This window comes from Sphingomonas sp. CCH5-D11, assembly GCF_001557395.1.
Lineage (GTDB): Bacteria > Pseudomonadota > Alphaproteobacteria > Sphingomonadales > Sphingomonadaceae > Sphingomonas.
The window spans coordinates 56,654-103,477 of sequence record NZ_LSKH01000308.1; the positions used below are offsets into that span (position 1 = coordinate 56,654).

Consider the following 46,824-nt stretch of genomic DNA (forward strand, 5'->3'; position numbering starts at 1 on the left):
GCGCGATCGCGGCCGAAACTGGCTGATCGCTGTCGCCACGCCGCGGATGCTCTACCGCGCCGGCTTCACCACTCGAGTCATCCCCTCTTTCATCCTGCTGCCGAAGTACCTGCCCCCCTCTCCGACCGACCTCGCCGCCACGATGGCGCAGGTAATCGGCCGAACGGCTCAGGCTGGGCTTCGCGAGCTCGATGCAATCGAGCGAGCGGCGGCGCGCATCCAGTTCGGTCTTCAGGTCACCAAGCGAAGCAAGGCTCCCCTGCTCGCTCGGCTGCAGCTATCCTACCCTGGCCTCCGACCGGGTGCCGTCGCGCGCCTGCTGAAGGTCACGCCGCAGGGCGCCCGCAAGCTTCTAGCCTCTGTCCATAGCCACGACTGAGCGATCTTCGCCCATGCAGTCCAAACCTCAGAACCCGCCCTCCTCTCATCATTTCATTCCGCAGTTTCTCCTCGATCAATGGACGACGGGCGGGATGCTGCTCCGCTACCACCGCAACTGGCGCGGTGAGATCGAGAGCGCACCCGCCTCGCCGAAAAGCGTGTGCTTCGAACGAGACCTCTACAAGACGGTTGGCTTCCCGCCCGAGCACACGCAGCAGATGGAAACCCTGTTCATGCAGGTGGTGGATGATGCCGCCGCGAAGGTTCATGCACAGCTTCTCGACGGCGGCGTTCGCTCGCTCAGTGACGCGCAATGCTCGGACTGGCGCGGGTTCGTATTCTCGCTCTGGTTCCGTACGCCGTTGGACATGCGCGGCTTGAAGGACGCTGTCGGTTCGCTCGCTAGCCCGGGGAGCAGCCGTGCAATCGTCGATGGGGAGCACGTCCCTCTCCCGCCTGCGGCAGTGAGCGCGCTCCAGATGGAGATCTTGCGGACCATCATCGATGATGCGGAACGCGGACGGGCTTTCATCAACATGGAATGGCGGGTGATCAGGACCACCAATTGAGGTGGCCCCCTAAATGACCTGACAGGGCCCCGCTCTTAGATAAGAGTGAGGCATATGACTGACGGTACGACCAGGCGTTACAACGAGGGCGAGGTGCTCACCGGGGTGCAGCGCCGGCGACGGTGGACGCCTGAGGAGAAGGTCCGGATCGTCGAGGAGACATACCTGCCGGGCATGAGCGTGTCGCTCGTCGGCCGCCGCCACGGCATTAGCGGCAGCCAGATCTTCACCTGGCGCCGGTTGATGGCGCAGGGGGCGCTCACCGCTGCCACCGCCGGCGAGGAGGTGGTGCCCGCGTCCGAGTACCGCGCGCTGGAAGCGCAGGTACGCGAGTTGCAGCGGCTGTTGGGCAAGAAGGCGCTGGAGATCGAGCTGCTCCGCGAGGCTGTCACCCGGGCCGCAGGCCCAAAAAAACTCCTGCTGCGCTCGACCTCGTTGCCCAGGGATGGCCTGTGACCGCCGTCGCCGAGGCCCTTGGCGTCAGCCGGCAGCATCTGTCGACGATGAGCAACAAGCCCCCTCCGCGCCGCCGAGGACGACCTCCGCTGCCCGACGCCGAACTGGTCGCCGACATCCGTGCGCTGGTCGGCGAGCTGCCGACCTACGGCTATCGGCGCGTCCATGCCTTGCTCCGTCGGCAAGCACAGGAGACCGGGCGCGCAGCGCCCAATCCAAAGCGCGTCTATCGCGTCATGAAGGTCCACGGGCTGTTGCTCCAGCGCGACGGCGAACAAAGGGAGGTGCGGTGCCACGATGGTCGCGTTGCGGTCGACCAGCGCAACACCCGCTGGTGCTCGGACGGACTGGAGATCGCCTGCGACAATGGCGAGAAGGTGCGAGTCGCGTTCGCGCTCGACTGCTGCGACCGCGAAGCGATGGGGCATGTGGCGACGACCGGCGGCATTACCGCCGAGGACGTCCAGGACCTGATGGTCGCGACGGTCGAACACCGCTTCGGGCCGGTGAACCGCTTGCCTGCGCCGGTCGAGTGGCTGACCGATAACGGCAGCTGCTACACCGCTCGCGACACGCGCGCCTTCGCCCGCGACATCGGCCTGGTCCCGCGCACGACGCCGGTCAGCAGTCCGCAGTCCAACGGCATGGCAGAGGCCTTCGTCCGAACCCTCAAGCGCGACTACATCCGCGTCAGTCCTCGCCCAGACGCCAAGACCGTCATCGAGCAGCTGCCAGGCTGGCTGGCCCACTACAACGACGTGCATCCCCACCGCGCTCTGGGCTATCGTTCGCCCCGCGAGTACATCGCTCAAACCCGCGAGGCCCCGTCAGGCCTTTAGGGGGCAACAACACCAATCGGCGCGAATTCTTCGTGTCCGACTGGCCGCTCGATGTGCCGGTGAGTTTTGCACGGTCGGTAACACCTCGTCCTATGTCACCCTGCCGATTGGCCTTAACGCCCTCTTCGTTGCAGCCGGATCACGCTCTCTCGCCGACCAGATCGCAGCGTTACTCGAGCGTGAAATCATCATGCGCCAGAACCGCTCGACCGTCGGCCATGCGCAGAGCTTTGTCGGCGCAAGGAATGCCCATGCCGGGGCGTTCATTCGCGCTCACTTCGGCGGCCGGAAGCGCTATTCCGTGACGCAAGGCATCGCCGACAAATATAAGCCGCCCGCCATATAAGCTTCGATCGACCAACCCATTAGCAGAGGCAACCTTTAGGTGAGCAGACCTTCGATTGCCTTTAGCAGTTCGGACGGCGAGGTCTCCGACTTCGGCGGCACCTTGATGGTAAGCCCCCCTCCCCTCGACTTCGCATAGCGCAGGATCACCTTGCCACCCCTGCCGGTGATTTCCTTCTCGCCCGCACCTTTGGTGGTGGGGGCGATAGTTGCTTTGACGAGCCGCTTGGCGACCTCGGGCCCGCTTAGCCTCACGCCGCCCTTGGTACGCTCCTCCTCTATCCGCTCTGCCTCGTCGCGCATCTTCGCCAGCGCCTTTGCGTCGCCCGTAAGCGGCTTGATATCGCGCGCAACGCGGACGGTGATGTCGTGCGTGTCGGAAAAGGCCGTGACGATCTCGGCGGGCAAGCGTGCCACGTCCAGCAGCCGGCTAAGCCAGGACTTGGAGAGGTTCAGATGCTCGGCCATCTGCGACTGGGAGTTCTCGTAGAACTCGGCCAGAGCGATCGTATATTCCTTGGCGCGTTCCCAGTCGGAGATGTCTTTGCGCGAGCGGTTCTCGACGTCCGAAACACGGAACGCCTCTTCGTCCGTCACGCTCTGGATCGTCACCAGATAGTCGAACTCTGGGTGATGGTGCGCGCGAAGCCATGTCACCGTCCACCAGCGGCGAACACCGGCAATGATCTCGAAGTCGTACTCTGGATCGTCCTTCAGGCGCCGAACGATAGCCGGGATCCGCTGCTTCTTCGCGGACAGGAACGAGTCGATCAGGTCACGGCAGCTCTCTTCCGTCAGATGGTCGAGATCGCGATTGTGCATACGCCAGGGGCGGCACTTTGCAGGGTCGACCCACTCCGTACGATCAGCGACGGACTTGCCCGTTGCGATCCGCGCGAGCGTCTGGCTGCGGCTCGCCATGATGCCTTCGGCGGGCGTGGACTTATCGAGGTTCTCCTCGTCATCCAGGCCCCCTGTGAACATCGAGCCGAAGCCCTTGTTGCCCTTGCTCATCGGCCCGTTCCTTCTTCGTTTATTGCCGCCCTCGGCCCGCCGGGAGTGGAGGAGTTGCCACGTGGCAACTCGGCCAATTTGCGGCGTCGTTTCAGGCCGATATTCACGCGACCGAGATACATATTACCACAACTCAACTTATTGGTTTCGCTTCATTTATTTGGAAGTTGCCACGTGGCAACAGCGGGGGCAGCGAGGCCCAAAACGCGCACGATTGTCCGCTGCATTCACCTCGCAATATCTGCGTGTTGCCACGTGGCAACTCGCCATCAGACACGCTCCCCTGCCCTGCTCGCCCAGGTCCGTAGAACGTCCTGCTCGATGTCCCGGCACACCTCGTTAAGGTGGCGCATGCAGCGGTTGTAGACTTCGTGCGACGTGACCGGCTTGTCGAGCTCGAAGACGGTCTTCATACGCGAGCTGGCGTTGTCAATCTCGGCGCTGGTGACCATCACCGACTGGGTCATCGAACCGCCGAACACCTGGCGCATCATTGATAGCACCTCACGGTGCATCGACTTGCTTTCGTCAACCCGGCTGCCGACAAGCCTGATGAAGTTATAGGCCGGCCGCCCCCGCCCGGCGATCTTCTCCAGTTGCTTCATTGTCGTGCGCGTCATGTCGATGAACGAGACGGTCGAGGCGAAATCAACCAGGCTCGGCGGAACCGGAATGACCATGCAGTTAGCGGCCTGCAGCACGGCCATCGACACCATGCCGAGGGCTGGCGGCGGGTCCATGATCACCACATCATAATCATCGACTACCGTATCGATCGCTTCCGCGATCAGGTCGATGATCTCCATGTTTTGTTTTTTCGCCATATAGCCGGCGATTTCGTATTCGAGATTGTAGAGCCGCAGGTTTGACGGGATCAGATCAAGATTGTGGAAGTGCGTCTTGCGGATGATCTTGCGCACCCCGAGCAGCTCGGGATTATGAAAATGACCATAGAGCGTGTCTTCCTCGTCGAGATCGACGTCCGGACGATAGCCGAACATCATCGTCGAAGAAGCCTGGCTGTCACAGTCAATGAAGAGGACGCGATAGCCGTTAATCGCGAAATGCTGGGCGAGGTGCAGCGCGATCGTAGACTTGCCTACGCCGCCTTTGAAATTGCAAACCGAAATGATCGCCGGCGTGTCGGTCGGTTCGCGCCAGGGGCGCGTTCCGAACACCTCACGCATATGGTCGATCTCTTCGAGCGTATATTGAAGCCGATGGCCTGACCCGGTTCTTTCGCGTGGCGGAAGACGGCCGTCCCGCTCGGCCTCGCGAACCGCGGAGGCCGTCCGACCAGCAAGCGCGGCCGCCTTCGAGATCGGAAAGGTCGGTCCATGCTTGCGCCCGGTCTCCGGATCCACGGCGCTGTCGCGGATCCGCTTCAGGATGGTCAGCGCCTTGCGGTGAAGAACGTCGAGGCCGCCTTCGATAAGGTTGTCCGGCTGAGCGATGGTAGGATCCGTAGCCATCTAAATCCGCTTCTGTGGGTTCTACGCGCCACAATAGCTGCGTTGGCAGTTTCGAGCAAGAAAATGGCCATCAGACTTACAAGAGCACCGATGATCTCCGAGCCCTTTGCGATTCGACTGATGACGGACCCGTCGCTCGGCGGTTCCGACCGATGATCTCAGAGCCATGGAGGTTCATGCCGAAGTCGAGCTATTCAACTGGCGCAAGAACGGCCGCTCTGTGGATAACGACCGATGATCTTGGTACTTTCCGATGATGCCGGTGCGAACAAGCGATGATCTCGGTGCGACCCGACCGATGATCTCAGAGCGCATACCTATTACTAGAATCACCCTATAGAAAACCGATTCGCGAATCGTTTTGATTTTCCGGGTTTGAAGAAAGGAGAAGCAAAAAGGCACCGACATCATCGGTCGATTTGCAACTCTCGAGGGCAGTTTGCCCTCCAAACTGCCAACGGGGTTGATTTCGATCCCCAAACCTGTTGAGACATGCCCATCGAAACCCCCAAACAGATTCGGGGGGAAGGGCAGACCATGAATGGGGATCAGCATAAGCCGCTAGGGCACCAATACGCACTCGCCATGCTTACCGGCGGGGAGGAAGGCGTCCGCAGGCTCGCCAGCACCGCCGGCACCCAACTCACCATGGACGCATTCCTGCGCGTCCAGGACGAAGAACCGGTCCCTGCCTTCCTCCACTCCGCGCTCTGCGCGATGTCGCTGCCGACCAAACGGCCCAAAGACGACACGCAGCCGATCGTTCGCGAAGACGGCAAATACGCTCTGGCCATCAATCCACGGCCCGTGCTCCAGAATGTCGATGGCAAATCGATCATGCGGAGCCTTGGCGTGCCCTACGGCGCCTATCCGCGGGTTGCCCTGATCTACCTTCTTTCACAGGCCGTGATGAAGCAGTCGCGGGACGTTTATCTCGGTCGCAACTTCACCGAGTGGATGCGGCGCCTGGGATATCAGACGGTTTCCTACGGCCCCCGCGGTACGGCTAATCTCATGCGCGAGCAGGTCGACCGACTCCTCGCCTGCGAGTGGCAGATCCGGTGGGACGGGACGGACACGGAGGACAACGCCTTTGCGGTCCGGGACGTCAAGATCTCGAACGAATATGCGGGGTCGCTGGACAAAAACGGCTCGTTTGCGCGCGAAATCCGCATGTCCGAGGCGTTCTACTCCCATCTGATCGAGCATGCCGTTCCGCTCAACGAGATCGCGATCCGCGAGCTTAAAGGCACGCCGACGGCGCTCGACCTCTACACCTATCTCGCATACCGACTTCCACGGATCGGATCGGACAAGGGCCAGGTCATTTCCTGGGACCAGCTGGCAAAGCATCTCGGCAATGAGGCCGACAGCAAACGCTTCCGCCAGACCGTGCGCGAGACCATGCAGATCGTCTCGGCAGTCTATCCGAATGCCAATGTCGACCTTTCCGGCCGCAAGGTCGTGCTGCACCCGTCTCCGGCGCCGCTCGAGCGAAAGCTGGTCGGTCCGCATCTGCGACTCGTGGGCGGCGACGCCGCGAAAACGGCACCAAGATCATCGGTCAAGCCGCGTCGCGAGGTGGCTGCCTCGTCGGTCAAAGAGACGGAACCGACATTCGCCTTCCCGACAGGTTCACTTTCCTACGGCACACGCGAAGCAGTCTTCCGCCAGGTTGCGCTTACGAAGGGTCATCCCTGGTCGGTCGATGATATGGCGGCTGCATTCCGTAAAGGATGCCCTGATTTCAGCCGCCCGCGCACGGATGCCGAGTGGCTGCGTGTCTGGGAGAGGTTCGTTGTCGCCTATGCCGAACGCCGGGCGAATCGGAGTGACGACTGACCGATGATCTCCGAGCCGTTCGCCTATCGCGAGCGCAGGGTGAGTCTGTCTACAAGGACCGGGCCTAAGGACGAAAGGGAAGGGGGGCCGGGCTCTTGACGATATCCGCCCGACTGACGCGGTACACGTCGGCGACATCTGCCCGGTTGCCAATGGAGCGCGACCTAAATCGCGAGCGCACCACGGCTGCGCTGATGGTAGCACGAGGCGAGGGGAGAATGGGTGGTCGGAAGACCGTCATGACGCCCAAGCGGCTCGAGGCGGCTCGCAAGCTCTTGGCGTCCGGAATGCCAATGCGCGAGATCGCGCCTGCGATCGGCGTCTCGGTCCCGACGCTCTACCGGCACCTCCCTGCGCCCGAGCAGTAAACGCCAATCCAAGACGCGCAGGCCTGACTCAGCAAACCATCTTCCCACTGTAGCAAATTGTTATTTCGGTCCGCATAGGGTAGGAGGGTAGGGTATGTCTCACCTTACTCACACCAATGCAGATTTGGTCGCCCGCGTTCGACGGATCGCGGGACAGGTCGGTGCTGTCGAACGGGCGCTGCAGTCAGACTCGACCTGCTCAGAAGTGCTTCATTTGGTCGCGGCGGTGCGTGGCGCGGTGAATGGCCTCATGGATGAGATCATCGCCGAGCATTTGGAGGCGCACGTCTCGCGTCCGGACCTGGACGACGCGGAGCGGGCCACAGGTGCCGAAGAGCTGCTGGCGGTAATCCGCCGCTACGCGAAGTAGGACCGTATATGGCGACGCTTCCCGAGACCGATACCTACACCCACGATCACAACTTCCTGGGTGCGGCACATGATGAAAACGCGCGACGCACCCGCTGGGTCGTCGTGCTCACCGCCGCCATGATGGTCGGCGAGATTATAGCGGGCTATCTCACCGGCTCGATGGCATTGCTGGCCGATGGGTTCCACATGGCGACCCATGCCGGCGCGCTCAGCGTCGCGGCTGCGGCCTACGCTTATGCCAAGCGCCACGCCAGCAACCCAGCCTATAGCTTTGGAACGGGCAAGGTCGGCGATTTGGCTGGGTTTGCCTCGGCTATGGTCCTTGGGCTGATCGCTCTGGGAATAGCCGTGGAGTCAGTGCTGCGCCTGTTTCAGCCTATCACGGTCGCATTTGCCGAGGCGACGGTGATCGCTGTCGTGGGCCTGGGCGTGAACATCGCCAGTGCCTTCCTGCTCTCTGGCGGCCATCATCATGGGCATAGCCACGATCACCATCACGGCCATGCCGCGCACGTAGGCGATAATGATCTGCGGTCGGCCTACGTCCATGTTCTCGCGGACGCGCTCACCTCGGTGCTCGCCATCGCCGCTCTGCTCGCAGGCCGCTACCTGGGCTGGATCTGGATGGACCCGGTGATGGGGATCGTCGGCGCGGTCGTCATCGCCCGCTGGTCATGGACGCTGATGCGCGACACGGCCGCGGTGCTCCTCGACACGACTGACGATCATGTCGCCGAGGAGGTGCGCGAGTTGGTCGAGAGGCCGGGTGATGCCAAGATCACCGACCTTCATGTTTGGCGGGTCGGACCGGATGCGCACGCTGCGATCGTCAGTGTCACCGGCCTTTGTGATGGCGAGCTGATCCGCCAGCGCCTCCGGCCCGTCCACGAACTCGCTCATCTGACCATCGAGACCCGCTAACTCTCCTCTCGACAGGAGAAAGGGACTGGCATCTGACCAAATATCCACTATGCTGGATATATGGAAAACGGTTCCGCCATTGCTGCGCTAGGTGCGCTTGCTCAAGGTACGCGTTTAGACGTGTTCCGCCTCCTGGTGCGTCATGAACCGGATGGCATGGCAGCGGGCGACATCGCCCGTCAGCTCGACGTGCCGCAGAACACCATGTCCGCACACCTCGGCATTCTCGCCCGCGCGAGACTGGTCCAATCCGAGCGCCATAGCCGATCGATCATCTACCGCGCCGACCTGGACGGCCTGCGCGCCCTTACCCTGTTCCTCGTCAAGGACTGCTGCGCCGGTAATGCCGAGCTGTGCGCACCCCTTGTCGCCGAACTCGCCCCCTGCTGCTGAAAGGACGCCTCGTGGCCGTCGATATCGTCATTTATCACAATCCCGAGTGCGGCACGTCCCGCAACGCTCTCGCCATGATCCGCAATGCCGGCATCGAGCCGCATGTGGTCGAGTATCTGAAAACCCCGCCCTCGCGCGCGCTGCTGGTGGAGCTGATCGACCGCGCCGGCATGACCGCGCGCGATCTGCTGCGTGAGAAGGGGACGCCCTATGCGGAGTTGGGCCTGGGCGACACGTCGCTGTCCGACGACGCGCTGGTGGACGCGATGATGGCGCACCCAATCCTCATCAACCGGCCGCTGGTCGTCTCGCCACTGGGTGTGAAGCTGTGCCGCCCGTCCGAAGCGGTTCTCGATCTATTGCCAACCGGCCAGCTCGGCGCGTTCGCCAAGGAGGACGGCGAACGCGTGGTGGACGCCTCGGGCCAACGGGTCGCCTGAACCCATGTCCTCGGCCGCACCTGTCGCCGGCCCTGTACCGGCACGCCCCGGCATTGGCACCTTTGAGCGGTATCTGACGCTATGGGTGGCGCTCTGCATCGTCGCTGGCATCGGGCTCGGCCATTTGCTTCCCGGCCTGTTCGCTACCATCGCCTCGGCCGAAGTCGCGCGCGTGAACCTGATCGTAGCCGTGCTGATCTGGCTGATGATTATCCCGATGCTGCTCAAGATCGACTTCGGGGCGCTCGGGTCGATACGACAGCACTGGAAAGGCGTAGGCGTCACCCTGTTCATCAACTGGGCGGTGAAGCCGTTTTCGATGGCCGCGCTGGGCTCGTTGTTCATTGGCTGGCTGTTCGCGCCGCTCCTGCCAGCGGGGGAGGGGGCGTCCTACATCGCCGGCCTGATCCTGCTGGCCGCCGCGCCCTGCACGGCCATGGTGTTCGTATGGTCGAACCTCTGCGAGGGCGAGCCCACCTATACGCTCTCCCAAGTCGCGCTGAACGACGTCGTCATGGTGTTCCTGTTCGCGCCGCTAGTCGGGCTGCTGCTGGGCGTGGCATCGGTCACGGTGCCGTGGGACACGCTGCTGATTTCGGTCTTGCTCTACATTGTCGTGCCGGTGATCGCGGCCCAGCTCGTCCGTCGTCTGGTGCTGGCGAGCGGCGGGCAGGCCGCCTTCGATCGGCTGCTCGGTCGCCTCGGCCCGGTCTCGCTCGTTTCCCTGCTGGCAACGCTGGTTCTGCTGTTCGGCTTTCAGGGCGAGGCGATTGTTGCGCAACCGTTGGTGATCGCGCTTTTGGCGATACCGATCCTCATCCAGGTCTATCTCAACGCAGGCCTTGCCTACTGGCTGTCGCGCCGGTTCGGCGTGGCATGGTGCGTCGCCGCGCCAGCCGCCCTGATCGGTGCGTCCAATTTCTTCGAGCTGGCCGTCGCTGCTGCCATATCGCTGTTCGGGCTGAAATCCGGGGCGGCGCTGGCGACGGTCGTGGGCGTGCTGGTGGAAGTGCCGGTGATGCTATCGGTCGTCTCGATCGTGAAGCGGTCGCGCGGCTGGTATGAGCGGGGCGCACACGCGTGACCGGCCTCGCCGCTGCTCGCCTCGGTCCTGGCGAAGTGGATGAGCTGACGGCCGCGCTCTCGGCCGCCAAGCTGCCGATTGCGGACCTAGGCGAGCCCGGCCGCGCCTTCTTCCGCTTCCACGATGGTACTGGCTCGGTGGGGTTCGGGGGCTTTGAAGGGGAGGGGGCGGAACGCCTGCTCCGCTCCTTTGTGGTCGCGCCCGATCGTCGTGGCTCTGGCCTCGGCCGTGCAATGCTCACCTTACTGGAACGCGAAGCGTGCAAGCTCGGCGTCAATCGGCTGCACCTGCTCACCGACACGGCCGCCGGCTTCTTCCGCGCGAACGGCTATTCCAACGCCGATCGCGGCTCAGCTCCTCCGGCCATCGCGGGCTCGCGCGAGTTCACCTCGCTCTGCCCCGCCTCTGCCGCTTACCTCGTGAAAGCTCTCTGATGCCGCTCCGCACGTTGCTCGATCCCGATGCCCTGCCGGCGCTCGACCCGGCCTATATCCACCAGCGGCCCGCGCTGCGGCTAGGCCCGCTCAATCCCGCCCCGCGGATCTTGTTGCTCTATGGCTCACTGCGTGAGCGATCTTTCTCGCGCCTTGCGGTCGAGGAAGCCGCCCGCCTGCTGCGGCTGTTCGGGGCGGATACACGCATCTTCGACCCGTCCACGCTGCCGCTGCCCGATCAGGTCCAAGGCGACGATCATCCGGCCGTCCACGAACTCCGCGAACTGGCGATGTGGTCAGAGGGCCAGGTGTGGTGCAGCCCCGAACGGCACGGCCAGATAACCGGCATCATGAAGGCACAGATCGACCACCTGCCACTCGAGATGAAGGGTATGCGCCCGACACAAGGACGCACGCTCGCGGTCATGCAGGTGTCGGGCGGCTCGCAATCGTTCAATGCGGTCAACACGCTGCGCCTGCTCGGCCGCTGGATGCGTATGTTCACGATCCCGAACCAATCATCGGTTGCGATGGCCTACAAGGAGTTCGACGAAGCCGGCCGTATGAAGCCCTCCAGCTACTATGATCGCATCGTAGACGTGATGGAGGAGCTGGTGCGCTTCACGATCCTGTTGCGCCCCCATGCGGTCCAGCTTGTCGACCGCTACTCAGAGCGAAAGCAGGCGGGCGTTCCTGTCGATGGCGCCGCTGACCTCTCAGCGATCGCGATCGGCAGGTAAACCTCGGGCTCCGATACATCATACAGTGAGTTGGGAATAAGCTCATGCCGAGTACGAGTGCTCAGTAAAGATCATGTGAGACCACAATGCAGATAGGCGAGCTGGCGAGCGCAACCGCAACCAAGGTGACGACGATCCGCTTCTATGAGGAGATTGGACTGCTCGACCGATCCGTTCGTACTGCCTCAGGTCGCCGCACTTATGGGTTGCCGGATGTCGATCGGCTCAACTTCATTCGCAACGGCCGCAGGCTTGGCTTCTCGATCGACGAGATCCGCTCCCTTCTAGCGCTCGCCGATCAACCGGAGCGCGACTGCGCCGAGGCGGCCGATATCGCATCACGTCATCTTGCTGACGTCGAGGAGCGGCTTCGCCAGCTCGGCGCGCTGCGCGACGAACTCGCCGCCATGAGTGCAGCGGGATGCTGCGCCAAAACCATGGCGGAGTGCCGGGTCATTCAGGCGATCGGCCGCCCGGTGGCGTAAGCGGAGACTTACGGCTTGATCCTCTAGCGACTGGAGCATGTAACGGGGTGCCCATTCCGGCAACGAGGCCGGAATGGGAAGGATGGAGTGGACGGCGGGGACGGAGCCGCGACGACCGATGTGGATCGTCGAAGGATATTGAAGCAGCTCGGTGTCGGGCTTCTCGGCGCGAGCATTCCTGCTGGGATTGTGGGCAGTAAGGCACCGTCCGAATCGGACTGGCCCGGCTTCGCCGAGCATCCGAGCTGGCGTCGTCTGGAGGTCGGAACAGGCGACACCCTGCTTGCGCCAACGAAGGTCGCGGGTGTCGACACCGAAGCCATTCTGGATACTGGTAGCGGCGCCTCCATCATCAGCCGGCCGCTTGCCGCCAAGCTCGGCATGGCGAACCTGGAGCCGCGGAGAATAGCTGGCCTTAGCGGCAAGGCAGCAGTTGGCTTGGTCCACAATGTCGAAGTGACGCTAGCCGACCAAGCGCAGGTCTTGCCTTTTGCCGTTGTGGCCGACCTCGGAGCGATATCTGCGGCGTATGGCAGACCTATCGACATCATGCTCGGGGCCGACGTGCTCGCCAGCGGCTGCGTCGCCTTGGACTTCGGAAAGCGGCGGTTCGCATTCGGGAAGAGCGGCAGCTTTGCCGGCGGGGAAGGGTGGACGACCCTCACCCTTGAGCATGGTGCCAGGCAGGAACTTCTCGTCCACGCCTCGGTGAACGGCTCTGAGCCGGTGCCGCTGATGCTCGACACCGGTAGCTCATCTGCACTCATGTTGTCCGCTGCCTTTGTCGAGGCGCGCAATCTTCTCGCCAACAAAGTCTCCTCCACCGCAGCGCTGGGCGGGGTCGAGGGCGTGCAGATCGTCCGGACGTTTACCACCGACAGCGTTAGCCTGGGCGGGCTCTCGACAAAGGTGGTTCCGACCCTCGCCCTCGATCGATGGGCATCGGCCAGCACGGTGGGCAACATTGGCATGCCGCTTCTTGGGCAGTTCGATATCGTGCTCGACGTGGCGCTTGAGCGGCTGTGGCTCCGGCCGATACCGCCTCGTTCACGTCTGCCGATGCTAAAGGATCGAAGCGGCCTCGGCCTTGCCGCTTCGCCAACCGATCTCACAGTCATTCACGTCGCCGTAGGCAGTCCTGCGGCTCAGGGCGGATGGAGGGTAGGCGATCGCATTGTGGCGCTGAACGGGTTCTCGATCGACACCTCCTACACCCGCGGTGCGCTCTGGCAGTGGCGCTACGGCCGTCCTGGGGAGGTGGTAAAGCTCACGCTCCCCGATGGCGCGATGCGGACACTTAAGCTCGCCGACTATTATTGAAGCCGGCTCCCGAGCACGGTTGGGCGATGCTATTGCGAGCCGGTCTCAAACCGCTTGCTTCTACAGTGGCTAGAGGTTTTAGGGCAGTCGCATGTTGCCCTTCGATTCTAGCTATTTAGGTTCTGACGCGGCGCCTTCCGGGCGCCTTATTCACGTCGCCTTCGTGCGGCTGGTCGCTCTCGCGCTCGTCATCCTGCTTGGCCTCCTTGCACCTGTGTCCGCGCTGCAAGCCGCGCCCACGGCCGACCCGAACGACGTGCAAACCGCCTGGCGACTGCTCGACTATGTGGCCGTCGATTATGATGGCGCGGTTGCGAGCGGACGGATCAAGAGCGCCTCCGAATATGCCGAAATGACGGAATTCGCAGGCTCCGTATCGTCACGGCTCGCCGCTTTACCGCTCAAGCCCGAGCGGGCGGCACTGATCGCGGGTGCGGCACGCCTTCAGGACGTGATCGCACGCAAGGGGTCGCCGCAGGACGTCGCACTGCTGGCCCATAATCTCGCTGCCGATCTTCTGCGCGCCTATCCCGTACCGCTCGCGCCCTCCGCTCCCCCGAGCTTTGCGCGCGGTACCACCCTGTTCGGCTCGACCTGCGCTGCCTGTCATGGCGCAACAGGAGATGGGCATGGCCCCAATGCAGCCAAGCTGGCCACGCCGCCTATTGCGTTCACCGATGCGGAGCGCGCGCGGCAGCGGAGCGTGTTCGCGCTTTATCAGGTGATCAGTCAGGGCATCGACGGCACTGCGATGCAGAGCTTCGCCGATCTGCCGAGCGAGGATCGTTGGGCGCTGGCATTCCGCGCCGGCAGTTTTGCACTGACCGACGAACAGGCGCGGGAAGGGGAGAAGCTATGGAAAGCCGATCCCTCGCTTCGCCAGCAAGTGCCGGACCTCAAGGCACTCGTGGCGCTCACGCCTGCCTCGCTCGCGGATCGCATTGGCGAGAAGCGGGCCCTGGCGGTGATGGCCTATTTGCGCCGTCACCCGGAAGCCGTGGTCGAACAGGCTCCAGCATCGCTGTCACTCGTCCGCCAGAAGCTCGCGGCCAGTCTCGATGCTGCTCGCAAAGGGGATCGCAGGGCCGCGAAGGAGCTGGCGCTGTCCGCCTATCTCGATGGTTTCGAGCCGGTCGAGCCGACGCTCGGTGCGCGGGACGGGACACTGCTCGCCCGGATCGAGGGTGCGATGGGCGAGTATCGCGCCGCGGTCGATCAAGGCGCCGCGCCCGATGACTTGGCAAGCCGCGCGCTGGTCCTCAACGGCCTGTTCGACGATGCCGAGACGGCGCTGGCCCCCAGCGCGTCCAGCACCGCATCGACGTTTCTGGGCGCGTTCACCATCTTACTGCGCGAAGGGCTGGAAGCGCTGCTCATCGTCGTCGCGATGATCGCCTTCCTCCGCAAGGCGGACCGCTCCGAAGTGCTGCCCTATGTGCATGGTGGCTGGGCCGGAGCGCTCCTGGCCGGCCTGCTAACATGGGTGGTCGCTACCTATGCGATCGGGATCAGCGGCGCGAGCCGGGAGCTGACCGAGGGGTTTGGTTCGCTATTCGCCGCCGTGGTCCTGCTCTCTGTCGGGATATGGATGCACGGCAAGGCGCAAGCCGATCAATGGCAGCGCTACATTCGAGAGAAGATGACGCACGCTCTGTCGGGCCGCTCGGCCTGGTTCCTGTTCGGGCTCGCCTTCGTGGTCGTATATCGCGAGGTGTTCGAGACGATCTTGTTCTACGCGGCGCTTTGGACGCAGGGGAATGGCAGCGCGCTGCTGGCCGGGGCAGGGGCGGCCGTCGCCATACTGGCCGTGATCGCCTGGGCCATGCTGCGCTACAGTCGCCAGCTCCCGATCGCCAAGTTCTTCGCCTACAGCTCGTGGTTGATGGCGGGCCTGACGGTGGTCCTTGCAGGCAAGGGCGTGGCTGCGCTGCAGGAAGCCGGCATCATCGACATAGCGCCGATAGCCGAAGCGCCCCGGCTGTCGATGCTCGGCCTATTCCCGACGTGGCAGTCCATAATGGCCCAGCTCGTCATGGCGATCACCCTTGCCATCGGGTTCGCCTTCAATCGTCGCAAGAAGGTCGAGAAGCCTGATCTTGCGACTGCCGAGTGAGTGCGCCTGGTACTCCCGGCCTAGATGCTTTCTTCTTGCTCCTACAGCGGCTGTAGATTGTAGAAGGTCTACATGAGCGACAGTGAAACCTCCTCGTGTGGCTGCACGGGCGATACCAAACGTGCCGAACGCGACCCTGCATACCGACGTGCCCTGTGGATCGTAGTTCTGCTGAACCTTGGGTTCGGCTTGATCGAGATTGTAGGTGGATTCATCGCCGATAGTCAGGCGCTGAAGGCGGACGCGCTCGATTTCATCGGTGACGGCACGATCTCACTGTTCGGGCTGATCGCGCTGGGCTGGACCGCCCACGCCCGATCGAGGATCGCCCTTGCACAAGGTCTATTCCTTGGTGCGTTGGGCTTGGGTGTCATCGGCTTTGCCGTCTGGCGCGCGATTAACGCCGTAGCTCCGGAAGCTGAATTGATGGGTGGGATCGGGATCGTTGCCCTCATCGTCAACGTGAGCGCTGCGCTTATGCTGGCGCGTTTTCGCGAGGGCGACGCGAACGTGCGTGCGATCTGGCTGTTCAGCCGCAATGATGCGGTGGCCAACATCGCCGTGATCGTCGCAGCCGGCCTGGTAGCTTGGACGGGGAAGGCTTGGCCCGACCTCGCCGTTGCGGGCGTGATCGCGCTGCTCTTCCTGCACTCCGCGTGGGAGATTACCCGCGGTGCGTTGGCAGAGATCGCGGGGCGGTTGTGAAAGGCCCGCTTTAGCATTACGAGCTGGGCGGCGCCTGTCAGATCCTGGATCATGCGTCATTAGCTTGCTTTCGTTTGCTGGCAAACACCATCAGAAACGCAAGGATGGACGGGGCGATCTGGTTGTGACTGTTAAGGTGGCCGCACCTTAAGCCAGCACAGACCCAGACAAGGCTGAAGCCGAACGCTTCCGGCTCCAAGCCTCGCTGTCATCCGAGGAAAGCTAGACTGAACTCTCGCCGCGCTGACCAGGTGGCTACTGCGGCCTGATCGCGGTCACCTCGGCGTTCATGCCCTGAGCCTTGGCGGTAAAGCCGACCCGCTGACCCGTCCGGAGGTTCTTTAGCAACGTGGGCGGCGAAGCGCGGAAGGTCATGGTCATCGCTGGCCAACCGATCGCCGGTATCGCGCCATGCTTGATGGTCACAGTTCCAGCCCGAGTGTCGAGGGCGGTGATCGTCCCTGCGCCGGTCCCGACCTTGGCTGCCGCAGCGGGCTTGGCGGATTGGGCCCACGCAGTTGTTGAGCCAGGCGCAAGCAGCAGGGCGGTCCCGGCGATGATGATAGACTTCCTTGTCACGATGCACTCCTTTCAGCGGTGGTGGACGCCCGACGCCGCAACAGCAGGTAGGCGGCAGGCAGGATGAACATGGAAAGAAGGGGAGCGGTCAGCATCCCGCCAATCATCGGCGCGGCGATACGGCTCATCACCTCCGAGCCCGCACCGTGTCCGATAAGGACGGGAAGGAGGCCGGCGATGATAACCGCGACCGTCATCGCCTTGGGGCGAACCCGCAACAGCGCGCCTTCGCGGATCGCCTCGATAACCTGTTCTCGCGACGGTGACGGTCCCCGTTCGGCGAGCGCGTGCTTCAGATAGATCAGCATAACGACGCCGAACTCTGCGGAGACGCCCGCCAAGGCAATGAACCCGACCCCGGTCGCGACTGACTGGGCATAGCCGAGCAACCACAGGGTCCAGATACCCCCAACAAGGGCAAAGGGCAGGGTCCCCATGACGAGTGCCGCTTCGTCGAGCCGACCGAAGGTAAGATAGAGCAGGAAGAAGATGATCGCGAGCGTCGCCGGAACGACGAGCATAAGCCGGGCTTCGGCGCGTTGCAGATACTCGAATTGTCCCGAATAGGCGATCGACACGCCGGGGCTGAGCCGGACGCCCTTGGCAACCGCACGCTGTAGGTTGGCAACGGTCGAGGCAATGTCGCGATCGCGCACATCGACATAAATCCACGACGATGGTCGGGCGTTCTCGGTTTTGAGCATCGAAGGCCCCTCGGCGATCGAAACCGAAGCTACGGTGCCAAGCGTGATCTGCTGGCCCGATGCTGTGACGATCGGAAGGGTGCGCAGGCCTTCAAGGCTGTCGCGCAGTTCGCGCGGGTAGCGCACGCTGATCGGGTAGCGGGCGAGGCCCTCCACGGTCTCGCCGATGGTTTCACCCCCGATCGCGCCTGACACGATCTCCTGTACGTCGGCGATGTTGAGCCCGTAGCGGGCGGCGGCTGCCCGGTCGATGTCGACGTCGACATAGCGTCCGCCCGTCAGCCGCTCCGCAAGCGCCGAGCTGACGCCCGGCACTGTCTTGGCAACAGCCTCCACCCTTGCGGCGATGCGATCAAGCTCGGCGAGGTTAGCGCCTGAAACCTTCACGCCGATCGGGCTCTTGATGCCCGTAGCGAGCATGTCGATTCGGTTTCGGATCGGGGGAACCCAGACGTTGGTGAGGCCCGGCACACGCACGGTGCGGTCCAACTCTTCTACCAATTTCGCCGGCGTCATACCTTTGCGCCACTGATCGCGCGGCTTGAACTGGATTGTCGTTTCGAACATCTCGAGGGGGGCTGGGTCGGTCGCGGTCTCGGCGCGCCCCGCTTTGCCGAACACGGTTGCGACCTCGGGCACCGTCTTGATGAGCCGATCGGTTCGTTGGAGCAGCTCGGATGCGCTCGCGGCCGAGAGGCCGGGTAATGCCGACGGCATGTAGAGGAGGTCACCCTCATCCATCGCAGGGATGAACTCGCCGCCAAGGCGCGTGAGCGGCCATGCCGTCGTTGCAAGTACCAGCACGGCAATAGCGATCGTCGTCTTCGGTCGCCCCATCACCCAACCAAGCGCGGGCCGGTAGGCGTGCGTCAGCCCGCGATTGATCAGATTATCCTGTTCGGCCGGGATGCGCCCCCGGATCAGCCATCCCATCAAAACCGGGACCAGCGTGACCGACAGGATCGCGGCGGCTGCCATCGAATAGCTCTTGGTGAAGGCAAGGGGGGCGAACAGCCGTCCCTCCTGAGCCTCCAACGTAAACACCGGCACAAATGACAGCGTGATGATAATCAGGCTCAGGAACAGCGCTGGTCCGACCTCAGCCGCGGCCTCGGTGATGACACGCCAGCGCTCCTCGCCAGCCAGCACATGGCCCGGATGATCATGCTCCCAATGCTCGATGCGTTTGTGGGCGTTCTCGATCATGACGATAGCGGCATCCACCATCGCCCCGATCGCGATGGCGATACCCCCTAGCGACATGATGTTCGCGTTAACGCCTTGCACGCGCATTATCAGCAAGGCGGCGAGCACCCCCAAAGGCAGGGTCACGATCGCGACCAGCGCCGATCGGAGGTGCCAGAGGAAAAGGCCGCACACGAGCGCGACCACGATGAACTCCTCGATCAGCTTGCCAGTCAAGTTCTCCACCGCGCGGTCGATCAACTGCGAGCGATCGTAAGTCGTGACGACCGCAACGCCGGGCGGAAGGCTGCGCTTCAAGTCGGCGAGCTTGGCTTTAACCGCCTCGATCGTCTCACGGGCATTCTTCCCCTGGCGGAGAATGACCACCCCACCAGCGACCTCTCCCTCGCCATTCAGCTCGGCGATGCCGCGCCGCATCTCCGGGCCGACCTGAATCGAGGCGACGTCACCCAAGGTCACCGGCACGCCTGCACCGGCGACCCTGAGCGGGATCGCTTGAAAGTCGTTGATCGCTTTCAGATAGCCTGACGCGCGGACCATATACTCCGCCTCGCCAAGCTCCAGCACCGAGCCGCCCGCCTCCTGATTGGCGCGACGGATAGCCTCAACCGCCTGGGCATGGGTAACACCGAACGCCGCTAGCCGGGTGGGATCGAGCAGCACCTGATACTGCTTCACCATACCGCCGATGCTCGCCACCTCGGCGACGCCAGGCAGCGTCTTCAACTCGTAGCGCAGGAACCAATCCTGCAACGATCGGAGCTGGGAGAGATCATGTTGGCCAGTGCGGTCCACGAGAGCATATTCGTAGACCCAGCCCACGCCGGTCGCATCCGGTCCTAACGCGCTGCGCGCGCCCTCCGGCAAGCGACCTTGCACCTGATTGAGGTATTCGAGCACGCGCGAGCGCGCCCAATACAGGTCGGTTCCGTCCTCAAAGAGCACATAGACGAAGCTGTCGCCGAAGAAGGAATAGCCGCGCACGGTCTTGGCGCCGGGAACGGACAGCATGGTCGTAGTCAGCGGGTAGGTGACCTGGTTTTCGACGATCTGCGGCGCCTGGCCCGGCCAGCTCGTGCGAATGATGACCTGGGTGTCGGAAAGGTCGGGCAGCGCGTCCACCGGCGTGGCTCGCATAGCGAACACGCCGGCAATGGACAGCGCCGCGGCGGCCAGGATTACCAGGAAGCGGTTTGCGACGGACCATCGGATGACAGCGGCGATCATTGGCCGCCCTCGCGCGCGATGCGGCGCAGTGTCGGTCCTTCCGTGGGTTGGTCAAAGCCGAACCGCACCCGGTCGCCCTTGCGATAGCCGCGAGCGAGCGCCGGATCGGCAACCCGGAACGTCATCGTCATGGCCGGCCATCCGATCGCCGGCACGGGCTCATGCGATATGGTGACCGAAGTCGGGTCGATCGCCTCGATGCGGCCGACCGTCTCGGCAAGCTGCGGCATGGGCGTGGCGGGCTTGGAGGCCTGCGCTTCGCCCCCAATAGGCCGAGCGTCGAGCCCGGACAGGTTCGCTTCGGAGTCGATCAGGAACTGGCCCGATGAGACGACCTTCTCCCCCTCGGCAAGCCCAGCGAGGATCTCGGTCTTACCGCCACCTTCGGCGCCGATACGAACCTCGGCTGGTCGGAAGCGGCCGCCATCGCTGGCGAGCATAACAAGCGTGCGCCGCCCCGTTCGGATCACCGCCTCGCTTGGCACAAGGAGAGCGTCACGGCTGCTTTGGTTAAGCTGCACGCTGGCGAACATGCCGGGACGCAGCCGTCCGCCGCGATTGTTAAGCTCGACGCGTACGGTGAGGGTGCGGGTAGTGGCCTCGGCCTGAGGCAGGATTGCGCCAATGCGGCCTCTGAAGGTTTCACCTGGAAAGGCCGCCAGCGTGGCGGTCACGGGTGTGCCGACGCGGAGCTGGCCGGCAAGCGCCTCGGGCACGGCCGCGTTTAGCCACACCGTCCCCAGTCCGTTAACCTCGGCAAGGGTCTGGCCCTGAGAGACAGTCATACCTTGCCGGACGCCAAGCGTCTTGATTACCCCGGCGACCGGGGTGCGAATGGTCGTATTCCCGCCATTGGCACCGGTCATGCCGAGAAGCACCATCCTTCGCCTTGCGGCTCGCGTGAGCGCGGCGTCACCCGTGCGGCGGACCGCTTCATACTCGGTCTGTGCGCCCGCCCATTCGGGGACAAAGAGATCGGCGAGCGGAGCGCCGGCAGGCACGACATCGCCCGGTGCGCGCGCGTAAACGCGCTGGACGAAGCCACCACTGCGCGCCTGAACAACGGCGACGTTGCGCTCGTTGAACTCGATGCTGCCGGTCGCAGAGGCTGCGTTGGAGAGCGCCCCGCGTTCAACAGCGACAATGCGGGCGCCGAGCCTCTGAAGGCCCGCGGGATCGATGGTCACGCCGGGGGAGGCAGGGGAGCCGCCCTCATCAGCGTAGCGCGGGATCAGCTTCATCCCCATCGACGAGGTTCCCGGCCCGTCGTGGCGCTCTGCCGGGATCATCGGATCATACCAGTAGAGGATCTTGCGCTGCGCAGCGCCGGGTGCCTCCGCCTCAGGCGCAGTGTGCGTTCCAAGCCCTGCGATCCCGTACCCTACCCCTCCGGCGACGATCGTCAGCACGGCCGCTGCAGCCAGGATGCGCGCGCGGGTCAATGTTATCGTGCTCATTGAGTGTCGCTCCCGAAGGTGATGGTGAGGCGCACAGCGTCGCGTGCGACCTCCGCTTCTCGGTCGAGCGCAGCCAGCTCGGCGTCAGCGAGTGCCGTCTTGGCCTCGATGACGTCCGTCAGGCCGGCACGCCCAGCCGAATAGCTGGCCGTCTCCAACTCGGCACGCTTGCGCGCCAAGGGGACCAAGGTGTTGCGGGCGCGCATCCACTGCTCGTGGTGCATCACGTGGTCGGCAAGGCCTGCCTCCAGGTTGGCTGCCAGTTCTCGGCGCGCATCTTCGCGTTCCGCATCGGCCTGGGCAGCGGCAGACTGACGGGCCGCGATACGAGGATCTTGGCGGGACCGTGCGAACAGCGGAAGGGTCATTGAAACGCCGGCCGAAACCATATCGCCATAGCGTGGGTCACGTCGCTGATAGGCAACCTCGAACCCCCAATCGGGCCGCTTTTCCGCCCGCGCTGCGGCGACATCTGCCTGGGCGCGGCTGACACCGGCCTCGGCCGCAAGAATGTCTGGGTGTCGATCGAACGCCGCCCGCAGCGTGGCAGGCGCAAGGTCCAGCGCCGGAATGTCGCCCGCCGTTTCAGGCGCCTGGACCCCGGTCCACCGCGTTAACATGGCGCGGGCGCGAGCAACCGCGGAAACCAGTTCAGCCCTGCGATCCTCCAAGGTGGCGATCGCCTGATCCACTGCCAGAGTCTGTGCTGGCCTTGCTGCTCCCGAGGCTGCAGCCGTTCGGGCTGCAGCCGGCAGCGCGCGAAGCGCGCCAAGCGCTTCGTCCATGGCTCGAAGGCGACGCTCGGCATAAGCGAGGTCGACCCATGCCGATCCTGCGCCGAGCCTGATCTGGCGGAGTCTGGACGCCTGTGATGCCTCAGCAGTCGTTATGGCCGCTCTGGCCTGGGCCTGAGCGGCATGGCGCTTTGCCAGATTGGGCACGTCCTGCTGAACGCCGACACGCCCCATCGTCATGCTATCGCCGTTGAGCGTGTACGCCGGCGGCCCTGACACAGGAAAGTTGTCCAGCCCGAAGGAGAGCCGGGGGTCAGGGAGGCTGCCGGCGGCGCGTGCGTCCGCGCTTGCGGCGGCGATCCCCGCCCGTGTTGCCGCGGCACCCGGTGCACTGGCAACCGCTTGGCGGACCGCTTGCTCGTAGGTCAGCGGTTCCGCATGAGCAGCGCTCGTTATGAGAGCCGCCAGCGGCACCATGTAGGATGCGCGCATCCCTCATTCCTCCATGTCATGATCGCGGCAGAACCGGGACGGCGCACTTATACGGCAATCCGTCCCGGGACTTTGCGGCTGTTCGAGCGCTCCGGATTAACCGGAGTGGCTGCCATTCATCGACATGCAGGTGTCAGACGCCTGCTTCATCATCGCGCAGTCGCACGCGGTGGTCTGGGCAGCGTCCGCGACCCACACCCGGCGAGGTGCGGGAACCGGCGCCCGCGGGCCATACGACGGTCCTGAGCGCCACTCCCAATGCCCGGCCTGCTTCTGATTTTCAGCGTTGATCGGCGAAGCCGAAGCGGATGACACAGCAACGATAGCGGCGAGCGCCGCAAATACGATCTTCTTCATGGTAGATATTCCGTTCTGATAAGGTGCCTAGACGGGTTCTGAAGCCGCTTTCGGCTAGCCGGAAGCGAGCAGAACCCATTTCAGAATCAGATCAGACGGTAGGGGGCTCCGGTTCAGGAGCAACGTCGAGTCCAGCAAGCACGGGCGAGGTGGGCCAGCTTACAGCAAGACGCGGAGAATAAGCGCGCTCCGTCAGCGGCCGCGGCTCCTCAAAGGTCATCGGAATGGTACAGCCCATCTGAGCGATGCACGCAAGCGTCAGTCCCTTGCAGGGCTGCTTGGGCGACTGCTTCTGTGAAGCTGCCATCTCCGAGCAATCCATTCCGGTCGGCATGGTATGACTCGCTTCCATTGTCGGAGCGAGCGTCGGCCCAGCGGCAAGCGCCACCCCTTGGCCGAACAGGCCAAGAAGCGCTCCAAGCAACAGCAGCAGGGATAGCCGACGTTTCAGCACGAGATTTTTATCGATTGGAACATTTTAAAAGTCAATGAACTCACGAGTTGTGGTGAGCATACAGGCGACGCCAACCCGGCCCGAATGCAATAACGTCGTAGGGTTGTCCTTTCACGCCAGCTACTTCCATGCCCGGCGAACCGAGCGGCATTCCCGCAACTGCCAAGCCACGCACACCTTTCGGGTGTTGTGCCAGCACCCGCTTCATGTCGGCTATCGGAACGTGCCCCTCGAACGCCATCCCGTCGATAATAGCGGTATGGCAGGACGCAAGCTGAGCCGGCACGCCAACGCGGCGCTGGAAGGCGGCTCGATTGGCGTCGTCGACGATCTGCACCTTGCGGCCGAACTGCTGGCGGACCTGAGCCGCCCATTTCTCGCAACAACCACACCCAGGATCGCGATGCATGGCGATGTCGGCTGCCGCCGACGCTACGGCCGGGATCGTCATCAACACGGCGGCGAGAGCGCCACGAAAACCAGATTTCATAGAGTCAGCTCCAGATTGCTTAGCCCCGCCCTGTCGGGGGGATTTGGGGGACTGACAGGGCGGGGCAGCGCCTTACTGCGGGCGCTTGCCATGCTTGCGGAGCCACGCCTGTAGCTCGGCAATGTCCTTTTCCTGCTTCGTGATCGTCATCTGCGCCATGCGCTTCGTCTCGGCGTCGCTCGCTTCCCGAACCGCGACGCGCGACATGGCGATCGCGCCGCGATGATGCTCGATCATCTTGCGGGTCCACATTTCGGCCGCGTCGCCCTGTTTGGCGGCCATCATCTTCTGATGCATGTCCATCTCGGCCTGGCCGTAGGGGTTGCCGGCCATCATCCGGGACATGTCGTCGTGGTTCATGCCCTGCATGGAGCCGTGATCCATGCCCTGCATACCCCCGCCTTGCTGCGCGAGCGCGGGCGTAGCGATAAGTGCCAAAGCTGCTAAAGTCGGTGCGAAGCGCATTGTCGATCTCCTTGGGTCCTAAGGGTTCTACGCGTGCGGGGCGTCGACCCCTCAGGCGAGTCGTTAGAACGCGCGAGATAATGGCGAGAAACGGCACTTTATTTCTGAGGGATGTGCTTCCGCACCGCGTATCTTTACACCCCGCTACGTCCGCTCTCGCCGCGTGCCCCGTCCAGTTAGACAGGGCCATCCGCTCGTGGCCGCCCGGCCAGGCGGCCAAAGCTTGGGCGCGCAAAGGCGCTACAGTCCTCCCTCAGCGGATCGGTTGGAGCGTGTTGATGCCGGCGCTCTCGTCTGTCTCGGGCGGAGGCGGGGCAACGCCCTTATCGCGATAGGAGGGCAAGTCGGGCGCACCGTCTGGCATTGGGTGAGCTTCAAGCTGCGCGATCAGACGGTTCATTTCGGTGATCTCGCGGACCTGAGCATCAATGATGCCATCGGCGAGCTTGCGGACCTCGGGATTTTTGATGTGAGCGCGCTCGCTGGTGAGGATCGCGATCGAGTGGTGTGGGATCATCGCCTTCATGTAGGACACGTCGCTCACCGTCTCCTGGCTGCGGACAAGCCAGAGCGCGAGCGCGAACACGACGACGCTGCCGCCTAGAATAGCCGCGTTCACGGTCTTGTTCTTGTACATTGACCACATGAAGCCGAGCATGATGACAGCCATTGTCGCACCCATAACGAACGCCATCCAAAAGCGCGTCTGGCTGAACTCGATATGCCCTAGCGCATAGACGTTCACGTACATGAGCCCGAACATGACCGCGGTCGACGTCGCGATCATCGCCGCGAACCGGCCGTAGCCCATGCCCATGCCCATGCCCATGTTCATCTTGCCCTTGTGATCGTCCATCATGCGCTCTCCTGTTGAAAGGTGCGTCGCCCCACGACGCTCCGACGCCGCCGTTTGGGCCATCTCATGTAGAGGAGGACCGCCCCGCCCAGCCAAAGAGCGAGCCCGCCGATCGCGAAGGCGAGCAGCCAGGGCGTGTTGAAGTTCTCGTGGTTCTGCCAATCCATGATGTGGAGGCCCCAAAAGAAGTCGTAGAGCCGCCACGTCCCCGTTCTCACCGCCGCGATCCGGCCGGTGTCGGCCGCCACGAACACGCGGGTGGAATCGGGGTCGGCGAACGCCACCCGCCATGCGGGAAGGGCGCCTCGGTATTCGGCACTCGGGCGGTCGATCCGCTCCACGGCCGCCGCCGGTCGCCCGCCGCCGCGCCAAGCGGCGCGCGCGACCGCCTCCGCTTCCGCCGCGGTCGGGCTAGGCAGCGCCGCGCCCGTTCTGGCGTTAAACAGGCGCGTGCCGTTCGCGCTCGTGACTTCCGCGACCGGACGGCCGAGCCACATACGATAGGTCACGGTCTCAATCGGTGCGGCCGACGCGGCGGCGATCGCCGATGGCGGCGCAAGCGGGACGCCGCTGGGCAGGGTCGCGACTGCTTTCCGGCTCACCAGATGATCGCCATGCACGCGGTCGATCGGCAGAAAGCTCATCAAAGCGCCGCTCGCGAACCACAGCAGAAGCTGCGCGCCGATGATGATCGCAAGCCATTTGTGCGTGCGGCTCGCGAGAAGGTGCAGCCGCAACTTTGCGCTTTTCAGAACCGGACCTCCGTCAATCGATCTCGCGGGCGTTACTTCATGCCCGGCATGTCCTTCATCATCTCGTCATGGTCTGCCGGCGCGCTCGCGACCAATGCCTTATACTGCTCGGGCGTCATGCCTGGGAGCTTGCGGACGAACGCGACCATACCCCAAATCAGGGGGTCGGGATGCGTCTTGCCCCATGCCGGCATGGCGCTGAGCTTCACGCCGTGCTTGATGATCCAGAATTGCTGCGCCGGCGTGAGGTCCTGGGCGCGAGCGAGTTCCGGCGCCTGCGGATAGAGGCCCTGGCTCATCTCGGATTTCTCGACGCCAGGGCCAAGATGGCACCCTGAGCACATTTCCCCGTATAGTCCGGCGCCGACCGAAACGCGCTGTGCCGACGCAAGGTCGGCTGGGGGCGTGATGCCTCTCGCGTGCGCCTGGATCGACCGATCGCGCAGGCGTTCGAGCACCGAATAGACGGCTGGCGTGTGCGGCTCGTCGGCCGCGATGTTATAGACGCCAAGGTAGATGAATGCGGCTGCGCCCAAGGCGACGAGAACCGTCAATAGGGCGACAAAGGGCAAGCTCGGCAGGTGTCGGCGCACCGTCCCCGATCTGTTTCGTTCCATTGCGCCCTCTCTCAGAAAGCCGGCTTGGTACGCGGGCGGGCAGCACGGCGACGCTGCGGTGGCGCGCTCAGAACCACATGCGGATGCCGGCGACGACACTGCGGGACGTGGCCTTGTCGCCATCTGCCCGGGCGAAGCGCGCGGTATCGCCGAACCGACGGTCCCACGACACGCCGATGTAGGGCGCGAACTCGCGCCTAATCTCGTAGCGAAGCCTAAGCCCCAGCTCGGCATTGGAGAGGCCCGATCCGATCCGATTTTCCGGAACGTCCTGCGCCGCGAAGTTGAGCTCGGCGCGCGGTTGCAGGACCAGCCGCTGGGTGATGCGTTGATCGTAATAGCCCTCCAGCCGCCCAAGCACGTCGCCCTTGTTCGACAGGAACAGCGCGCCCTCCAGCTCGAAGAAGCCTGGCGCCAGTCCCTCGAATCCTACGGTCGCATAGGTGCGCTTCGGGGACGGCCCTAAGTCCTGACGGACGCCGGCCTGTAGGTTGAAATAGGGGCCGATCGCCCGGCTGTAGAGCGCCTGCACCTCGGCGCTCTCGACGCCCTCGCGGAACGCTCCCTCGCCCTCGGTCTTGACGAACAGGCGATTGATGTCCCCGCCGAACCATGCCTCGCCATCCCAGCGATAGCCGTCGCGGCCGTTGCGAAACTGATACTCGGCAAGGTTCAACAGCACCTGATTGAAGTTCTGACCACCGTGATGCTGCTGAAGGTGGTGGCGACCCATCGCCATCGCGTCTGCGCCATAGACGCTATCGGCCGCATGGTCGGTCGGGAGGGGCGGGGCCGGTTCGTTCCCTGCGGCAAGCGCGGTCCCGGTCTGCTGCACGCCCTCCGTCGCCATGCCGGGCATTCCGGCCATGCCGGGCATTCCCGACATGTCGTGGCCGCTGCCCTGGTCCGCCGGCATGTTCATGCCCGGCATGGCCGAATGATCCATGCCCTGCATCGGCTGCTGCGCGCCCTGAGCGGGCGTCTGGCTGCTTCCGGGCATCTGCATTCCCGGCATCGCCTGCATGTCGTGCTGACCGCCCTGCAGCGCGGCCTCATCCATCCCGGGCATGGTCGAATGATCCATGCCCGGCATGGTCCCGTGATCCATACCCTTCCTACCGGCAATCGGGGCAGCGTTCCGCTTGGCCGGAGCCGCTTCCCGCTTCGCGGCTGCTGGCTTGGCCTTCGTCGCGGGCTTTGCTGCCGGCTTCTTCTTGGCCGGCATCGGCATCGTCATCCCCGGCATAGAGCCGTGTTCCATGCCCTGCATCGACTGAGCGGCGACGGGAGTTGCCATTTCGAGCATGGTGGCGGCGGCGAACGCCGCTATCAGCCGCCTCATGCCGCTGCTCCTTCAAGCGGCCGAACCGTCACGACCCGCATCATGCCCGCGGTCATGTGATAGAGATTATGGCAGTGGAACGCCCAATCGCCCGGCGCGTCGGCGGTCAGGTCGAAGGTCATCTTGCCTCCGGGCGGCACGTTGACCGTGTGCTTCCTCGGCGCATGGTCGCCGTGCCCCGTCACCAGCTCGAAGAAGTGGCCGTGGAGGTGGATCGGGTGGGGCATCATCGTGTCGTTCACCAACGTAATCCGCGCCCGCTCACCGTTGCGGAACGGGATCGGGTCGGCCGGGTCGCTGAGCTTCTGACCGTCGAAGCCCCACATGTAGCGTTCCATGTTGCCCGTCAGATGGATCTCGAACTGACGTGACGGCGCGCGCACGTCCGGGTTGGGCTGAAGCGCAACGAGGTCGCGATAGGTAAGGACGCGGTGGTCGACGTCCTCCAGCCCTTGGGGAGGTTCGCCGCTGCGATCCGTGGGGGAGGGCGAGATGGTCTGAACGCCTGGCCCCATCTTGACTCCCGGCGCATTCTTCGGGTCGCGCATGTTCATGCTCATCCCGCCGCCTGAGCCGTGGTCCATGCCGGCCATCCCGCCAGCCTGGCCGGACCCGCCCTGCATCGCGCTATGGTCCATGCCGGCCATGCTGCCGCCGCTCATCTGGCCGTGATCCATGCCGGCACCGCCCGCCGCCATCTGGCTGTGATCCATCCCCGGCATGGCAGCGCTGCCCATTTGGCTGTGGTCCATGCCGGACATCCCCGCCATTGCGGCGCCGACCGCGACGGTTCCGTGATCGGTCGGTCCCTTCCAGCCGGTCAGCTTCCACAAGTTGCGCGAGGCATTCTGCATGACGGTCGGATCGAGCCCGCGCTTCGCGACCGGCCCTTTATCCTTCATGCCGGACATGCCCTCCATGCCGGACATGCCCTGCATCCCGCCCATGCTGCTCATGTCCATGCCCATGTCGGTCATGGTCAGCAGCGTGCGCGGGCGGAGCGGCGGAACCGGCGCGATCATGCCTTCACGCGGAGCAAGCGTCGCACGCCCCATGCCGGAACGGTCGATCGCCTCGGAAACGAAGCTATAGGCCCGATCCTCGGGCGTCACGATCACGTCGAAGGTCTCGGCGACGCCGATCTGGAATTCGTCCACCTTGACCGGGCGCACATTCTGCCCGTCGGCCTGCACGACGGTCATCGGCAGGTTGGGAATGCGGACGTTGAAATTGGTCTGGGCTGCGGCGTTGATGATCCGCAAGCGGACCCGCTCGCCCGCTTTGAACAGCCCCGTCCAATTGTCATACGGCCCGTAGCCATTCACCAGGAAGGTGTAGGTCGATCCGGTGACGTCGGCGATGTCGGCGGGGTCCATCCGCATCTTGCCCCAGTCGATGCGGTCCTTGAGGGGCATTTCGCGACCCGCAAGCAAGCCAGCGAGGGTCGGCCGCTGATAGTTGAAGTAGGCGCCGCCCATCTGCTTTAGCTTGCGGAAAATCTGCTCGCCTGTCATCTGGCTATGGTCGGACAGCACGATCACATGCTCGCGGTCGAATGCGATCGGGTCGGTGCCTGCCGGATCGATCACGATCGGCCCGTAGAGGCCGCCCTGCTCTTGCTCGCCGGAATGGCTGTGATACCAATAGGTGCCCGACTGGATGATCGGGAACTCGTAAACGAAGGTCGAGCGCGCCTTGATGCCGGGGAAGCTGATCCCGGGCACGCCGTCCATCGCGAAGGGCACGAGCAGCCCGTGCCAGTGGATCGAGCTGTCCTCGTCGAGATTGTTGGTGACGGACAGGCGGACCTTCTGCCCCTCCTTCAAGCGAATGAGCGGAGCCGGCACCGTGCCGTTGACGCCGATTGCTGGCGTTGACTTGCCATCGACGGGAAGTTTGAAACTGTCGATCGTCAACGCGATGTCGGTTCCCGAAACAGTCGGGAGCGGCTCGACAATGCCGCGGGAGAGGGGCTGCGCCCACGCAGGCATATAAGCTGAAAGCGCCAGCCCGCCGCCCGTCAGGGCGGCGCCGCGTAGTACCTGGCGACGGTCGATAGTGCGGCTCATGCGATGCTCAAGCTCTCGATCAGAAATGTCCATCTAATCTTGATACGCAACGCGCTCACATAGCCCTCAACCTTTGTGAAAAACGACGCACGCTGATCGGCATCCGGGTCACTCGACACGGGGGCTGCGACTGGCGAGTAGCCTGGAAGTCAAAAACGAACGCACGGTCCCTGTGTGCCTCTCGGTAAATCGCGCAAAGACCCAGCACACGACAATGGCCAATGCGAGCGCTCCTCCCATAAGGAGGATGTTGGCTGCGGTCGGGGGCATCCGCTCGGAACTGAGCAGCATAGCCGCCGCGAACGCGATCACTGGAAAATGCAGAGCATAAAGCGAGAAGCTGGCCTGCGCGCCATAGGCAGCTAGCGGCTGCAGCCAGCGGGGGGCAGGCGGATCGACCAGCAGCAGCACATAGAGAAAAAGCGCGAATGTCGCTGCCAGCGCCAATTCCAGATATGCCAGGCCGATAATTCGTACAGCGATCAGCATCAAGGTCAGGGCGGCGCTGGCAACGCTCAACCAGATGCCGCGAAGCGGGGGGCGGCGGTCCTCATCGGTTCGCACACGAGTTGCCCGGTAAAGCGCGGCACCGCAAAGCCAGCAGCCAAAGCCGATCACCATATGCGGTACGATCCACGCAAGGCCGATCGCTAGTAGAAACGGTGAAATACGGCGTGTGCGCCAGCTAACGATGATGGCCGGAAACCAGATATAGAACCAGAACTCGTAGGCCAGACTCCAAAGCGGACCATTTGTGCCGAATGGTGCGACCACAATGCCTTGCAAGAAAAAGATATTGCCGAGCAATACGCGCCAACTGAGCGCATCACCGACGTTCCTGCGGAGCACGTAGGTATCGGTCGCACCGCTGTGTGTTGTTGACTCGATGCCAACAAGGGCAATCGCGTCGAGCACACCGCCGATCGCCAGCGCGGGCAACAGGACCACCAGCAACCGGGCGAGCCGGTCGATCAGGTAATTCGGCCATCGCCAGCCCACCACGACCCGGCGCTCGACGCTGCGAGTGATCCAATAGCCGCTCAAAACAAAAAACAGGATGACGCTTGCATGTGCATAGCCAGCGAGAAAATACGCGGCTGCAGCCAAGACCGATGTTTGGCCGGAATAATCTTCGATCAACAGATACCATGCATGCGCGAACGCGACGATGATCGCGAGCGCGCCGCGCATGGCATCCATCGCCACAAAGGCACCATGATCCGGCTCCGGGTCATCGCGCCCAGAGTTAATCGACTTGCCGTCGTCGCGACGCGCGTCCTGTGTATCCCCCATATCCGGAATACGCAGATCGACCACGCATCCCTCGCGCCGCCTGATTCCGTCAGAGGACTGCGGCAATCGCCTTACATTAGCGATGCCGCTAGTTTCTGACGGGCACGGTAGAGGCGCGTTTCCACCGCCTTTTCGCTAATCGATAGAACGGCCGCGGTCTCAGCTTGGCTAAGCCCTTCGATGGTTCGCAACACCAAAGGCTCCTTCAGCGTGGCAGGAAGGCCGGCGATGGCCCGTGTCACGCGGTCCAACTCCTGCCGATCGCCGGTCGCATCATCGGCCCCCACCTGGTCGTCAACAACCGCCTCGGCCTCGGGGCCGATCGGCGTCGCGAACGACAGGAAACGGCGAACCGTCCGCTTACGTCCCCAATCGCGGCACTTGTTGATCGCGATCGTGGACAGCCACGCACGCATCGAACGCTGGCCATCGTAGCGAGGCATGGCTTGATGGGCTGCGACAAACGTTTCCTGTAGCAGGTCCAGCGCCTCGTCGGTTTCACCGACGCAGGCTCGCACCACGCGGAAAACGGATTGGCGATGACGGCGCATGATCTCGGCGAAGGCGGCTTCCCGCCCCGCGATGCTGAGCGTCGCAAGCTCACCCTCGGAAAGTGCCGTCCAATCGAAGCTCACTCGCCAGAACTCACCGGGCGTCGTCGGTGAGCGCCTTCACCACCGCCTGGTCGAACTGCCCAGTCTGATTGGGCCGGAGAAGCTCTCGCATGGCAAATATGTGCGCGAGCGTCGCCTTCTGTAGCTCGCCCATGACCGCGTGGCTGCGATCGACCGCCGCGGCGACACGGGGGCCGTTGCCGTGCTCGGCTTCGATCGCCTCCGCCAGCCTTGCATTATCGGCTCTCAACTCAAGCTCGAAGGCGCGACGCTGCACCGCAAACCGCTGTTCCAACACCTCAAGGCGAGCCTGCTGGTTTGCGTCCAGCGCCAGCTTGTGATGCAGCACGTCGTGCAATTCTGCCCCAGGCTGTGCTTTCGGCGGGAGAAGCGCCCGTCCGACGAACACACCGCCGATCGCGGCCATGAAGCACGCGATGACGCAGAGTACCAAGCGGGTGCGGCCGCTCATGGCGCGCCGACGAGCAAGGTCGAGGGCGCGAGCGGCGACACTGGTCCGAGCGGAGATAGCGTCGAGGCCGCGCTAGCCTCTTTTGCCGGCACGCCCGCGCCGACAATCCCCATGACGAGCGCAAACGCGATCGTCATGGCCCCTAGGCCCATGCCGGTGCGGGCGGCTGGTCGCGCAGCAATGCGCGCGAGCACCCTGGCTTCGATTCCATCGAGGCTCGCGGGCACCGGGGCCCGCGCCAGCCTCGTCAATACTGCGTCGAGGTCGTTCATGTCGTTCACTCCGTCCCCTTAGCATGGATTACGCAAGCGCTGCTCTCATCCCTCACCAAATGTCTTTGAGGGATGGTCGAACGGGGCGCGTAATGAAGGACAGGAACCTCCTGTTGAAAGGCCCCTCTATGCGTCGCTTATCTGTTCTGACTGCTGCTGCTGCCGCTCTAACGTTCGCCGGCACAGCCTACGCGCATCCCAAACTGGTTTCCGCCAGCCCGGCCGCTAACGCGACGGTCGCCAAGCCCGCTCGCCTCGAGCTGCGTTTCAGCGAAAAGCTCGTGCCAGCCTTCTCCAAGGCTGATCTGATCATGGCCGCCATGCCCGGTATGCCGGAGATGAAGATCGCCAGCACCGCAGCACTTGCCTCCGATGGCAAGACCCTCGTCGTCACACCGAAGGCGCCGCTCCACTCGGGGCGCTACAATGTCGCCTGGAATGTCGTCTCGACCGACACGCACAAGATCGCCGGTACTTATACCTTCACAGTGAAGTAAGGCGATGGGGGACTGGTGGCTGATCGGTGTCCGCTTTGCGCTTTACCTGACGCTGGCGGCGCTGTTTGGCCTTTCCGCATTCGGCCTCTATGGGCTGCGGGCAGGCGAGCGCGGCGACGCGCTCGCGTTGCGCCCGTGGCTCGTCGTGAGCGCGGCGCTCGCCCTCATCTTTTCGGCCGTTTGGGTCGTGCTGATGGTCTCCTCGATGGCGGGAACGCCAGCTTGGCCGGTCGACCAAGAAGCGGTCGGCGCCCTACTCACGGGCTCAGCGATCGGGGTGGCCTGGAAGCTCCGAATGGTCGTGCTCGCCCTGGCGGCACTGGCCGCCATGCTCGCCGGTGGTCGGGGCGCTTGGCTAGGCATCGTCGCCCTATGCTCGGCTGTCGCGCTCGGGACGCTGGCATGGACGGGGCACGGGGCAATGGACGAGGCCGCGATGGGCTGGGTCCATCTTGCCGCTGATATTCTCCACCTAATCGCCTCGGGTGCCTGGGTCGGCGCGCTGCTTGGATTGATCCTTCTCGTCTCCCGGCCTGCCGCACGCGTTGACGCGGCGCATCTCGGGCTGACGCACCGCGCGCTCCATGGGTTCGGGACAGTGGGAACGGTTGTGGTCGGCACGATCGTCGTCACCGGCCTGGTCAACGGTTGGATGCTGGTCGGGATCGGCAACGTCACCGCGCTCGCGGCGACCCTCTATGGTCAGCTCCTCCTCGCCAAGCTGGCGCTGTTCGTCGCCATGCTGGGTCTCGCCTCGCTCAACCGTTTCCGGCTGACGCCGGCATTCGAGCGGTCGATCGCCGCTTCCGATCATGGGCGCGCACTCGGCGCGCTGCGGACAAGCCTCGCGGTCGAGACGGCCTGCGTCGTTGCGATCCTCGGGCTCGTTGCCTGGCTGGGCACGCTCTCCCCGCCTGCCTCGGCGATGTGATGCGCGTCCGGGGAGCCCTCGCGTTCCCCGGCCCGACAGGCGCTTGCGCCTGATGGATCAATCCCTCCTTCTCGACGAGACGGGCAGGATGCTGGTCGTAGTCGGCCTGATCTGCGTGGTGCTGCTCGTGCCGATGATGATCGTCGGGCTGATTATCAGCATCATTCAGGCCGCCACCTCGATCAGCGAACAGACGCTGAGTTTCGTCCCCAAGCTCATCGCCCTGGGCGTCTGCCTGATCGTGTTCGGGAGCGCCGCAGCCGAGCTGCTGACGAAGTTTACTGGCGAGCTGTTCGACGTGATCGCGCGGATGGGGCACTAGCAACGCGGCGCCCGGTGCGCGGGCGGCCGACCGCCCGCGCTAGCGGGTGGTCAGGCCGCCATCTTCTCGCACGCCTCGGCACAACGCAGGCAGGCTTGGACACAATCCTCCATGCCGTCGAGCCCCTGGCAGCTCTGCGCGCACGCACGGCAAATCTCGGCGCACTCGCGGCAGATATGACGGTGATGCTCGGAGCCGCGGGCCATGAAGTCCAGCGCGACCGAGCATATCTGCGCGCAGTCGAGCATGATCTTGATGTGCTGCGGCTCGGCGTGGCGGCCGCCTGCTTCCAAGCAATGGTTCACTGCCATCGACAGGCAGGTCACATGGCATTGGTGGCAGGCGTCCATGCACTCCTGCATCTCGGCGCTCATCTGATGGTGCATCGTTCGTCCTTCCATTGGCCCCGCCCATTTGTAGATACGCGGCGCAGCGCTCGATCCCTTGTCGAGCGCGCCGGAAGAGCGTCGTCACATCGTCCAACGGCCTCCGATCGTCGCCACGATGATCCCGGCGCCAAGCGCGAGCAGTGTCAGCACGGCCATCGCGACGATCTGCGCCGACGTCGCGCTTGGACCATCGGCCATACCTGCCATGCCGGCCATCGTCCCATGTTCCATTCCGGGCATGGGGGCGGCGCCGGCCTTTTCGGCCGCCATGTCGTGCCCGCCATGCCCGAGCGCACGCACCGTGCCCATGCCGTGCTTCAAGCGGACACCGACGAGCCATAGGTTGACCGGGTAGGCGACAGCGAAGCCGACGAGCGTGGCGAGCGACATGACGCCCCAGAAGCGAAGCGAGCTGGCGTGCATCGCCGCCATGTCCCGGCTCATCAACACCACCATCGTCGGAATCATCCCGGCCATGACCGCATTCATCGACAACCATTCGGGGATGAAGGACGCGCGAAGCGCTCCCCAATAGGAGCCGCCCGCCATGTCGCGCATGAACAGCGCCTGGAAGATGAGAAGGCCGAAGCCGAAGCCGAAAACATATTCTGCGATCACATCCTGCCACATCGGCAGGCCGAGCGCGGTCGTGAGCGCCGCCGCCACGATGATGCCGGTGGCGTCGCCGGCTATGCAATGGATCGAGGAGCCGAACGCCTGCTTCCAAAGCGGCCGAACGAAGTTCTCGTGCCGCTGCGCCGCCGGCTCCTGGCACGACAGGACATAGGCCGCCGCCATCACCGGGCCGCCATAGAGCGTGACCAACAGCCAGCCCCACTTCATCACCTTCAGCTCGGGATTGCGGGTGAACGCATTCCACGCGACGTAGGCGACGGACAGCGCGGTCAGCACGAACCAAACGATCAACAGCGGATCGAGCCAGGGAACCGGGGAAGACATCGTCACGGCGGTTCTCCTCTACTGCTAGAGGATACGTGGCCCCCGATCTTACCCCTTAGCGAGGGCGGCTTATGCGAGCTTGCTGGCGATCGCCTTTATCGCTTTCAGCCCCGATCCGAACCGGCCGATCGCCTCGCGGTTCTTCTCCAGCTCGCCATAGGGGAGGTAGGATATGTCGAGGTCGGCGACGCGGCTGAACGCGGGCCGCTGCAACTGCGCGCGAACGTCCGCCTCGCGCGCGTCGGGCGCGACAAGGAACAGCCCCGCGGTCGCGTGAAGGTCGCTGCCGCTGAGCGCTAGATCGAGCATCCTGACGATGCCCGAATAGATCGACGTCGAATGCTCCACCTCGAACGCCGCCGCGACGTGATCGCCGTCCCGCTCAAGCCACAACACGTCAATCAACCGGATGGAGTCCGCGCCCTTCGAGGTCGCAATCGTGTCGGGCAGGCGCTCAAGGCATCCCGCTCCCAAGGCCGATCCGTTGAAGGACCGGCTGCGATCGTTCGCCGCAATCCACACGTCGTAGCCGAGCGCCAGCCCTAGATCGCGAAGCCACGCCTGGATCTCGGTATGGGTGCGCTCGTTCTCCCCCTCCGCCATCGCGGCCTTGCTGAGCGTGCGCGCTTCCTCGCGGGCCGCCTCAAGCCGCTGGCCCCACGTCGTCAACGCCGCTCCGCTCCCGTCGAGCGGAGGGGCGGGGTAGCGGTCGGACCCTACATCGAACAACAAGCCCCCGATCGCGCCAAGGTCGTTCGACAGCAGGTCGCGATGCCGGTCGTTCAGGTCGAGGATGCCGGTTCGCATCGCCAGGAAGTGCTCCCAGCTCCCCAGCTTGACGTTTGCTCCGGTCAGCGCGTTGTAGCCCTTCACGATCGCAGTGTTGAAGGGCGGCACAAGCGTCGGATGAAGGAAGTAGAGGAGGTTCGCGACCGCTGGCCCGAGCCCCTTGATCTTCAAGCGGTCGATCGCGTGGATATGGCCGATGATCTCCTCGGCCGTATCGCAGCACGAACAGGCGTCGAGCAGCCGGCCGAACGCGCGTTGGTTCTCCGAGCTCTCGTAAATGTCGGGGATGCGGAGCTTAGGCTTCCACAAAAAGGCGTGATCCGCGCCTTTGAAGATTTGCCGCTGTTCGGCGACGGAGTGGACGACGGTTTCGAGCGATGATCCCCGATAGGCGACGCCGAACGTGCCGCGCTCGATCTCGCCGACCACCTGGGTGATTCCGCGCCGGATCGAACGGAAGTTCTTCAACCGCTCGTCCCAGAGGAACCAACTCCGATAGGTCGCGCTCGGATCGTCCCGCCAGCGGGAAATCAGGCGACGGACAAGCCCGTCATGGTTGTCGCCTGTGGAGAGGGTATCGATCTGCGCCGCCATATGTCCCCGTTTTGCCCGGCCCGTGCTAGCGAGCCGGAATATAGACCTAAGCCGCGGTCCTCATGGCGTCGAGAGTTTCGGGCTTGTCGCAGTCTTGTGAGGGCAATGCAGCCCAGCCGCGTAGATTCAGCATACACGCCATGTCGATAGTGCCTTGACCCTGACACGGTGTCAGACCTTACATGCTCTCGGGTCGAAGGAGTCTCGCCATGAACGACCCTCAATCCCATTCCCACGCCGGGGGCTGCGGCTGCTCGAAGCCCACGCCCGCGCCCAAACCGGCTCGTGCTGCTGCGCCCTCGTCCTGTTGCGGGGGCGGCTCAGCCGCACCGGCTCCCGTCGAGCACCATCACGCCAAGCCGGGGGGCTGCTACTCGGGCGGCAAGGCAGGAGATACCGCCGAAATGGTCAAAGACCCTGTGTGCGGCATGATGGTCGATCCCGTGAAATCACGGCATCATGCCGAGCATGAGGGGCGCGATTTTTACTTTTGCAGTGCCGGCTGTCGGGCCAAGTTCATCGCCGATCCCGATGCTTTCCTCGGCGCGCACGCTGGGCATCATCATGGCGACGCCGCGGCGACCGTAAAGGACCCGGTGTGCGGGATGACGGTCGATCCGGCGAAAACGGCGCACCATGCCGAGCACGACGGCCACGCCTATTATTTCTGTAGCGCGGGGTGCCGGGCGAAGTTCGTCGCCAACCCTGACGCTTATCTGAGCGGCAAGCCGCGTCCTGAGCCGATGGCGACGCCGGGTGCGATGTGGACGTGCCCGATGCACCCGGAAATCCGCCAGGAAGGGCCGGGAACCTGCCCGATCTGCGGCATGGCGCTCGAACCGGAAGAACCGTCGCTCGATGATGCGCCCAACCCCGAGCTGGTCGATTTCACGCGCCGGCTGTGGGTGGCCGGCGTGCTCACCATCCCGCTGCTGGTCGTCTCGATGTTCGCCGAAATGCTCGGGCTGCATGTCGTCAGCCCGGCCGCGTCCCCTTGGGTCCAGCTCGCGCTCACCGCACCGATCGTGCTGTGGGCGGGTGCGCCGTTCTTCGTGCGAGGGTGGCAGTCGCTCCGCACCCGCCACCTCAATATGTTCACCCTGATCGCGATCGGGGTGGGCGCGGCGTTCCTCTACAGCCTGGTCGCGACGCTAGCGCCGGGCATCTTCCCTGACACCTTCCGCACGCATGGCGGGATGGTGCCCGTCTATTATGAGGCGGCCGGCGTCGTCGTGGCGCTGGTGCTGCTCGGACAGGTGCTCGAACTGCGCGCCAGGGCGGCGACGGGGCGCGCGATCCGCGCGCTCATGGACTTGGCCCCCAAGACGGCGCGCCGGTTGCGCTCGGACGGCTCTGAGGAAGAGGTCGGCCTTGCCGACGTGGCCGCGGGCGATCGGCTGCGGGTCCGCCCCGGCGAAGCCATCCCGGTCGATGGCGTCGTGGTCGAGGGCCGGTCCTCGGTCGATGAGTCCATGCTCACCGGGGAGCCTGCGCCCGTCGTCAAGGAAGTCGACGCGCCCGTCACCGGGGGCACCGTCAATACGACGGGCAGCCTGGTCATGGAGGCGCGCGCGGTCGGCTCCGATACGATGCTCGCCCGCATCGTCCGGATGGTCGCGGAAGCGCAGCGCAGCCGTGCACCAATTCAGGCGGTCGCCGATCGCGTCTCGGGCTGGTTCGTCCCGCTGGTCGTGCTCATCTCGATCGCGACGTTCGTGATCTGGTCGCTGGTCGGCCCTGAGCCGCGCATGGGCCATGCCCTGCTCAATGCCATCGCCGTCCTGGTCATTGCCTGTCCCTGCGCCCTCGGGCTCGCCACGCCCATGTCGATCATGGTCGGCACGGGGCGCGGCGCGCACGCCGGCGTGCTGGTCAAAAATGCGGAGGCCCTGCAGGGGCTGGAGAAGGTCGATACGCTGGTCATCGACAAGACGGGCACGTTGACGGAAGGCAAGCCCAAGCTCGTCGCCATCGAGGCGACAGGCGCGATCGAGGAAGGCGAGCTGCTGGCGCTCGCCGCTGCGGTCGAGGCGCAATCCGAACACCCGCTCGCCCACGCGATCGTCACGGCCGCCAAGGAACGCGGAGTGCAGCTCGGCGCGGTCGCGGATTTCGCCTCGCAAACAGGGCTGGGTGTCAGCGCCACGGTGGAGGGCCGCCAGGTCGTGATCGGCAACGCCGCTCAATTGCGCCGGATCGGGGCCCATCCCGCTCCGCTCGAGGAAGCCGCCGACCGTCGCAGGCGCGAAGGGGCGGGCGTCATGCTGATCGCGGTCGACGGACAGCTCGCCGGCCTGGTCGCGGTCGCCGATCCGGTGCGTGACAGCGCTAGAAAGGCTATTGCCGCGCTTCGTAAGGAGGGGCTTCGGGTCGTGATGCTGACGGGCGATAATCGCACGACGGCCGATGCTGTCGCGCGCGCCGTGGGCGGGCTCGACGACGTGCGCGCCGATCTGCGACCTGAGGACAAGGCCCGGATCGTTGCCGAGCTGAAATCGAGCGGCGCGCGAGTGGCGATGGCTGGCGACGGCATCAACGACGCGCCGGCACTGGCGGCTGCCGATGTTGGCCTGGCGATGGGCACGGGCACGGACGTGGCAATCGAAAGCGCCGGGATGACGCTCACGCGCGGCGATCTTTCGGCGATCGTGCGCGCCCGCAAGCTCGCGCACGCGACGATGCGGAATATCCGGCAAAACCTGTTCTTCTCGTTCCTGTTCAATGGGATCGGCGTGCCGATCGCGGCCGGCGTGCTCTACCCCGTCGCCGGCCTGTTGCTATCACCCATGCTAGCGGGCGCGGCAATGGCGCTCTCGTCCTTCACCGTCGTTCTGAACGCGCTGCGGCTCAACGCGGTGAAGCTGTGAACATCGGGGCGGCGTCGGACGCCAGCGGCGTCTCCCAACGCATGATCCGTCATTACGAGAAGATCGGCCTGGTGCCCGCGCCGCCTCGGCGCGGGAGCTACCGGGACTATGATGACGCCGATGTTCACCGGCTGCGGTTCATCGCCAATGCGCGCGACTTGGGATTCCCGGTCGAGGAAATCCGCACGCTGCTCGGTCTGTGGTCGGATCGCGGTCGGTCGAGCGCCGAGGTAAAGGCATTGGCGGAAGCGCGCGCTGCCGAGCTGGGTCGTAAGGTGCGTGCGCTGGAAGCTATGCGGCGCTCCCTTACGGGCCTCGCCCAGGCCTGCCACGGCGATGATCGGCCTGATTGCCCGATCATCGATCGGTTGGCTGAATAACCGGACGCCGTTAGCGGCTCCGGTCCTTATCGCGCGGCGCCTGCGTCGGGGACGCGCGGCTGATTTCGCTGTCCAGCGATCCGCCCGTCTTTATCCGATCGGCGACGAGCTGGCGCGTCGACTCCCCGATGGTTTCCGCCATGCGCGCGCTCTCGCCCCGATCGCGCGCGGTCTTCATGGCCGCGTCGACGATCGCCTGCGCGGGCGCGAGGCGGGGATCGGCTTGGTTCTTCTCCGCCGTGTTCTTCAGGAACAGCTCAGCAAGGCGCTCCTGGCCCGGAGAGTGGCCGGGGGGCAAGATCGGCCGCTCCAGCGATCGCACGGCGCGCTGAAGCTGCGCCGGCTGCTGGCTGTTGATCTGGACGCCGAGCGCGGCGCCGATCTCCCGCACCCGCTCCAACGGCGTCTGCTGGGGCGTCACGACGGCATCGACCTGACGAACCCCGAGATAGGTGAGAAGGTGCGATTGGTAGATCGGCCCTTTGGCGTGGCGAACATAGGCGAGTTCGGTGCGCGCGTTGGCGATGGCGGCGGACGGCGCACCTTCCCTTATCAGCCCGCGCAGGCGGTCGGCCGCCTGCTGGCGGGCGGCCGGCAGATAGCGTTCCAGCTCCTCACGCGCCTTGGTCAGCGTCACACGGTAGCGTTGGCCCTCGGGCGGGGCGCGCTTGGGGAGCATGGCGATCCCGGCGGGGCCGATCCGCGCTTCGGGCGCGAGGTCGCGCTTGATCGCCGCTGCCGAGAGGACCGCGGCCATGCCGCGATGATCGCCGGTCAGGAAGCCGTGCCGCGACGCCTCCATCCATCGATCCTTGTCGATCGCGGCGATGCGGATCGGATGACCGGCCTCGCGGGCGAGCTGCGCCGCGTGGTGGCGCATGGCGCGTCCGTTTCCTTCGCGGAAGGGGTGAATGGCGTTGATCTCGTTGATGTGGTTGCCGAGCCGATCGAAAAACTCGTCTCGAGGAAGCCCGCGAAAGCCGCTCTGCGCTCCTACCTGGGGGCACCTCAAGGTTTGTCATATGGACAGCGGCAGTCGGAACAAATGGTCAACAAAAGCCTGAGCGTTGCCGCAAAGTATATTAAGTTTCGTGGGTTTGTGAGGTTGGACGAGTTGGAAGTTACCGGATCACCTCTCGTGATGTTTCACCCGCGGAGCTCGTAGTAGACGATCTGCCATCCATTCTTGGGACCGCGCCACTGGGTGATCTGAAAGCTATGGGCTTGTGCAGACCCGTCCAGGACGCGGCTACTCCACCGTAGCGTTTCATCGTAACTGCTTCCGGACGATAACGCACCCGCTATGCGCCGAATGGGCAGCTTGGCGGGGAGCCTGCGGATGCGTCGGCCATCGTTGCCGACAAAGATAACGTCTTCGGCCACGCTTCGTCTTGGAACAGCCAACCAGTCGACCTGTTTGCCGGCCTGCTCCTGTCGCAAAACAGACGCGATCTCTTTCGCATCGCTAACGGCTTGGATTTGGAGCTGTTCATTGGTGAGTTTTGCCGAGCACTCAGGTTCGATCGCTTGTAAACTTTCTGCCGCTAATGCCTTCGATCCATCCCGACGATAGTCGTCGATTTCCCAGCGCCACCCCTCAGCACTGTTCCGCCAAAGCGTCTTATATGATCCAACTCGATTTCCGCCATCGTACAGCCCGCCGATAACAACTGCCGACCCGCTCGGATCACAGGACGGAAAGACAAGTTCGGGTCTGCGCTCGGCATGGCTCTCGACACTCATCATTGTGAGCCACCACCTTCGGCTACTCTCGGCTGCTTGCAACATGCTGGCCACAGATGGAGAGCGCGCGGTTTCGGGCGCATGTTGTATTGGCCAGGGGTCGCTTTGTGGACCGAAACTGCGTGCCGCTGCCTGACGGCCACTGGCAAGTACAGCTTCCGAGTAGGCCCGCTCCGCCTCCAGCGCGGAATTCGGCGAACTTGCCGCTAGTAGAAGCGCGAAGATCATGGCGAAATCCTACTCCTCAATCAACGTGTCGAGCGATGTACGGGCATCTGCGCCGGATGGTTGAGCGCCCGATAGAGCGTGGCATGATGACACTTCAGCAGCTTCGCCGCTTCGCGCACCGATGTGCCTTCGCCGACGAGACGCTGTCCGAGCGCGATCTGGTCCGGAGTGAGCTTGGGCTTACGCCCGAACTTCACGCCGCGCGCCATGGCTGCCGCGCGGCCGGAACTGGTACGCTGGTGGATCAGCTCGCGCTCGAACTCCGCGATGCCGGCGAACACGGTGAGCACCATGCGTCCCGCAGGCGTGGTCGTGTCGGCCCAGGGCTCGGCGAGCGAGCGCAGCCCCGCTCCCGCCTCGTTCAGCTTCTCGGCGATGTCGAGCAGGTCGCGCGTCGAACGCGCTAGGCGATCGAGCCGGGTGACCACAACCACGTCGTCGTCGCGCAGCTGCTCCAGCATCCGGTCGAGTTCCGGTCGGGCGCGCTTGGCGCCGGACACCTTCTCCTCGAATGTCCGCCGGCATCCGGCCGCCTTCAGTGCCGTCTTTTGAAGCGTGAGATCCTGATCGTCGGTAGATACGCGCGCATAGCCGAGGAGCATGTCGCAGATGTGCATTGGAACACGGCTGATTAGCAACAGACATTTGCGACAGCGTCCGCCCTCGTGGCGTGACCGGTCAGGGCCGCTGTCACGAAACTTGAGAGTTACGCGACACCTCGCACGTGTCGGCCATAAACTATACGCTCCCGGACAGGGGGTGATCGATGGCCAGACGCGATCTGTTAACGGGCGACGAACGCCGCGCGTTGTTCGGCGTGCCCCTCGACCATGCCTCGCTCGCCAAGCATTACACGGTTGCCGATGAGGACCGGCCACTGATCGAAGCGAAGCGCGGCGACGCCAACCGGCTCGGCTTCGCGCTGCACCTCGCCCTGCTGCGTCATCCCGGCTTCGGCATACGCCACGACGATGTCGTCCCCGATTTTCTGATCCGGCACCTGGCCGCGCAACTCGACATCGCGCCCACAGCGTTCGAGGGCTACGCGCATCGCGCCCAGACCCGGCTCGAACACGCCTGGGAGGCGATGGAGCGTTTGCGCCTGCGCGCGTTCGAGGCGGCCGACGTCCCCGGCGCGCTCGGCGCAGCCACCCGCGCGGCGGAAGCGACCGAACGGGGCAAGCCGATCGCCGCGGCAGTGCTGGGCCATTTGCGTGCTGCCCGGATCGTTCTGCCCGCGCCCGCCCGTATCGAGCGGATCGGGGTGGCGGGGCGCGCCATGGCGCGCCGCCTCGCGGCCGACACGCTGGTCGATGCGCTTGCTCCGGAGCAGGTGACGGGGCTGGATGCGTTGCTGATCGTGGACCAGGATCGCAGCACGACGCCGCTCGCGTGGCTGCGCGACACGTCGGACAGCCCGACCGCGCGCAATCTCGCCGGCATTCTCGCCCGGCTCGCGCACGTGCGCCGGCTCGGGCTCGACCCGGGCATGGCCGGCCGCATCCACGAGCACCGCTTCGAGCAGCTCGTGCGCGAAGGCCACGTCGCGCCCGCGTTCCTCCTGTCCGACTACTCGCTCCGCAGAAGGCGCGCGACACTCGCCGCAGCCGTCATCGACCTGGAAGCGCGGCTCGCGGACGCCGCGATCGAGATGTTCGGCAAGCAGACCGGCCTCCTGTTCGCCAGGGCCAGGGCCGCGCAGAAGCGCGGCATCGAGGCGACCACACGCGACGTGAACCGGCTCATGCGGCTGCTGGGCGCCACGGTCGGCGCACTCCGGGTCGCGCGCGAGGACGGGTTGGACGTCTGGGCGGCGCTCGACGACGGGGTGGGCTGGACGAGGCTTCTGGACGCCGAGAGCGAGGCGACCGCGATCGCCGACCTGACTCGCGACGAGCCGCTGATCCGCGCGGCGGGGCGCTACATGACGATGCGGCGCTACGCGCCCGCGTTTTTTGACGCGTTCCGGTTCAAGGCGGCAGGCTCGCGCGACGGCGTGCTCGGCGCGATCAAGGTCGTGCGCGCGCTGAACGCGACCGGGCGGCGAGACGTACCGGCCGATGCGCCCATGCCGTTTTCCAGAAAATGGAAGGCGGCGATCACCGAGGGCGGCGTCATCGACCGCCGTCGCTACGAAACCGCCACGGTCGCGACCGTGCGCGAGCGGCTCCAATCGGGCGACCTGTGGGTGGAGGGTACGCGCGAACACCTGCGCTTCGACAGCTATATGCTCCCGCCCGGCAAAGCGGCCGAGATCGCGCTCACGCTGCCGTTCGACACCGACGTCGGCCGCTACTTGGAGGGGCGCGCCAGGCTGCTCGACTGGCGGTTGCGCCGGTTCGCAGGCTCGCTGAAGCGCGGCACGCTCGACGGCGTGGAGCTGCGGGGCGGTAACCTCAGGGTCAGCCCGCTCGCGGCCGTAACGCCCGCTGCGGCCGACAGGCTGGACGCGGCCGTCGACCGGCTCATGCCCCGCGTGCGCATCACCGAGCTGCTCGCCGAGGTGGAAGCCCGCACCGGGTTCCTGTGCGCATTTCCGGAACTGCGCTCGGGCCGCGCCCACTCCAACCCGCAGGCCGTGCTCGCCGCGATCCTGGCAGACGCGACGAACCTCGGCATCGAGCGCATGGCCAACGCCAGCCAGGGCGTCACCTACGCCCAGCTCGCCTGGACGCATGGCTGGTACGTATCGGAAGAGAATTACGCGGCAGGGCTGCGCCATCTGGTGGACGCGCAAGCCGCGCTGCCGCTCACGCGCGTGTGGGGCGACGGCACCGCGTCGAGCTCGGACGGGCAGTTCTTCCGCTCGGGCAGGCGGGGCGCGGCCGGCAGCACCAACGCGCGCTACGACCGGGAGCCGGGGCAGAAGATCTACGCCCATGTCGCCGATACCTACGCGCCCTACCATGTCCGGCTGATCTCGGCGACCGCGGCGGAGGCGCCCTATGTGCTGGACGGGCTGGTCGCGCACGGCTGCGGCATCGAACCCGCGACCCACTATGCCGATACGGGCGGCGCGTCCGACCACGTGTTCGCGCTCGCGCACCTACTCGGCTTCCGGTTCGTGCCCCGCCTGCGCGATCTAGCCGATCGCCGGCTCGGCCTGTTCCCGGGCACGGCCCGCCCCGAGGCGCTCGCGAAGCTGATCGGGCGCCCGTTCAACATCGCTGCCATCCGCGAAAGCTGGGACGAGATCGTCCGGCTCGCCGCGTCCGTGAAGGCCGGCGTGGTGCTACCGTCGGTCATGCTGAAGAAGCTGGCCGCGTACCGTCGCCAGAACCGGCTCGACTTCGCGCTCCAGGAGCTGGGCCGGATCGAGCGCACCCTGTTCACGCTCGACTGGCTAGAATCCAGGGCGCTCCGCCAGCAGTGTCAGGCTGGGCTCAACAAGGGCGAGGCGCGTCACACGCTCGCCCAAGCCGTGTTCGTCCACAAACAGGGCCGCCTGCGCGATCCGCAGTTCGAGAACCAGGCGCTGAAAGCGTCCGGGCTGACGCTGGTCACCGCCGCGATCGTGTACTGGAACACGCTTTACATGGGCCGCGCCGTCGAGCATCTGCGCGCCAGCGGCGAGCCCGCGCCCGACGAGCTGCTCGCCCATGTAGCCCCGCTAGGCTGGCGACACATCAGCCTGACCGGCGATTACCTCTGGCAAAACGCCGCTGCCGAGCTCGATCAAGACGGCTACCGCGCACTCAACATCGCCGGCGGACCCGGAGCCAAGGTGGCCTGAGCCGCCCTGTTCGCTACCTGTTCAGCTTACCGCTGTCCGTGTCACAAACCTTGAGGTGCTCCCAGCCGGATCAGCTCAGCCGCGTCAAGAAGGGGTTTGGCCACGTCCGCCCCGTCGATTTCAAGAAGCCGCAGCATCCGGGGCGCGTATCGACGAAACCGCTTATGCCCCTGAACGACATGAGTAATCGGGTCCGATGACAGCGTATCCGTCAATCGGGCCGCGACAGCGACGAGAGTCTGCAAATCCGTCCATCCCGGACTGGACGAGATGGCGTCCTCAAGAGACACGTCGTCGTTCTTCGCTTCGAGAAGGGCCGCTCCCATGTCGCGGAACGAGCGCAAGGTCTTCTGGACCTCCGGTTGCGCTCCGTCCATGCGGTCATCGCACAGCCGGGCGGCCTCCCGCCAGGTCCTGCCGACGATCCGGTCATGTGTCTCGACCACGTCATCGGCGATCGCGCGTCGCCATTCCGATACGCAGACGGCAAGGATTGCGTGGCGGCGGTCGCCCGGCAGATCACGCAATCCGTCCGCGAAATAGCGTTCACCCTGCCGACGCAGACGGGTGATGCGATGATCCGGAACATCGTGGGGACCGGTGAGAGGATGGTCGAAAACGTACGCTAAAGGGTCTCTTCAACGCC

Annotated in this window: 47 protein-coding genes and 1 pseudogene (1 of these 48 running past the window's edge); 23 read left to right on the plus strand and 25 right to left on the minus strand. The window is 64.7% G+C overall.

Annotated features, from left to right (window positions below; genetic code table 11):
• The 4 genes from AX702_RS19195 to AX702_RS22235 all read left to right on the plus strand — a co-directional run.
• Window positions 1–379, plus strand: the 3' portion of a protein-coding gene (locus AX702_RS19195) for a hypothetical protein (protein WP_231731952.1). 566 nt of this gene lie to the left of the window's left edge; the window shows 379 of its 945 coding nt (coding positions 567–945); the start codon falls outside the window, past its left edge; the stop codon is at window positions 377–379.
• A gap of 13 nt (window positions 380–392) precedes the next feature.
• Window positions 393–950 carry a DUF4238 domain-containing protein gene (locus tag AX702_RS19200; RefSeq protein WP_082746366.1) on the plus strand — a complete coding sequence of 186 codons (558 nt, stop codon included), beginning with the start codon at window positions 393–395 and terminating at the stop codon, window positions 948–950.
• A 54-nt stretch (window positions 951–1,004) separates the two neighbouring features.
• Window positions 1,005–2,245 (plus strand): IS3 family transposase gene (locus AX702_RS21860; RefSeq protein ID WP_156455598.1). Its coding sequence is split into 2 segments (ribosomal slippage): window positions 1,005–1,349 and window positions 1,352–2,245, totalling 1,239 coding nucleotides; the frame shifts between segments, so codons are not numbered across the junction.
• A gap of 190 nt (window positions 2,246–2,435) precedes the next feature.
• A complete protein-coding gene (locus AX702_RS22235) occupies window positions 2,436–2,591 on the plus strand; it encodes a hypothetical protein (RefSeq protein WP_156455599.1) in 156 nt (51 codons plus the stop codon).
• Window positions 2,592–2,626: 35 nt separating this feature from the next.
• On the opposite strand, the gene AX702_RS19215 is transcribed toward AX702_RS22235, so the two are convergent.
• A complete protein-coding gene (locus AX702_RS19215; protein ID WP_066781992.1) occupies window positions 2,627–3,604 on the minus strand; it encodes a ParB/RepB/Spo0J family partition protein in 978 nt (325 codons plus the stop codon).
• Between the two features lie 269 nt (window positions 3,605–3,873).
• Window positions 3,874–5,076, minus strand: a complete 1,203-nt coding sequence (locus AX702_RS19220) for an AAA family ATPase (RefSeq protein WP_066781993.1) — start codon at window positions 5,074–5,076, stop codon at window positions 3,874–3,876.
• A 537-nt stretch (window positions 5,077–5,613) separates the two neighbouring features.
• Between AX702_RS19220 and AX702_RS19225 the strand changes: the two genes are divergently transcribed.
• The 13 genes from AX702_RS19225 (at window position 5,614) to AX702_RS19285 (ending at window position 16,293) form a co-directional block, all read left to right on the plus strand.
• Window positions 5,614–6,918: a replication protein RepA gene (locus tag AX702_RS19225; protein ID WP_066782031.1), complete on the plus strand. Its 1,305-nt coding sequence runs from the start codon at window positions 5,614–5,616 to the stop codon at window positions 6,916–6,918.
• 218 nt (window positions 6,919–7,136) lie between these two features.
• A complete protein-coding gene (locus tag AX702_RS19230) occupies window positions 7,137–7,286 on the plus strand; it encodes a helix-turn-helix domain-containing protein (RefSeq protein WP_231731953.1) in 150 nt (49 codons plus the stop codon).
• Between the two features lie 94 nt (window positions 7,287–7,380).
• Window positions 7,381–7,656, plus strand: coding sequence for a metal/formaldehyde-sensitive transcriptional repressor (locus AX702_RS19235; RefSeq protein ID WP_066781994.1), 276 nt, complete (start codon window positions 7,381–7,383; stop codon window positions 7,654–7,656).
• 8 nt (window positions 7,657–7,664) lie between these two features.
• On the plus strand, window positions 7,665–8,579 hold the full coding sequence (dmeF, locus tag AX702_RS19240; protein ID WP_066781995.1) for a CDF family Co(II)/Ni(II) efflux transporter DmeF: 915 nt from the start codon (window positions 7,665–7,667) through the stop codon (window positions 8,577–8,579).
• A gap of 60 nt (window positions 8,580–8,639) precedes the next feature.
• A complete protein-coding gene (locus AX702_RS19245; protein ID WP_066781996.1) occupies window positions 8,640–8,972 on the plus strand; it encodes an ArsR/SmtB family transcription factor in 333 nt (110 codons plus the stop codon).
• An 11-nt stretch (window positions 8,973–8,983) separates the two neighbouring features.
• A complete protein-coding gene (arsC, locus tag AX702_RS19250; protein WP_082746367.1) occupies window positions 8,984–9,412 on the plus strand; it encodes an arsenate reductase (glutaredoxin) in 429 nt (142 codons plus the stop codon).
• A gap of 4 nt (window positions 9,413–9,416) precedes the next feature.
• Window positions 9,417–10,496 (plus strand): ACR3 family arsenite efflux transporter, encoded by a 1,080-nt coding sequence (arsB, locus tag AX702_RS19255; RefSeq protein ID WP_066781997.1) that lies wholly within the window; start codon window positions 9,417–9,419, stop codon window positions 10,494–10,496.
• A complete protein-coding gene (gene arsN2 / locus AX702_RS19260; protein ID WP_066781998.1) occupies window positions 10,493–10,930 on the plus strand; it encodes an arsenic resistance N-acetyltransferase ArsN2 in 438 nt (145 codons plus the stop codon). The genes arsB and arsN2 overlap by 4 nt, the downstream gene beginning before the upstream one ends.
• Window positions 10,930–11,670, plus strand: coding sequence for an arsenical resistance protein ArsH (arsH, locus tag AX702_RS19265; RefSeq protein WP_066781999.1), 741 nt, complete (start codon window positions 10,930–10,932; stop codon window positions 11,668–11,670). Before arsN2 ends, arsH begins: the two co-directional genes overlap by 1 nt.
• A gap of 86 nt (window positions 11,671–11,756) precedes the next feature.
• A complete protein-coding gene (locus AX702_RS19270) occupies window positions 11,757–12,155 on the plus strand; it encodes a MerR family transcriptional regulator (protein WP_066782000.1) in 399 nt (132 codons plus the stop codon).
• A gap of 87 nt (window positions 12,156–12,242) precedes the next feature.
• Complete coding sequence (locus AX702_RS19275; RefSeq protein WP_231731955.1) at window positions 12,243–13,475, plus strand: retropepsin-like aspartic protease; 1,233 nt, start codon at window positions 12,243–12,245, stop codon at window positions 13,473–13,475.
• 163 nt (window positions 13,476–13,638) lie between these two features.
• A complete protein-coding gene (locus tag AX702_RS19280) occupies window positions 13,639–15,588 on the plus strand; it encodes a cytochrome c/FTR1 family iron permease (protein ID WP_066782034.1) in 1,950 nt (649 codons plus the stop codon).
• Window positions 15,589–15,660: 72 nt separating this feature from the next.
• Window positions 15,661–16,293, plus strand: a complete 633-nt coding sequence (locus tag AX702_RS19285) for a cation transporter (RefSeq protein ID WP_066782001.1) — start codon at window positions 15,661–15,663, stop codon at window positions 16,291–16,293.
• Window positions 16,294–16,548: 255 nt separating this feature from the next.
• On the opposite strand, the gene AX702_RS19290 is transcribed toward AX702_RS19285, so the two are convergent.
• The 16 genes from AX702_RS19290 to AX702_RS19370 all read right to left on the minus strand — a co-directional run bounded on the left by AX702_RS19290 (window position 16,549) and on the right by AX702_RS19370 (window position 32,745).
• On the minus strand, window positions 16,549–16,872 hold the full coding sequence (locus AX702_RS19290) for a copper-binding protein (protein ID WP_066782002.1): 324 nt from the start codon (window positions 16,870–16,872) through the stop codon (window positions 16,549–16,551).
• A complete protein-coding gene (locus AX702_RS19295) occupies window positions 16,869–20,009 on the minus strand; it encodes an efflux RND transporter permease subunit (RefSeq protein ID WP_066782003.1) in 3,141 nt (1,046 codons plus the stop codon). Before AX702_RS19295 ends, AX702_RS19290 begins: the two co-directional genes overlap by 4 nt.
• The gene (locus AX702_RS19300) at window positions 20,006–21,466 is read right to left on the minus strand and encodes an efflux RND transporter periplasmic adaptor subunit (RefSeq protein WP_197420685.1); all 1,461 of its coding nucleotides are present in this window, start codon (window positions 21,464–21,466) and stop codon (window positions 20,006–20,008) included. The genes AX702_RS19295 and AX702_RS19300 overlap by 4 nt, the downstream gene beginning before the upstream one ends.
• Window positions 21,463–22,692, minus strand: coding sequence for a TolC family protein (locus AX702_RS19305; protein WP_066782004.1), 1,230 nt, complete (start codon window positions 22,690–22,692; stop codon window positions 21,463–21,465). The genes AX702_RS19300 and AX702_RS19305 overlap by 4 nt, the downstream gene beginning before the upstream one ends.
• Before the next feature lie 96 nt (window positions 22,693–22,788).
• Complete coding sequence (locus AX702_RS19310) at window positions 22,789–23,049, minus strand: hypothetical protein (RefSeq protein WP_066782005.1); 261 nt, start codon at window positions 23,047–23,049, stop codon at window positions 22,789–22,791.
• A gap of 494 nt (window positions 23,050–23,543) precedes the next feature.
• Window positions 23,544–23,993, minus strand: a complete 450-nt coding sequence (locus AX702_RS19320) for a DUF411 domain-containing protein (RefSeq protein ID WP_066782007.1) — start codon at window positions 23,991–23,993, stop codon at window positions 23,544–23,546.
• Between the two features lie 72 nt (window positions 23,994–24,065).
• Complete coding sequence (locus AX702_RS19325; RefSeq protein ID WP_066782008.1) at window positions 24,066–24,458, minus strand: DUF305 domain-containing protein; 393 nt, start codon at window positions 24,456–24,458, stop codon at window positions 24,066–24,068.
• A gap of 253 nt (window positions 24,459–24,711) precedes the next feature.
• Window positions 24,712–25,314, minus strand: a complete 603-nt coding sequence (locus tag AX702_RS19330) for a DUF305 domain-containing protein (RefSeq protein ID WP_197420689.1) — start codon at window positions 25,312–25,314, stop codon at window positions 24,712–24,714.
• Window positions 25,314–26,051 (minus strand): PepSY domain-containing protein, encoded by a 738-nt coding sequence (locus AX702_RS19335; RefSeq protein ID WP_197420686.1) that lies wholly within the window; start codon window positions 26,049–26,051, stop codon window positions 25,314–25,316. The genes AX702_RS19330 and AX702_RS19335 overlap by 1 nt, the downstream gene beginning before the upstream one ends.
• A gap of 47 nt (window positions 26,052–26,098) precedes the next feature.
• Window positions 26,099–26,683 (minus strand): c-type cytochrome, encoded by a 585-nt coding sequence (locus AX702_RS19340; protein ID WP_066782010.1) that lies wholly within the window; start codon window positions 26,681–26,683, stop codon window positions 26,099–26,101.
• Window positions 26,684–26,750: 67 nt separating this feature from the next.
• Window positions 26,751–28,025, minus strand: a complete 1,275-nt coding sequence (locus AX702_RS19345) for a copper resistance protein B (RefSeq protein WP_066782011.1) — start codon at window positions 28,023–28,025, stop codon at window positions 26,751–26,753.
• Entirely contained in the window at window positions 28,022–30,094 is a 2,073-nt protein-coding gene (locus tag AX702_RS19350) for a copper resistance system multicopper oxidase (RefSeq protein WP_066782037.1), read from the minus strand. The genes AX702_RS19345 and AX702_RS19350 overlap by 4 nt, the downstream gene beginning before the upstream one ends.
• A gap of 108 nt (window positions 30,095–30,202) precedes the next feature.
• The gene (locus AX702_RS19355) at window positions 30,203–31,411 is read right to left on the minus strand and encodes an acyltransferase family protein (RefSeq protein WP_156455600.1); all 1,209 of its coding nucleotides are present in this window, start codon (window positions 31,409–31,411) and stop codon (window positions 30,203–30,205) included.
• Window positions 31,412–31,458: 47 nt separating this feature from the next.
• Window positions 31,459–32,022 carry an RNA polymerase sigma factor gene (locus tag AX702_RS19360; protein WP_066782013.1) on the minus strand — a complete coding sequence of 188 codons (564 nt, stop codon included), beginning with the start codon at window positions 32,020–32,022 and terminating at the stop codon, window positions 31,459–31,461.
• Between the two features lie 10 nt (window positions 32,023–32,032).
• The gene (locus AX702_RS19365; RefSeq protein ID WP_066782014.1) at window positions 32,033–32,473 is read right to left on the minus strand and encodes a periplasmic heavy metal sensor; all 441 of its coding nucleotides are present in this window, start codon (window positions 32,471–32,473) and stop codon (window positions 32,033–32,035) included.
• Complete coding sequence (locus AX702_RS19370) at window positions 32,470–32,745, minus strand: hypothetical protein (RefSeq protein WP_066782015.1); 276 nt, start codon at window positions 32,743–32,745, stop codon at window positions 32,470–32,472. The genes AX702_RS19365 and AX702_RS19370 overlap by 4 nt, the downstream gene beginning before the upstream one ends.
• Window positions 32,746–32,873: 128 nt before the next feature.
• Between AX702_RS19370 and copC the strand changes: the two genes are divergently transcribed.
• Genes copC through AX702_RS19385 form a run of 3 tightly spaced genes read left to right on the plus strand, consistent with a single transcriptional unit; the run spans window position 32,874 to window position 34,495 of the window.
• Window positions 32,874–33,242: a copper homeostasis periplasmic binding protein CopC gene (gene copC / locus AX702_RS19375; RefSeq protein WP_066782016.1), complete on the plus strand. Its 369-nt coding sequence runs from the start codon at window positions 32,874–32,876 to the stop codon at window positions 33,240–33,242.
• Window positions 33,243–33,246: 4 nt separating this feature from the next.
• Entirely contained in the window at window positions 33,247–34,173 is a 927-nt protein-coding gene (copD, locus tag AX702_RS19380; protein WP_066782017.1) for a copper homeostasis membrane protein CopD, read from the plus strand.
• A 52-nt stretch (window positions 34,174–34,225) separates the two neighbouring features.
• Window positions 34,226–34,495 carry a flagellar biosynthetic protein FliQ gene (locus AX702_RS19385; protein ID WP_066782018.1) on the plus strand — a complete coding sequence of 90 codons (270 nt, stop codon included), beginning with the start codon at window positions 34,226–34,228 and terminating at the stop codon, window positions 34,493–34,495.
• A gap of 50 nt (window positions 34,496–34,545) precedes the next feature.
• Here AX702_RS19385 and AX702_RS19390 read toward each other — a convergent pair whose 3' ends face one another.
• From AX702_RS19390 to AX702_RS19400, 3 genes are all read right to left on the minus strand, one after another.
• Complete coding sequence (locus tag AX702_RS19390; protein WP_066782019.1) at window positions 34,546–34,881, minus strand: four-helix bundle copper-binding protein; 336 nt, start codon at window positions 34,879–34,881, stop codon at window positions 34,546–34,548.
• An 84-nt stretch (window positions 34,882–34,965) separates the two neighbouring features.
• Window positions 34,966–35,844, minus strand: a complete 879-nt coding sequence (locus AX702_RS19395; RefSeq protein ID WP_231731957.1) for a DUF4396 domain-containing protein — start codon at window positions 35,842–35,844, stop codon at window positions 34,966–34,968.
• A 69-nt stretch (window positions 35,845–35,913) separates the two neighbouring features.
• Window positions 35,914–37,227 (minus strand): type II restriction endonuclease, encoded by a 1,314-nt coding sequence (locus AX702_RS19400; protein WP_066782021.1) that lies wholly within the window; start codon window positions 37,225–37,227, stop codon window positions 35,914–35,916.
• Window positions 37,228–37,631: 404 nt separating this feature from the next.
• Between AX702_RS19400 and AX702_RS19405 the strand changes: the two genes are divergently transcribed.
• Both AX702_RS19405 and cueR read left to right on the plus strand, forming a co-directional pair.
• Window positions 37,632–40,094 (plus strand): heavy metal translocating P-type ATPase, encoded by a 2,463-nt coding sequence (locus AX702_RS19405; protein WP_082746369.1) that lies wholly within the window; start codon window positions 37,632–37,634, stop codon window positions 40,092–40,094.
• A complete protein-coding gene (gene cueR / locus AX702_RS19410; protein WP_066782022.1) occupies window positions 40,091–40,474 on the plus strand; it encodes a Cu(I)-responsive transcriptional regulator in 384 nt (127 codons plus the stop codon). The genes AX702_RS19405 and cueR overlap by 4 nt, the downstream gene beginning before the upstream one ends.
• Before the next feature lie 10 nt (window positions 40,475–40,484).
• Here cueR and AX702_RS19415 read toward each other — a convergent pair whose 3' ends face one another.
• From AX702_RS19415 to AX702_RS19420, 3 genes are all read right to left on the minus strand, one after another.
• The gene (locus tag AX702_RS19415; protein ID WP_231731956.1) at window positions 40,485–41,486 is read right to left on the minus strand and encodes a Fic family protein; all 1,002 of its coding nucleotides are present in this window, start codon (window positions 41,484–41,486) and stop codon (window positions 40,485–40,487) included.
• Between the two features lie 134 nt (window positions 41,487–41,620).
• Window positions 41,621–42,445 carry a hypothetical protein gene (locus AX702_RS22240; protein WP_126014483.1) on the minus strand — a complete coding sequence of 275 codons (825 nt, stop codon included), beginning with the start codon at window positions 42,443–42,445 and terminating at the stop codon, window positions 41,621–41,623.
• Between the two features lie 20 nt (window positions 42,446–42,465).
• The gene (locus AX702_RS19420; protein WP_007406331.1) at window positions 42,466–43,047 is read right to left on the minus strand and encodes a recombinase family protein; all 582 of its coding nucleotides are present in this window, start codon (window positions 43,045–43,047) and stop codon (window positions 42,466–42,468) included.
• Between the two features lie 164 nt (window positions 43,048–43,211).
• Between AX702_RS19420 and AX702_RS19425 the strand changes: the two genes are divergently transcribed.
• Window positions 43,212–46,178: a Tn3 family transposase gene (locus AX702_RS19425; protein ID WP_018250482.1), complete on the plus strand. Its 2,967-nt coding sequence runs from the start codon at window positions 43,212–43,214 to the stop codon at window positions 46,176–46,178.
• Between the two features lie 68 nt (window positions 46,179–46,246).
• Here the strand turns inward: AX702_RS19425 and AX702_RS22245 are convergent.
• Window positions 46,247–46,768 (minus strand): annotated as a pseudogene (locus tag AX702_RS22245) (Tn3 family transposase); the annotation flags it as partial.
• Between the last annotated feature and the right edge of the window lie 56 nt (window positions 46,769–46,824).

What these genes read in the sequence shown, in the direction of transcription:
- AX702_RS19400 (WP_066782021.1), bottom strand. Translation starts at nt 37,227, where the DNA reads ATGGCGGCGCAGATCGATACCCTCTCCACAGGCGACAACCATGACGGG.
- AX702_RS19220 (WP_066781993.1), bottom strand. Translation starts at nt 5,076, where the DNA reads ATGGCTACGGATCCTACCATCGCTCAGCCGGACAACCTTATCGAAGGC.
- copD (WP_066782017.1), top strand. Translation starts at nt 33,247, where the DNA reads ATGGGGGACTGGTGGCTGATCGGTGTCCGCTTTGCGCTTTACCTGACG.
- AX702_RS19320 (WP_066782007.1), bottom strand. Translation starts at nt 23,993, where the DNA reads ATGAAATCTGGTTTTCGTGGCGCTCTCGCCGCCGTGTTGATGACGATC.
- arsH (WP_066781999.1), top strand. Translation starts at nt 10,930, where the DNA reads ATGCCGCTCCGCACGTTGCTCGATCCCGATGCCCTGCCGGCGCTCGAC.
- AX702_RS22240 (WP_126014483.1), bottom strand. Translation starts at nt 42,445, where the DNA reads ATGATCTTCGCGCTTCTACTAGCGGCAAGTTCGCCGAATTCCGCGCTG.
- AX702_RS19385 (WP_066782018.1), top strand. Translation starts at nt 34,226, where the DNA reads ATGGATCAATCCCTCCTTCTCGACGAGACGGGCAGGATGCTGGTCGTA.
- AX702_RS19365 (WP_066782014.1), bottom strand. Translation starts at nt 32,473, where the DNA reads ATGAGCGGCCGCACCCGCTTGGTACTCTGCGTCATCGCGTGCTTCATG.
- AX702_RS19235 (WP_066781994.1), top strand. Translation starts at nt 7,381, where the DNA reads ATGTCTCACCTTACTCACACCAATGCAGATTTGGTCGCCCGCGTTCGA.
- AX702_RS19230 (WP_231731953.1), top strand. Translation starts at nt 7,137, where the DNA reads ATGGGTGGTCGGAAGACCGTCATGACGCCCAAGCGGCTCGAGGCGGCT.
- AX702_RS19345 (WP_066782011.1), bottom strand. Translation starts at nt 28,025, where the DNA reads ATGAGGCGGCTGATAGCGGCGTTCGCCGCCGCCACCATGCTCGAAATG.
- AX702_RS19300 (WP_197420685.1), bottom strand. Translation starts at nt 21,466, where the DNA reads ATGAGCACGATAACATTGACCCGCGCGCGCATCCTGGCTGCAGCGGCC.
- AX702_RS19295 (WP_066782003.1), bottom strand. Translation starts at nt 20,009, where the DNA reads ATGATCGCCGCTGTCATCCGATGGTCCGTCGCAAACCGCTTCCTGGTA.
- AX702_RS19285 (WP_066782001.1), top strand. Translation starts at nt 15,661, where the DNA reads ATGAGCGACAGTGAAACCTCCTCGTGTGGCTGCACGGGCGATACCAAA.
- AX702_RS19405 (WP_082746369.1), top strand. Translation starts at nt 37,632, where the DNA reads ATGGTCAAAGACCCTGTGTGCGGCATGATGGTCGATCCCGTGAAATCA.
- AX702_RS22235 (WP_156455599.1), top strand. Translation starts at nt 2,436, where the DNA reads ATGCGCCAGAACCGCTCGACCGTCGGCCATGCGCAGAGCTTTGTCGGC.
- AX702_RS19425 (WP_018250482.1), top strand. Translation starts at nt 43,212, where the DNA reads ATGGCCAGACGCGATCTGTTAACGGGCGACGAACGCCGCGCGTTGTTC.
- dmeF (WP_066781995.1), top strand. Translation starts at nt 7,665, where the DNA reads ATGGCGACGCTTCCCGAGACCGATACCTACACCCACGATCACAACTTC.
- AX702_RS19395 (WP_231731957.1), bottom strand. Translation starts at nt 35,844, where the DNA reads ATGTCTTCCCCGGTTCCCTGGCTCGATCCGCTGTTGATCGTTTGGTTC.
- AX702_RS19350 (WP_066782037.1), bottom strand. Translation starts at nt 30,094, where the DNA reads ATGAGCCGCACTATCGACCGTCGCCAGGTACTACGCGGCGCCGCCCTG.
- AX702_RS19200 (WP_082746366.1), top strand. Translation starts at nt 393, where the DNA reads ATGCAGTCCAAACCTCAGAACCCGCCCTCCTCTCATCATTTCATTCCG.
- AX702_RS19215 (WP_066781992.1), bottom strand. Translation starts at nt 3,604, where the DNA reads ATGAGCAAGGGCAACAAGGGCTTCGGCTCGATGTTCACAGGGGGCCTG.
- arsB (WP_066781997.1), top strand. Translation starts at nt 9,417, where the DNA reads ATGTCCTCGGCCGCACCTGTCGCCGGCCCTGTACCGGCACGCCCCGGC.
- AX702_RS19340 (WP_066782010.1), bottom strand. Translation starts at nt 26,683, where the DNA reads ATGGAACGAAACAGATCGGGGACGGTGCGCCGACACCTGCCGAGCTTG.
- AX702_RS19390 (WP_066782019.1), bottom strand. Translation starts at nt 34,881, where the DNA reads ATGCACCATCAGATGAGCGCCGAGATGCAGGAGTGCATGGACGCCTGC.
- AX702_RS19330 (WP_197420689.1), bottom strand. Translation starts at nt 25,314, where the DNA reads ATGGACGATCACAAGGGCAAGATGAACATGGGCATGGGCATGGGCATG.
- AX702_RS19305 (WP_066782004.1), bottom strand. Translation starts at nt 22,692, where the DNA reads ATGCGCGCATCCTACATGGTGCCGCTGGCGGCTCTCATAACGAGCGCT.
- AX702_RS19370 (WP_066782015.1), bottom strand. Translation starts at nt 32,745, where the DNA reads ATGAACGACCTCGACGCAGTATTGACGAGGCTGGCGCGGGCCCCGGTG.
- AX702_RS19245 (WP_066781996.1), top strand. Translation starts at nt 8,640, where the DNA reads ATGGAAAACGGTTCCGCCATTGCTGCGCTAGGTGCGCTTGCTCAAGGT.
- AX702_RS19310 (WP_066782005.1), bottom strand. Translation starts at nt 23,049, where the DNA reads ATGAAGAAGATCGTATTTGCGGCGCTCGCCGCTATCGTTGCTGTGTCA.
- AX702_RS19420 (WP_007406331.1), bottom strand. Translation starts at nt 43,047, where the DNA reads ATGCTCCTCGGCTATGCGCGCGTATCTACCGACGATCAGGATCTCACG.
- AX702_RS19270 (WP_066782000.1), top strand. Translation starts at nt 11,757, where the DNA reads ATGCAGATAGGCGAGCTGGCGAGCGCAACCGCAACCAAGGTGACGACG.
- AX702_RS19325 (WP_066782008.1), bottom strand. Translation starts at nt 24,458, where the DNA reads ATGCGCTTCGCACCGACTTTAGCAGCTTTGGCACTTATCGCTACGCCC.
- copC (WP_066782016.1), top strand. Translation starts at nt 32,874, where the DNA reads ATGCGTCGCTTATCTGTTCTGACTGCTGCTGCTGCCGCTCTAACGTTC.
- AX702_RS19225 (WP_066782031.1), top strand. Translation starts at nt 5,614, where the DNA reads ATGAATGGGGATCAGCATAAGCCGCTAGGGCACCAATACGCACTCGCC.